The organism is Marinobacter sp. bablab_jr003, from assembly GCF_016464245.1.
GTDB classification, from domain to species: Bacteria; Pseudomonadota; Gammaproteobacteria; order Pseudomonadales; family Oleiphilaceae; genus Marinobacter; species Marinobacter vinifirmus.
This window is the reverse complement of record NZ_JADARC010000099.1, coordinates 1-57,410: the sequence shown is the minus strand read 5'-3', so window position 1 is coordinate 57,410 and position 57,410 is coordinate 1. Positions and strand designations below refer to the sequence as shown.

General features: G+C 58.0%; 54 protein-coding genes and 2 tRNA genes (1 of these 56 running past the window's edge). 18 read left to right on the top strand and 38 right to left on the bottom strand.

The window, feature by feature from the left end; all coding sequences use genetic code 11:
* From katG to H3Z84_RS09645, 5 genes are all read right to left on the bottom strand, one after another.
* Positions 1-748, bottom strand: the beginning of a protein-coding gene (gene katG, locus H3Z84_RS09665) for a catalase/peroxidase HPI (protein WP_199457307.1). It extends 1,424 nt beyond the left edge of the window; the window shows 748 of its 2,172 coding nt (coding positions 1-748); the start codon lies at positions 746-748; its stop codon lies beyond the left edge, outside the window.
* A gap of 300 nt (positions 749-1,048) precedes the next feature.
* Complete coding sequence (gene htpG / locus H3Z84_RS09660) at positions 1,049-2,941, bottom strand: molecular chaperone HtpG (protein WP_199457306.1); 1,893 nt, start codon at positions 2,939-2,941, stop codon at positions 1,049-1,051.
* Positions 2,942-3,320: 379 nt separating this feature from the next.
* A complete protein-coding gene (locus H3Z84_RS09655) occupies positions 3,321-3,755 on the bottom strand; it encodes a PaaI family thioesterase (RefSeq protein ID WP_022989169.1) in 435 nt (144 codons plus the stop codon).
* The gene (locus H3Z84_RS09650) at positions 3,752-4,222 is read right to left on the bottom strand and encodes a PaaI family thioesterase (protein WP_199457305.1); all 471 of its coding nucleotides are present in this window, start codon (positions 4,220-4,222) and stop codon (positions 3,752-3,754) included. The genes H3Z84_RS09655 and H3Z84_RS09650 overlap by 4 nt, the downstream gene beginning before the upstream one ends.
* Positions 4,223-4,240: 18 nt before the next feature.
* Positions 4,241-4,984 (bottom strand): DUF599 domain-containing protein, encoded by a 744-nt coding sequence (locus tag H3Z84_RS09645; RefSeq protein ID WP_058340502.1) that lies wholly within the window; start codon positions 4,982-4,984, stop codon positions 4,241-4,243.
* A gap of 194 nt (positions 4,985-5,178) precedes the next feature.
* Here H3Z84_RS09645 and H3Z84_RS09640 point away from each other — a divergent pair, with 194 nt between their 5' ends.
* The 4 genes from H3Z84_RS09640 (at position 5,179) to H3Z84_RS09625 (ending at position 9,254) form a co-directional block, all read left to right on the top strand.
* Positions 5,179-6,456: a M48 family metalloprotease gene (locus H3Z84_RS09640; protein ID WP_058340501.1), complete on the top strand. Its 1,278-nt coding sequence runs from the start codon at positions 5,179-5,181 to the stop codon at positions 6,454-6,456.
* A 161-nt stretch (positions 6,457-6,617) separates the two neighbouring features.
* Positions 6,618-7,163, top strand: a complete 546-nt coding sequence (locus tag H3Z84_RS09635; RefSeq protein WP_058340500.1) for a hypothetical protein — start codon at positions 6,618-6,620, stop codon at positions 7,161-7,163.
* The gene (locus tag H3Z84_RS09630; protein WP_199457304.1) at positions 7,163-8,350 is read left to right on the top strand and encodes an iron-containing alcohol dehydrogenase; all 1,188 of its coding nucleotides are present in this window, start codon (positions 7,163-7,165) and stop codon (positions 8,348-8,350) included. The genes H3Z84_RS09635 and H3Z84_RS09630 overlap by 1 nt, the downstream gene beginning before the upstream one ends.
* A gap of 124 nt (positions 8,351-8,474) precedes the next feature.
* The gene (locus tag H3Z84_RS09625) at positions 8,475-9,254 is read left to right on the top strand and encodes a substrate-binding periplasmic protein (RefSeq protein WP_199457303.1); all 780 of its coding nucleotides are present in this window, start codon (positions 8,475-8,477) and stop codon (positions 9,252-9,254) included.
* Positions 9,255-9,272: 18 nt separating this feature from the next.
* Here the strand turns inward: H3Z84_RS09625 and H3Z84_RS09620 are convergent, their stop codons facing one another.
* Positions 9,273-11,759, bottom strand: coding sequence for an ABC transporter permease (locus tag H3Z84_RS09620; protein ID WP_199457302.1), 2,487 nt, complete (start codon positions 11,757-11,759; stop codon positions 9,273-9,275).
* Complete coding sequence (locus H3Z84_RS09615) at positions 11,759-12,478, bottom strand: ABC transporter ATP-binding protein (protein WP_199457383.1); 720 nt, start codon at positions 12,476-12,478, stop codon at positions 11,759-11,761. Before H3Z84_RS09615 ends, H3Z84_RS09620 begins: the two co-directional genes overlap by 1 nt.
* 69 nt (positions 12,479-12,547) lie before the next feature.
* Here H3Z84_RS09615 and H3Z84_RS09610 point away from each other — a divergent pair, with 69 nt between their 5' ends.
* Positions 12,548-13,177, top strand: coding sequence for an arylesterase (locus tag H3Z84_RS09610; protein ID WP_036219534.1), 630 nt, complete (start codon positions 12,548-12,550; stop codon positions 13,175-13,177).
* On the opposite strand, the gene H3Z84_RS09605 is transcribed toward H3Z84_RS09610, so the two are convergent.
* Entirely contained in the window at positions 13,174-14,133 is a 960-nt protein-coding gene (locus H3Z84_RS09605; protein ID WP_323126994.1) for a YheT family hydrolase, read from the bottom strand. The genes H3Z84_RS09610 and H3Z84_RS09605 overlap by 4 nt on opposite strands.
* A 73-nt stretch (positions 14,134-14,206) precedes the next feature.
* On the opposite strand from H3Z84_RS09605, the gene H3Z84_RS09600 reads away from it, so the two are divergent.
* A tRNA-Asn gene (locus tag H3Z84_RS09600) sits at positions 14,207-14,282 on the top strand.
* A 53-nt stretch (positions 14,283-14,335) separates the two neighbouring features.
* Here the strand turns inward: H3Z84_RS09600 and H3Z84_RS09595 are convergent.
* Positions 14,336-15,625, bottom strand: a complete 1,290-nt coding sequence (locus tag H3Z84_RS09595; RefSeq protein ID WP_199457300.1) for a M18 family aminopeptidase — start codon at positions 15,623-15,625, stop codon at positions 14,336-14,338.
* 115 nt (positions 15,626-15,740) lie between these two features.
* On the opposite strand from H3Z84_RS09595, the gene H3Z84_RS09590 reads away from it, so the two are divergent.
* Entirely contained in the window at positions 15,741-16,226 is a 486-nt protein-coding gene (locus H3Z84_RS09590) for a hypothetical protein (protein ID WP_199457299.1), read from the top strand.
* 104 nt (positions 16,227-16,330) lie between these two features.
* Entirely contained in the window at positions 16,331-16,948 is a 618-nt protein-coding gene (locus H3Z84_RS09585) for an outer membrane beta-barrel protein (RefSeq protein WP_022989155.1), read from the top strand.
* A gap of 173 nt (positions 16,949-17,121) precedes the next feature.
* Here H3Z84_RS09585 and rlmKL read toward each other — a convergent pair whose 3' ends face one another.
* Complete coding sequence (gene rlmKL / locus H3Z84_RS09580) at positions 17,122-19,302, bottom strand: bifunctional 23S rRNA (guanine(2069)-N(7))-methyltransferase RlmK/23S rRNA (guanine(2445)-N(2))-methyltransferase RlmL (RefSeq protein WP_199457298.1); 2,181 nt, start codon at positions 19,300-19,302, stop codon at positions 17,122-17,124.
* A gap of 321 nt (positions 19,303-19,623) precedes the next feature.
* On the opposite strand from rlmKL, the gene rmf reads away from it, so the two are divergent.
* Positions 19,624-19,836: a ribosome modulation factor gene (gene rmf / locus H3Z84_RS09575; protein WP_036219531.1), complete on the top strand. Its 213-nt coding sequence runs from the start codon at positions 19,624-19,626 to the stop codon at positions 19,834-19,836.
* 178 nt (positions 19,837-20,014) lie between these two features.
* On the opposite strand, the gene H3Z84_RS09570 is transcribed toward rmf, so the two are convergent.
* Positions 20,015-21,043, bottom strand: coding sequence for a quinone-dependent dihydroorotate dehydrogenase (locus H3Z84_RS09570; protein WP_199457297.1), 1,029 nt, complete (start codon positions 21,041-21,043; stop codon positions 20,015-20,017).
* 406 nt (positions 21,044-21,449) lie between these two features.
* Between H3Z84_RS09570 and H3Z84_RS09565 the strand changes: the two genes are divergently transcribed.
* The gene (locus H3Z84_RS09565; RefSeq protein WP_199457296.1) at positions 21,450-22,613 is read left to right on the top strand and encodes a cation diffusion facilitator family transporter; all 1,164 of its coding nucleotides are present in this window, start codon (positions 21,450-21,452) and stop codon (positions 22,611-22,613) included.
* 24 nt (positions 22,614-22,637) lie between these two features.
* Here H3Z84_RS09565 and H3Z84_RS09560 read toward each other — a convergent pair whose 3' ends face one another.
* Positions 22,638-24,137, bottom strand: coding sequence for a RimK family protein (locus H3Z84_RS09560; protein WP_058340589.1), 1,500 nt, complete (start codon positions 24,135-24,137; stop codon positions 22,638-22,640).
* 197 nt (positions 24,138-24,334) lie between these two features.
* Here H3Z84_RS09560 and rimI point away from each other — a divergent pair, with 197 nt between their 5' ends.
* On the top strand, positions 24,335-25,450 hold the full coding sequence (gene rimI / locus H3Z84_RS09555) for a ribosomal protein S18-alanine N-acetyltransferase (protein WP_199457295.1): 1,116 nt from the start codon (positions 24,335-24,337) through the stop codon (positions 25,448-25,450).
* Here the strand turns inward: rimI and uvrB are convergent, their stop codons facing one another.
* Complete coding sequence (gene uvrB / locus H3Z84_RS09550; RefSeq protein ID WP_199457294.1) at positions 25,451-27,505, bottom strand: excinuclease ABC subunit UvrB; 2,055 nt, start codon at positions 27,503-27,505, stop codon at positions 25,451-25,453. It lies immediately after the preceding gene.
* 192 nt (positions 27,506-27,697) lie between these two features.
* On the opposite strand from uvrB, the gene H3Z84_RS09545 reads away from it, so the two are divergent.
* The 3 genes from H3Z84_RS09545 (at position 27,698) to H3Z84_RS09535 (ending at position 29,302) form a co-directional block, all read left to right on the top strand.
* On the top strand, positions 27,698-28,882 hold the full coding sequence (locus tag H3Z84_RS09545; protein ID WP_094625016.1) for a pyridoxal phosphate-dependent aminotransferase: 1,185 nt from the start codon (positions 27,698-27,700) through the stop codon (positions 28,880-28,882).
* 70 nt (positions 28,883-28,952) lie between these two features.
* Positions 28,953-29,028, top strand: a tRNA-Asn gene (locus H3Z84_RS09540).
* A gap of 127 nt (positions 29,029-29,155) precedes the next feature.
* Positions 29,156-29,302 (top strand): hypothetical protein, encoded by a 147-nt coding sequence (locus H3Z84_RS09535; RefSeq protein ID WP_199457293.1) that lies wholly within the window; start codon positions 29,156-29,158, stop codon positions 29,300-29,302.
* 227 nt (positions 29,303-29,529) lie between these two features.
* Here the strand turns inward: H3Z84_RS09535 and pyrF are convergent, their stop codons facing one another.
* From pyrF to purU, 12 genes are all read right to left on the bottom strand, one after another.
* A complete protein-coding gene (gene pyrF / locus H3Z84_RS09530) occupies positions 29,530-30,240 on the bottom strand; it encodes an orotidine-5'-phosphate decarboxylase (protein WP_323126993.1) in 711 nt (236 codons plus the stop codon).
* A gap of 32 nt (positions 30,241-30,272) precedes the next feature.
* Entirely contained in the window at positions 30,273-31,442 is a 1,170-nt protein-coding gene (gene lapB / locus H3Z84_RS09525) for a lipopolysaccharide assembly protein LapB (RefSeq protein ID WP_022990027.1), read from the bottom strand.
* A complete protein-coding gene (locus H3Z84_RS09520) occupies positions 31,442-31,744 on the bottom strand; it encodes a LapA family protein (RefSeq protein ID WP_058340484.1) in 303 nt (100 codons plus the stop codon). Before H3Z84_RS09520 ends, lapB begins: the two co-directional genes overlap by 1 nt.
* Positions 31,745-31,811: 67 nt before the next feature.
* A complete protein-coding gene (locus H3Z84_RS09515; protein WP_022990025.1) occupies positions 31,812-32,108 on the bottom strand; it encodes an integration host factor subunit beta in 297 nt (98 codons plus the stop codon).
* 132 nt (positions 32,109-32,240) lie between these two features.
* The gene (gene rpsA, locus H3Z84_RS09510; protein ID WP_022990024.1) at positions 32,241-33,932 is read right to left on the bottom strand and encodes a 30S ribosomal protein S1; all 1,692 of its coding nucleotides are present in this window, start codon (positions 33,930-33,932) and stop codon (positions 32,241-32,243) included.
* 130 nt (positions 33,933-34,062) lie between these two features.
* On the bottom strand, positions 34,063-34,743 hold the full coding sequence (gene cmk / locus H3Z84_RS09505; protein WP_022990023.1) for a (d)CMP kinase: 681 nt from the start codon (positions 34,741-34,743) through the stop codon (positions 34,063-34,065).
* Positions 34,743-37,016, bottom strand: a complete 2,274-nt coding sequence (locus tag H3Z84_RS09500) for a bifunctional prephenate dehydrogenase/3-phosphoshikimate 1-carboxyvinyltransferase (protein ID WP_416226121.1) — start codon at positions 37,014-37,016, stop codon at positions 34,743-34,745. The genes cmk and H3Z84_RS09500 overlap by 1 nt, the downstream gene beginning before the upstream one ends.
* Positions 36,973-38,097, bottom strand: coding sequence for a histidinol-phosphate transaminase (gene hisC / locus H3Z84_RS09495; protein ID WP_199457290.1), 1,125 nt, complete (start codon positions 38,095-38,097; stop codon positions 36,973-36,975). Before hisC ends, H3Z84_RS09500 begins: the two co-directional genes overlap by 44 nt.
* A 32-nt stretch (positions 38,098-38,129) precedes the next feature.
* Positions 38,130-39,227 (bottom strand): prephenate dehydratase, encoded by a 1,098-nt coding sequence (pheA, locus tag H3Z84_RS09490; protein ID WP_199457289.1) that lies wholly within the window; start codon positions 39,225-39,227, stop codon positions 38,130-38,132.
* Between the two features lie 2 nt (positions 39,228-39,229).
* Positions 39,230-40,312, bottom strand: a complete 1,083-nt coding sequence (gene serC, locus H3Z84_RS09485) for a 3-phosphoserine/phosphohydroxythreonine transaminase (protein WP_199457288.1) — start codon at positions 40,310-40,312, stop codon at positions 39,230-39,232.
* Positions 40,309-42,915 carry a DNA gyrase subunit A gene (gene gyrA, locus H3Z84_RS09480; protein WP_199457287.1) on the bottom strand — a complete coding sequence of 869 codons (2,607 nt, stop codon included), beginning with the start codon at positions 42,913-42,915 and terminating at the stop codon, positions 40,309-40,311. Before gyrA ends, serC begins: the two co-directional genes overlap by 4 nt.
* A gap of 126 nt (positions 42,916-43,041) precedes the next feature.
* Positions 43,042-43,896 carry a formyltetrahydrofolate deformylase gene (gene purU, locus H3Z84_RS09475; RefSeq protein ID WP_022990017.1) on the bottom strand — a complete coding sequence of 285 codons (855 nt, stop codon included), beginning with the start codon at positions 43,894-43,896 and terminating at the stop codon, positions 43,042-43,044.
* 144 nt (positions 43,897-44,040) lie between these two features.
* Between purU and ggt the strand changes: the two genes are divergently transcribed.
* Positions 44,041-45,801 carry a gamma-glutamyltransferase gene (gene ggt / locus H3Z84_RS09470; protein ID WP_199457286.1) on the top strand — a complete coding sequence of 587 codons (1,761 nt, stop codon included), beginning with the start codon at positions 44,041-44,043 and terminating at the stop codon, positions 45,799-45,801.
* 18 nt (positions 45,802-45,819) lie between these two features.
* Positions 45,820-47,709: an ATP-dependent zinc metalloprotease FtsH gene (gene ftsH, locus H3Z84_RS09465; RefSeq protein WP_199457285.1), complete on the top strand. Its 1,890-nt coding sequence runs from the start codon at positions 45,820-45,822 to the stop codon at positions 47,707-47,709.
* Positions 47,710-47,724: 15 nt separating this feature from the next.
* On the opposite strand, the gene H3Z84_RS09460 is transcribed toward ftsH, so the two are convergent.
* Genes H3Z84_RS09460 through yghU form a run of 3 tightly spaced genes read right to left on the bottom strand, consistent with a single transcriptional unit; the run spans position 47,725 to position 51,862 of the window.
* Complete coding sequence (locus H3Z84_RS09460; RefSeq protein WP_228285833.1) at positions 47,725-48,588, bottom strand: universal stress protein; 864 nt, start codon at positions 48,586-48,588, stop codon at positions 47,725-47,727.
* Positions 48,566-50,977, bottom strand: coding sequence for a Lon protease family protein (locus H3Z84_RS09455; protein WP_199457283.1), 2,412 nt, complete (start codon positions 50,975-50,977; stop codon positions 48,566-48,568). Before H3Z84_RS09455 ends, H3Z84_RS09460 begins: the two co-directional genes overlap by 23 nt.
* 9 nt (positions 50,978-50,986) lie before the next feature.
* On the bottom strand, positions 50,987-51,862 hold the full coding sequence (gene yghU, locus H3Z84_RS09450) for a glutathione-dependent disulfide-bond oxidoreductase (RefSeq protein WP_022990012.1): 876 nt from the start codon (positions 51,860-51,862) through the stop codon (positions 50,987-50,989).
* Positions 51,863-51,983: 121 nt separating this feature from the next.
* On the opposite strand from yghU, the gene H3Z84_RS16945 reads away from it, so the two are divergent.
* Positions 51,984-52,118 carry an HlyD family efflux transporter periplasmic adaptor subunit gene (locus tag H3Z84_RS16945; RefSeq protein ID WP_323126992.1) on the top strand — a complete coding sequence of 45 codons (135 nt, stop codon included), beginning with the start codon at positions 51,984-51,986 and terminating at the stop codon, positions 52,116-52,118.
* A gap of 60 nt (positions 52,119-52,178) precedes the next feature.
* Here H3Z84_RS16945 and H3Z84_RS09440 read toward each other — a convergent pair whose 3' ends face one another.
* The gene (locus tag H3Z84_RS09440; protein ID WP_199457282.1) at positions 52,179-52,574 is read right to left on the bottom strand and encodes a hypothetical protein; all 396 of its coding nucleotides are present in this window, start codon (positions 52,572-52,574) and stop codon (positions 52,179-52,181) included.
* Between the two features lie 259 nt (positions 52,575-52,833).
* On the opposite strand from H3Z84_RS09440, the gene H3Z84_RS09435 reads away from it, so the two are divergent.
* Entirely contained in the window at positions 52,834-54,324 is a 1,491-nt protein-coding gene (locus H3Z84_RS09435) for a helicase HerA-like domain-containing protein (RefSeq protein ID WP_199457281.1), read from the top strand.
* Positions 54,325-54,408: 84 nt separating this feature from the next.
* Here H3Z84_RS09435 and H3Z84_RS09430 read toward each other — a convergent pair whose 3' ends face one another.
* The 9 genes from H3Z84_RS09430 to H3Z84_RS09390 form a co-directional block, all read right to left on the bottom strand.
* Entirely contained in the window at positions 54,409-54,711 is a 303-nt protein-coding gene (locus H3Z84_RS09430; protein WP_058340470.1) for a type II toxin-antitoxin system RelE/ParE family toxin, read from the bottom strand.
* Positions 54,699-54,956, bottom strand: coding sequence for a type II toxin-antitoxin system Phd/YefM family antitoxin (locus H3Z84_RS09425; RefSeq protein ID WP_022990007.1), 258 nt, complete (start codon positions 54,954-54,956; stop codon positions 54,699-54,701). Before H3Z84_RS09425 ends, H3Z84_RS09430 begins: the two co-directional genes overlap by 13 nt.
* Before the next feature lie 144 nt (positions 54,957-55,100).
* Positions 55,101-55,364 carry a Txe/YoeB family addiction module toxin gene (locus H3Z84_RS09420; protein ID WP_199457280.1) on the bottom strand — a complete coding sequence of 88 codons (264 nt, stop codon included), beginning with the start codon at positions 55,362-55,364 and terminating at the stop codon, positions 55,101-55,103.
* Positions 55,361-55,603: a type II toxin-antitoxin system Phd/YefM family antitoxin gene (locus tag H3Z84_RS09415; protein WP_058092928.1), complete on the bottom strand. Its 243-nt coding sequence runs from the start codon at positions 55,601-55,603 to the stop codon at positions 55,361-55,363. The genes H3Z84_RS09420 and H3Z84_RS09415 overlap by 4 nt, the downstream gene beginning before the upstream one ends.
* A 151-nt stretch (positions 55,604-55,754) precedes the next feature.
* Positions 55,755-56,021 (bottom strand): DUF2442 domain-containing protein, encoded by a 267-nt coding sequence (locus H3Z84_RS09410; RefSeq protein WP_058340468.1) that lies wholly within the window; start codon positions 56,019-56,021, stop codon positions 55,755-55,757.
* Complete coding sequence (locus tag H3Z84_RS09405) at positions 55,981-56,220, bottom strand: DUF4160 domain-containing protein (RefSeq protein ID WP_199457279.1); 240 nt, start codon at positions 56,218-56,220, stop codon at positions 55,981-55,983. Before H3Z84_RS09405 ends, H3Z84_RS09410 begins: the two co-directional genes overlap by 41 nt.
* 97 nt (positions 56,221-56,317) lie before the next feature.
* Positions 56,318-56,605: a HigA family addiction module antitoxin gene (locus H3Z84_RS09400; RefSeq protein ID WP_199457278.1), complete on the bottom strand. Its 288-nt coding sequence runs from the start codon at positions 56,603-56,605 to the stop codon at positions 56,318-56,320.
* Between the two features lie 10 nt (positions 56,606-56,615).
* Positions 56,616-56,756: a type II toxin-antitoxin system RelE/ParE family toxin gene (locus H3Z84_RS09395; protein ID WP_199457277.1), complete on the bottom strand. Its 141-nt coding sequence runs from the start codon at positions 56,754-56,756 to the stop codon at positions 56,616-56,618.
* Between the two features lie 38 nt (positions 56,757-56,794).
* On the bottom strand, positions 56,795-57,343 hold the full coding sequence (locus tag H3Z84_RS09390) for a YbjQ family protein (protein ID WP_199457276.1): 549 nt from the start codon (positions 57,341-57,343) through the stop codon (positions 56,795-56,797).
* Between the last annotated feature and the right edge of the window lie 67 nt (positions 57,344-57,410).

The following is a 57,410-nucleotide window of genomic DNA, read 5'->3' as shown; positions in this document are numbered from 1 at the left end:
TGCGGGCAAAGGTTTCAAGCACCTGGTCGCCGGTCTTGATCGGATCAGGGTTGCCATTCACGCCTTCAGGGTTCACATAGATCAAGCCCATCTGAACAGCGGCCAGCGGATTTTCCAGGGTGTCTGGCTTTTCAACGTTCTCGTACCGGTTGTCTGATGGCGCCAGCCATTCTTTCTCAGCTCCCCAGTAGATGTCTTTCTCAGGGTGCCAAATGTCCTGGCGGCCGTAGGAGAAGCCGAAGGTTTTAAAGCCCATGGATTCGTACGCAACATTCCCGGCCAGGATAAACAGATCAGCCCAGCTTACCTTGTTGCCGTATTTTTTCTTTAGCGGCCACAGCAATCGACGAGCCTTGTCAAGATTGCCGTTATCTGGCCAGGAGTTCAGCGGGGCAAAGCGCTGGTTACCGGTGCCACCGCCTCCACGACCATCGGCAAGACGGTATGTACCCGCAGCGTGCCAAGCCATCCGGATCATCAGACCGCCGTAATGGCCCCAGTCTGCCGGCCACCAATCCTGACTGCTTGTCATCAGCTCATGCATATCCTTTTCGAGCGCTTCGTAATCCAGCTTTTTTACTTCCTCGGAGTAATCGAAGTCTTCGCCCATCGGATTAGTCTTGCGGTCGTGCTGGTGCAGGATGTCGAGGTTCAGGTTCTCCGGCCACCAGTTTGTATTGTCTTGCCCATGCGCGGTGCTTCCTCCGTGCATTACCGGGCACTTACCGCCAGAGTTATTATCAGACATAGCACTCTCCTGTTTTCGTCGTTTGGACATTCAGTCTTTCTTATCAGGGCACCACTTAATATAGATCACTCACGTTTGCCTGCTTGAATCTTTCCTAACGCCAGCATAGTGCGTGACTATAAACGCCCCTAAAGTTCCGGGATGTGAGGTCAAGATACGCCGGAACCATGATTAGTAACAATTAATTAGAAATAACCTGGCGAAAGATTTTAGTTATCAAAAATATTTCTCATTGCCAACAAAAAAGGGGCGGTGATTTGCTCACCAGCCCCTTTTTCTCAACCACAGTAACGATCGCTATCAGTTCGCCAGTTCCAGCAACAACCGGTTCAGACGGCTGACATAGGCACCGGGATCTTTCAGCTGTTCACCGCTGGCCAATGTGGCCTGATCGAACAGAACCGCAGACAGCTCCTTGAAGCGCTCCTCGCCCTGCTCGGTTTCCAGGCGCTGCACCAGCGGGTGGTCCACGTTGATTTCAAAGATCGGCTTGCTCTCCGGCACTTTCTGGCCGGCAGCTTCCATGATCTTCTTCATCTGGGCGCCCATATCGAACTGGCCCACTACCAGACACGCCGGCGAATCGGTCAGGCGGTTGGTTACCCGCACTTCCTGCACCTGGTCGTCCAACACCTTCTTGATGCGCTCCAGCAGATCCTTGTGCTCTTTGGCGGCTTCTTCCTGGTGCTTCTTGTCTTCCTCGGTTTCCACTTCACCCAGGTCGAGATCACCACGGGCAACATCCTGGAACTGCTTGCCGTCGTACTCGTTCAGATAGCCCATCATCCACTCATCGATACGATCCGTCAGGATGAGTACCTCGATGCCTTTCTTACGGAATACTTCCAGATGCGGGCTGCTCTTGGCGGCCGCGAAGTTGTCACCGGTGATGTAGTAGATCTTTTTCTGGCCGTCTTTCATCCGGCCGATGTACTCGTCCAGAGAGACGTTCTGGGTCGACTCACCAGTGTGGGTAGAGGCAAACCGCAGCAAGCCGGCAATTTTCTCGCGGTTGCTGAAGTCTTCGGCCGGGCCTTCTTTCAGCACGGTGCCGAACTCGTCCCAGAAGCCCTGGTATTCATCACCCTCTTTCTTGGCCACCTTCGACAACATGTCCAGCACCCGCTTGGTCATGGCGGTGCGGATGCTCTCCACGGTGCTGTCGTTCTGCAGGATTTCCCGCGATACGTTCAGGGACAGATCGTTGGAATCGATTACGCCCTTGGCGAACCGAAGGTACAGCGGCAGGAACTGCTCGGCGTCGTCCATGATGAATACACGCTGAACATACAACTTCAGGCCACGGGGCGCTTCCCGGTTATACAGGTCAAACGGCGCACGCTTGGGGATATACAACAGGCTGGTGTAGTCCAGCTTGCCTTCCACCTTGTTGTGGGACCAGGTGAGCGGGTCCTCGAAGTCGTGGGCAATGTGCTTGTAGAACTCCTTGTACTCTTCGTCCTTGATCTCGGTCCGGGGCAACGTCCACAGGGCGGTGGCATCGTTGACCGTCTCTTCTTCGCCCTTCTTGTCCTCTTCCTCGGATTCAGACTTCATCACCACCGGGAAGGAGATGTGATCAGAGTACTTCTTCACCAGGCTGCGCAGCTTCCAGCCATCGGCAAACTCTTTGTCTTCGGCTTTCAGGTGCAGCACGATTTCGGTACCGCGCTGTTCACGGCTCACCGGCTCGATGGTGAACTCGCCATCGCCCTTGGACTCCCAATGCACACCCTCTTCGACCGGTGCACCGGCACGGCGGGTGAATACATCTACCTTGTCCGCCACGATGAAGGCAGAGTAGAAGCCCACACCAAACTGGCCGATCAGCTTGCTGTCTTTCTTTTCGTCACCCGACAACTGCTTGAGGAACTCTGCAGTACCGGAGCGGGCGATGGTGCCAAGGTTGGCAATCACATCGTCACGGGTCATACCGATGCCGTTGTCGGCAATGGTGATGGTGCCGGCGTCTTTGTCGTAATCCAGGCGGATTTTGAGTTCGGAATCGCCTTCGTAGAGTTTGTCGTCTTTCAGGGCGGCGAAGCGGAGTTTGTCTTCGGCGTCTGAGGCGTTTGAGATGAGCTCACGAAGGAAGATTTCCTTGTTCGAGTACAGAGAGTGGATCATCAGGTGAAGCAGTTGCTTCACTTCGGTCTGGAATCCTAGTGTCTCTTTGTTGGTTTCTACCGTCATGGCTGTGTTTTCTCCTGCTTTTTGCTTTGGGTGGAGCGGCAGGGCCGGGCTACGGCTTCCAAAACACGCTCCTTGCGGCACATCCATGTGGCGCTTGGGCTCCGCCATCCATGGCTCCGCACAGTTTTGGAAGCCGTAGCCCGGCCCCGCCACCCAACATCTCGGTTAGGCCGGTTTCAGCACGGAGTCTGGGCGAGCGTGAGGGGGATGGCTTTCCGAAACCGTGCGGAGCCATGGATGGCGGAGCCGAGCGTACACGGACGTATTCACAGCGTGTTTCGGAAAGCCATCCCCCTCACGCTTGCCTGCACCAGTGCAGAAAAGTCTGACTCCAGAAATGGGGGTAAGCCGGAGCATTTCAACCCCGGCCAGAACCAATTCAGTCTTCGAGAAGGAAGTGCGCGCGGGCCGTGGCTATGGGCTGGGAACGGGATTTTTGCCAGGCGGTGATCATTACGTTGGCTACCCGGTTGCCCTGGCGGGTCAGGCGGCATTCGGCATAGGTTTCGCGGTTGAGGCCGGCGCGCAGGTAGTCGAGAGAGAAGTCGACAATTCGCGGCATTCTGAACGTGTCCTGGGACATCATCAGGTAGATCGCCGCAGACATTTCCATAAAGCCCCCAATCACGCCACCGTGGATGGCTGGCAGGATGGGGTTGCCGAGGTTTTCTTCTTTCTTGGGCAAGCGGAAAATCAGGTCGTCACCGAAGCGCTCGCACTGCAGGCCGATCCACTTGGCGTAGGGTACGGCGTCGAGCATTCTGGAGAAGTCGCCGCTTTCCCGGGTGTGCTTGAGGATTTCCGGGTCGGTCATTCGGCGCCTCCGGTGATCAGGTCGCGGTAGCTTTTAGGTGTGGCCTCTTTCCCGATGCGCATGAAGGTGCCCACGCAGTTGGCGATGGTTTCGCCGCCTTCCTGGTAGGCTTCGCAGCGGGTGAAGATGATGTTCTTGGTGATCTTGTAGGTTTCGGCCCGGGCGAAGACCGGTTTATGGGGTTCTGCCGGGCGCATGTAATCTACCCGCAAGTCCAGGGTCGGGCAGAGTTCGAATTCATCCAGTGCGCAGATCATCACCGAGCCGGAGGTGGTGTCCATCAGGGTGGTGATGGCGCCACCGTGGATCACGCCGGTGTCCGGGTTACCGATGATTTTGTCACTGTAGGGCAGTTCCATGACCAGGTAGCCCTCACCCGCTTCCCGTGCGGTCAGGCCCAGTTCCCGGGCCTGGTTGAGCGTGTTCACAAACCGGTTCACCCGGTTAATTCGGGTTTCGTCATTCATTCAGGAAAATCCTGCAGGTCAGTTTTTCGTTTTTGCATCGTCACCCGTGCGGGCGGGGGTGGCTTCTTCAAATACTTTGCCGGCACGCAAGGATGCCAGCGCATCAGAGTGGAATTCCCTGCGGTAGAGCACGTATACCACCAGCGTCGCCGCCGCAATCAGGGCCAGCGGGTGTATGAACCAGGCCACCACGGCGAGCGCATAGTAATAGGAACGCAGGCCAAGGTTAAAGGTATCGCCCGCCTGGTTGCAGATGGCGCCGGCACTGCGGGCAAAGGCCTCCCTCGCCGCCGGGCTGGTTTTGCTGTCGTCGGGCATGGGGGCGCTGCCGATCATCACCGCCACGAAGTTGTACATGCGCATCGACCAGGTGAATTTAAAGAAGGCATAGACAAACACCACCATAAGCACCACCAGCCGCAACTCCCAGATTTCCCGGGAAGGCACTACGCCGAACGGCATGGTAGCGAACACTTCCATGGCTTCACTGGTGTACCCCAGTGCCGTGATGATACCCGCAAGGATCAGCAGGCAACTGGAGGCAAAGAACGCACCGTTGCGCTCAAGGTTACCCACCACAGAGGCATCGGAGATGCGGTTGTCCCGCTTGAGCATCACCCTCATCCAGTCTTCCCGGTAGAGGTCCAGCGTGTTGGAGAGGCAAGACCGGGAATCCGCCCGGTTACGGGAGTACCAGGTATAGCCGCCCCAGCAAGCCAGAAACCAGATCAGTGCCAGAAAATCCAGGTAATGCGTTGTCACAGGTAGCGGTATCCGGGCCAATTTCGGTGATTATTCAATGTGCTGATATGATACGCCAAGGCTGGTGGCCCGGCCACATTCCCGCCAGTACAGGCGAGGAAACCACCGCCCGGCTGTGCTAAAAAAAACAGCATCATCATGAATGGCCGGCCTCTTAACAGGACGTTGGTTACTGACCAATCAAGGAGTAAAACGTGATTTCCGGATCTCTCGCCCGTTTGTGTGTCGTTCTTTCTTTGCTGTTTGCCCTGGCGGGCTGCGCCGTGAATCCGGTGACCGGCAAGAAGCAGCTGTCCCTGATCTCGGAAAGCGAAGAACTCGCTCTGGGCGCAGAACAGTATAGCCCTACCCAACAAACCCAGGGCGGGCAGTTCTACATTGACCCTGAGCTGACGGTGTACGTTCGGGAAGTCGGCATGAAGATGGCGCAGGTCAGTGATCGTCCGGACCTCCCCTACGATTTCGTGGTGCTGAACAACAGTGTACCCAACGCCTGGGCCCTGCCGGGGGGCAAGATTGCCATCAACCGGGGGCTGTTGGTGAAGCTTGAAGACGAAGCCCAGCTGGCCTCGGTACTGGGCCATGAAATTGTTCACGCTGCGGCCCGCCACAGCGTTCAGCGCATGCAGCAAGGCATGCTGATCAGTGCAGGCATGGCGGGGATCGGCATTGCGGTCTCTGACAACGAGTGGGCAAGCCTGATTATGGGAGGCGCCGCCGTTGGCGCACAGCTGGCGCTGGCACGGTACAGCCAGGGCGACGAACTGGAATCGGATGCCTATGGCATCGAATACATGAAAGCCGCAGGCTATGATCCCCAGGCCGCCGTGGAACTCCAGGAAATTTTCCTCCAACTCTCCGACGGCCGGGAGAGCAACTGGCTGAGCGGGCTGTTTGCCAGCCACCCGCCCTCCGCCCGTCGGGTGGAGGCGAACCAGCAACTGGTGCAGGAACTCGGTGGGGGCGGCTACCGGGGCCGGGACGTGTACCAGCGCCGGATTGCCAAAATCAAACAACTCCAACCCGCCTACGATGCCCACGACAAAGCCATGAAACTGGCGTCCGAGGGGGATTACGAGGCAGCCCTGGCTTCGGTAAACCAGGCCATTAAGGCAGAACCCCGTGAAGCCATGTTCTATGCCCTGCGTGGCCGCATCTACAAGGCACAGGACCAGGCTGAGAAAGCCCGTGCCGACTTCGACAAAGCCGTCTCGCTGTATCCGGAAATGTTCGAGTACCAGCTTTACAACGGCCTGAACGAGCTGCAACTGAACAACCTCACCAAAGCCCGCGAACACCTTGAACGGGCGAACCAGGTGGTGCCCACCTCTATCGCTTACCTGCGGCTGGGCGATATTTCCCGGCAGCAAGGGCGGAGAGATGAGGCGGTGCAATACTATGCAGCCGCTGCCGAAGCCGGTGGAGATGTGGGCGAGGAAGCCAGGCGTAAACTCGCCGCCATGACCAACTGACGGCAACGCCGCAAGCCCGGGAACCGGAGGCCACAAGCCTCCGGTTTTTTTGTGCCCGGTCAATTTGCCAGCCTGACGCGGAGTTCGTGTCACTGAATGCATTGACTTCTAGAGCAATAACTCTAAAAATCACTGAAACCAACAACAACCGGATTGCGAACATGCTCCTCAAGCGACTCCAACCGATGATGTTTCAGGCCAGGCGTAATTATGTGGAACTGATGTTCCAGGTAATGGGCCGGGCACTGCAGGCGATCAGTGACGTAGACGAACCCACCCGCGAAGAAGTCCGCGCCCTGCCCGAAGGTTTTCTGTTCGAGATGCAGGTTATGCCCAACGGACCAAAACTGATTGTGGAACACACCGGCGACGGCAAATTACACTTTCACGGTGACACCGCCCCGCGCCCCGTGGACCTGTCTATCCAGTTCAAACACATGGCCCACGCGTTCCTGGTGTTGTCGTTCCAGGAGAAAACCTCCGTTGCCTTCGCCAACGACCGCATGCTGGTAGATGGCGATGTCAGCTACGCCGTGCGTATGACCCGGGTGCTGAACCGCCTTGAGTCGTTCATCCTTCCGAAACTGGTGGCACAGCGGGCCGTCAAGGAATACCCCGCAGACCTCCACCTGCCGGAGAAGCTCATGAGCTCAGCCCGCATCTACCTGAAAGTTGCCACCCAATTTGTCGAGACAGTGAGAGCATAATGACTAACAAATACTACGAGTTCTTCTGCCCGGTAAAAGTGATTGCCGGTAAAGCCGCCCTGGAGCATATTCCGTACGAACTGACCGGGCTTGCTGCCAAGCGGCCAATGATTATTACCGACAAGGGTGTGCGGGCCGCCGGCCTGCTGGACCCGGTGATTGCAGCCTGTGAAGAGAGCGGGCTGGAGATTGTGTCTATCTATGACGATGTGCCGCCGGATTCCTCCACGACCGTGGTAAGGGACATCGCCGCTGTTTATCGCAAGGAAAAATGCGACTCCATCATTGCCGTCGGTGGCGGATCCGCCATCGATACCGGAAAGGCCGTCAACATCCTGGTGTCCGAGGGTGGCGATGACATTGCCAGGTACACCGGCGCGGGCGTGCTCAAACATCCGCTCAAGCCCTTCTTCGTAGTACCCACAACTGCCGGCACAGGCTCCGAGGTTACCTCGGTGGCGGTCATTACCGACGAAAAGAAAGGCGTCAAGCTGCCGTTCACCTCCAGCTTCCTGCTGCCGAATGCCGCGATTATCGACCCGCGCATGACCCTGACGCTGCCGCCGCACATTACCGCGGCCACCGGCATGGACGCCCTTACCCATGCGGTTGAAGCCTTCACTTGCATGGCCAAGAATCCGTTAAGCGACGCCTACGCCACCGCCGCCATCAAGAAAATCAGCCAGTCCCTGCTGGGGGTGATGGACAACCCGAAAGACCAGGACGGCCGGCTGGAGCTGGCACAGGCCTCAACCATGGCCGGCATTGCCTTCTCCAACTCCATGGTAGGGCTGGTGCACTCCCTGGGGCACGCCACCGGTGCCATCTGCCACCTGCCTCACGGCCTGTGCATGAGCCTGTACCTGCCGTACGTGCTGGAGTTCAACCTTGAAAGCATCCGGGAGCCCCTGGGCGAGCTGCTGCTGTATCTGGAGGGCCCGGAGGTCTATTCTGCCACTCCGGCTTCCCGCCGTGCCGAAGCCAGCATCTCCGCCACCCGCAAGCTTCGTGATGCCCTGCACAAGCGCTGTGAGTTGCCCCGTACCCTGAAGGAAACCGGCAAGGTACTGGAAACCCAAATGGAGGAGATTGCCCGCCAGGCACTGGACGACGGCTCCATCATGTTCAACCCCAGAGAGGTGACCCTCGAGGACGCATTGAGCATTCTCCGCCGGGCCTGGGCCTGAACACGGATTCAAAATCATTGAAACAAACGGATAAAACGGTAATATTTAGCAAGCGCACTGGCAGGGAGTTGGCCGGATAAGTGCATTTTCAAAGCATAGGCCGCTTCCACCAGAGTTTCTTGCGATGACTAAACTGATCCGACACCTCAAGAGCATTGGTTTCCGGACACTCTCCGGGCTGATAACCGCAGGCTGCTTTTCCATGGAAGCCCATAGCGGAGAAACCGGCCCGGGCGTTTTCCACTTCAACGTCTCCCCTAACGGCTACCCCCCGTACCTGATCGTCCAGGACTCCGAGCCTGCCGGTATTATGTGGGATGTAGTGGAACTGATTGTTCCGCGACTCGGCTACCAGGTCGAGCCGCGAAAGATACCGCGTAAACGGGTAGACCAGATGCTGGAAGACGGGTACATCGATGGCACGCCCAGAGCCATCGAATGGACCGAAGAACCGGAAAAGTTTCTGTTCACGGATCCTGTTGTAAATGTGGAAGAAGTGTTTTTCTTTCCTGAAGTTTCAGACCTGGATTTCGAACATCCCAGCGACCTTTTCGGGAAAACCGTGGTGACTCACCTGGGCTACCTCTATCCCACCCTGGCCCCCTATTTCGAAGACCAGCGTATCCGGCGCTTTGACGTTTCCCGTGACCGTGACATGTTCCGCTTCCTGCAACACGGCGACCGATTCGATACTGCGCTGGCAGACCGCCTGGTGGGCAAGTGGATACTGAGAAATGAAGGCATGGCGGATGAGTTCAGAAGCTCGGACAAAGCCATCAGCCAGTATGGATTCCGGCTGATGTTGCGGCCTGACTGGACGGATTTCGCCGAATCATTCAACCGGGAACTGGAACTGATTCGCGAGAATGGCGAACTGGACGCCATTCTCGCCAATTACCGCTAAAACACCGTCATTGCCGGCTCACTCGAGCCGGCGCAGCAACAGCATGGGTGACACGCTGAGCACGGGCCGCAACTGCCAGCGGCCAAACAGGGCCAGCAGCAACGCGCTGATCAATGGCACCGGCAGCATCACTTCCCAATGCCACTGAAAACTGCCCTCGAACATTCTCACCTGCAAGGCATAAACCGCCGCTTCCGCCGCCAGCACGCCCAATATCCCGGCAACGAACCCAAGCAAGGCAAACTCGAGCATGGTGCTGCGCACCAGCAGAGATTGTTGGCCGCCCAGCGTCCGCAACAGGGCACCTTCACGCTGACGGTCCCGCAAGGTCGCGCTGACGACCGCCGCCATCACAACCAGTGCCGCCGCAAGAATCAGCGCCAGAATGGCCTCAATGGCCTGGGTGACCTGGCGGACGATATCCTGGATGCGCTCGATAATGTGATCGATCTCCAGCACCGACACGGTGGGAAAACGGCGTGAAAATTCGTTCAGGGCCACCTTGTTGCTGGCCCCCAGGTGGAAACTGGTGATCCAGGTAGCCGGCATGTCGGTCAGGCCGCCGTCCGGGGGAAAGGCAATGTAGAAGTTCGGCTTCATACTGTCCCACTGCACGGTACGGATACTGACGACCGGCTCGGTGACCTGTTCCGAGCCTATGGTAAACGTCAGCCGGTCGCCAAGTTCCAGCCCCAGCCTTTCCGCCAGCTCGGCTTCCACCGAGACCCCCTCGGTTACGCCCCCAGCAAACCACTCGCCTTCCACAATCCGGTTGTCTTCGGGCAGGTCTTCCATCCAGGTCAGGTTCAGCTCCCGGTTAAGCGCGTTAATTCGCTCATCCTTACTGACCGCTTCTTTCACAGGCTGGTCGTTCAGTTCGGTCAAACGGCCACGAACCATGGGATAGACGGTGTCCAGGGGCGATCCCTGCTGCGCCCAATAGGCATCAACCTCATCCACCGTGTCCGGCGCTATGTTTATCAGGAAGTGATTGGGAGCATCGTCCGGAAGCTGGGCCTGCCAGTCGTCCAGCAGGGACGAACGGACCAGCACCAATGTCGCTGCCAGCATCAGGGTCATGGCAAATACCGCCATTTGCGCCATGCTGGCCTGCCGGTGCCGGTAAAGGCCAACAAGGGCCAGGCGCCAGGCGTTGCCACCACCTCGCACTTTGCGCAGCACCGAGACCATCAACCAGCCAACCAGCCCCAGCACTGCCAGCAATAACACCAGCCCGCCCAGCAGCGATGCCACCAGGGCCAGTTCGCCGGCATACATCCACACCAGCCCGAAGATAGCCAGCACGGCGATGATCAGATCCGGAATGGCTTCCCGGCCGGTTTCCCCGGGCTGGGAGCGCAGCACCCGCATAGCCGGCACATTGCGCAGGCGGCGAACCGGCGGGTACGCGAAGGCGAACAAGGATACCAGCGCGGTCAGCAGCGCCGGCGCCAGGGCGGCGGGGTCGAGATATATATCAACCGGGCGCTCCAGCACACTGCCAAGCATCCTGGCCAGCAGCCAGAACAGCGGCAGCGCCAGCACCAGCCCACCAATAATGCCCGCCACGCCCCACAGGGCCAGGCGGCGAAGGTACAATCGGCCGATGCCCTTACCTGTGAGCCCCAGCGTCTTCAGCAGTGCCACCGTGTCCCGTTGCGACAATGCATACTGGCGACTGGCCACGGCAACCGCCACCGCTGCCAGCAGAACCGCCAGGCTGCCGCCAAGCAGCAGGAAGCGTTCGGCCCGCTCAAGGGAGCGGGAGAAGGTTTCGCCATCCCTCACGCCTTCCCATTCATGGCTCGGCTCCAGTTGCGGCTCCAGCCACTGGTAGTAATCGTTTAACAGGTTTTCGGCACCGGCAAACAGATAGATGTATTCCACCCGACTGCCTTCCTGAAGCACCCCGGTAGCCGGCACATCGTCTACGTGCATCATCACCCGGGGCGCCAGCGATGAAAGCCGGAAACCGCCATCGGGCTCACGTAAAAGCAGGTTTGAGATCTCAAGTTTCAGGTTGCCGACTTCCAGCGTGTCGCCAACGTCCAGCTCCAGCAAACGCAGCAGGCGCGGGTTGATCCAGATCTCGCCTTTGGCAGGGCCAGACCCCACAATTGAGCGAGTACCCTCGGCACGGGATTGCACTTCAATGTCACCGCGCAGCGGATATTCGTCGCTGACCGCTTTTACCGACACCAGCTGAAAACCGCTTTCGCCGAACACCATGGTGGAAAATTCGATCATCTGGCCGGTTTCGATGCCACGATCACGCGCTTCCTCAATCCAGCCTGCCGGCACCGGCCGGCCGTTTTCCGCTTCCAGCTGGCGATCAGCCGCCAGGAAGGAGCTGGCCGAAGATACCAGCGTGCGCTGCAACTGGCTGGCAAACAGGGCGATGGTGGCCACCGTGGCCACGGCGATAATCAGGGCAACCAGGACCACCCGAACGTCTCGTTCGCGCCAGTCCCGGCTGACTGACATGAGCTTCTGTGATGCGGCCATCAGCCAGACACCTCTTCCATCAGCTCCGGCTCGGTGAGCACGCCCGCTTCAATATGCAGTTGCCGGCCACAGCGGGCCGCCAGGCGGTCATCGTGAGTGACCATCACCAGTGTGGTGCCCTGCTCCCGGTTCAGGTCCATCAGCAGGTCGGACACTGCCTGGCCGGTGCGGTTGTCGAGGTTACCGGTGGGTTCATCGGCAAACAGGATCACAGGATCGGAAGCAAACGCCCGGGCAATTGCCACCCGCTGCTGCTCGCCGCCGGAGAGCTGCCGGGGCGTGTGGCTCAGCCGCTCACCCAGGCCAACCCGTTCCAGCAGTTCCCGGGCCCGTTTCTCCGGCGCTTCGATGCCGGCAAGCTCCAGCGGCAGCATGACATTTTCCAGGGCACTCAGGGCCGGCAACAGCTGGAACGACTGGAACACGAAGCCCACTCGCCGGGCCCGCAGCCGGGCGCGTTCGTCCTCGCTCAGACGGCTTATTTCAGAGCCGTCCAGCTCGACCTTGCCTTCGCTGGGGGTATCCAGGCCCGCCAGCAATCCGAGTAACGTGGTTTTGCCGGAACCGGAGCGGCCAACAATGGCTACGGACTCTCCCCGATTGATTTCCAGATTGACCCCCTGCAAGATCGTCAACGTATCAGCTTCCAGGCTGACCTTGTGGGTCAGCTCTGTTACGCGCAGCATCGGGCTGGTATCGGTTTTACTGAGATCCGTCATCTGGTTCACGGTTGCTCCGTTGTCTGGTTCTGGATGTTCATGAATTGTTTAAGGGTATACGACTTTACTATGCATACGATATCCACGTTCGTCAGATCATTGGTCATCGCAGCGTTTGCCATGGTGTCGCTGCCGGTTCTGGCCAGCCAGAACACCCTTCTGGTGGTCGGCGACAGCATCAGTGCCGCCTACGGCGTACCCTCTGAAACCGCGTGGGTAGAGCTGCTCAGGGAGCGGCTGTCCGGACAAGGGCTGGACTGGCAGGTCGTGAATGCCAGCATCAGCGGCGAAACCACAGACGGCGGCCTTCGTCGCCTGCCGGGGCTGCTGGAGAAGAATGATCCGGATATCGTCGTGATCGAGCTGGGTGGTAACGATGGCCTCCGGGGGTTTCCGCCAAACGTGATCGAGTCCAACCTGGCCGGGATGATTGAGCTGGCACAGGATTCCGGCGCGGTTCCGTTGTTGGTGGGAATGCAGATTCCGCCAAACTACGGCCAGCGCTATACCCGGATGTTTGCCGATCTGTTCCCGACCTTGTCTGACCGCTACGGGGTCCCTTTGGTTCCGTTTTTCCTAGACGGAATCTACGACCAGGACGGATTAATGCAGGGCGATGGCATTCACCCTACCGAGGAGGCCCAGCCTTTGTTGCTGGACAATATCTGGCCGAGGCTGGAACCCCTGGTTGCCGACTAGCTTCCAACAAACATTAACGCCCGGCGCTCTGACCAGTAATAACCGTCCTTCGCATGCTCCACAAAGCCCACGTGCCCTCCCCACTTGGGCACTTCCAGCTTCACATAGGAACCCAGCACTTTCTTTGAATCCGGGAAACAGGCCGGTGACAGGAAAGGGTCGTCTGCGGCGTTGATCATCAGCGAAGGTACACGGATATCTTTCAACCGGAACAGAGCCGAGCAATTCTCCCAGTAGTCCTGCGCATCTTTGAAACCATGCAGGGGGGCGGTGTAGCGGTTATCGAATTCATGGAAGTTATGGATATCCCTGAAACCACTCACATCGATCAGATCGGGAAATAATTCGGATTTTTCCTGCATTTTCCCATGCAGATCGTTCAAAAATCGCTGCATGTAGATCCTGCGACTGGGCAAGGCGAGCATGTCGGCGCTGCCGGCGAGATCTGCCGGTACTGAATAGACCACCGCACCACTGATGCGGCTGTCTACCTGTTCACCCTGCTGACCGAGATACAGGAGCGTCAGGTTGCCGCCCATACTGAAACCACTCAGGAACAGGTTCTGGTAGTTTTTGCCCAGGGCGTGGTTGATCACGATTTCCAGGTCTTCCGTAGCACCGCTGTGGTAAAACCGGGGCTGACGGTTCATCACGCCTCCGCAGGAGCGGAAGTTCCAGGCCAGCACATCCCAGCCAGCCGCCATCAGCGCCCGGGCCAGGCCCAGTACATAGGGGCGCCGGCTGTGGCCTTCCAGTCCGTGGGAAATAATAGCCAGGCGGTTGCTGTTCTGGTGATACCAGTCCAGATGGAGCTGGTCGTCGTCCGGGGTGCTGATCACTTCGGTTTCTGGCTCCGGCATCTGCACCTTGCGGAACAGCGTGGGCCAGATGGACTGCACGTGTCCGTTACGCAGCCAGACCGGTGGGCGATAGCGGTTTTTGGCACTTCTGTGCAAATTTTGACCTTTCATTTCAGATGGTTGACGAACCTGATCAAAGCGCTTAATATGCGCGCCACGTTGATGATGTTCCCCGATAGCTCAGTTGGTAGAGCAACGGACTGTTAATCCGTTTGTCCCTGGTTCGAGCCCAGGTCGGGGAGCCACTTATTCCGAAAAGCCGCTGATTGTTTCAATCAGCGGCTTTTTACTTTCTGCCTCAGAATACTTCTTCCCGCTGCATGAATTCCTTCAACACCTGGTACAGGGTGTAGCCGTCCTGGGTACCAATGAGTTCCCGAATGGAATGCATGGCAAATTGCGGCACACCGATATCCAGGGTCGTTACCCCCAGATTGCCGGCGGTCAGCGGGCCGATGGTGCTGCCACAGCCCATGTCACTGCGCACCACAAAGGTCTGGTGCGGCAGGCTGAGTTCGTCACTGATGTGACGATACAAAGCGGCTGAGCGGCTGTTGGTGGCGTAACGCTGGTTGTGGTTAATCTTGATCACCGGGCCCTGGTTCAGGATCGGACCATGGTTCTCATCGTGCTTGTCCATAAAGTTAGGATGCACGCCGTGGGCGTTGTCGGCCGAGATCATCATGGAACGGGCGATGGCCCTGCCCTTTCCGGCACCACACCAGCGCTCCAGCACAGAACCAAGGAACGGCCCCTGGGCGCCTTCGGCCGACATGCTGCCCACTTCTTCGTGGTCGTTGCATACCAGCAAGGCCGCCTGGTCTCCGGACGTATCCAACAACGCCTGCAGGCCGATGTAACAGCTCAGAAGGTTGTCCAGCCGCGCAGAGGCCAGGAACTCTTCCCGCAGGCCAACGTAGGAAGCGCCCTGGGCGTCATAGAAGCTCAGCTCATAACCCAGCACCTTGCGGACTTTCAGGCCGGATTCACTGGCAATCTGCTCCCGCAACAGGTCGGTAAAAGCCGTGGTATCCGTCTCTGGAACCTGCATGACGACCGGTGGCAGGTCGGTCTGGGCGTTGACCGAACGATTGCTGTTGGCCTCCCTGTCCAGGTGAATAGCCAGGCTGGGGATAATGGCCACAGGCTTGCGGAAGTTCACCAGGGTGTCCTGCACCTTGCCGGACTCATCCAGCACGGTTACCCGGCCTGCCAGGGACAGGTCCCGGTCAAACCAGGGGTTCAGCAACACACCGCCATAGACTTCTACCCCGAGCTGGAAGAAACCTTTGCGGCGGATCTCCGGTGTCGGCTTTACCTTCAGGCAGGGGCTGTCGGTGTGGGCACCGACCATACGAACACCGGAGCTGACCACGTCATTCTTTCCGGTACGGAAGGCAATAATGGATGAGCCGTTGCGAATGGCGTAGTAACCTTTGCCCTGCTCCAGCGCCCACTCTTCACGTTCATCCAGCTGCTGAAAACCTGCGGCATCGAGGCGGGTTTTCATGGTATTCACGGCATGCCAGGGCGTGGGTGAGGCGTTCAGAAATTCAATCAAGTCATTATTAAATTCAGTGTGTTCCATGATCTTCCTGATTGCATGATAATGGCTGCTACAGTATGGCACGAAGCCGGCAATGCTCCTACAGCGTGCGCCGTCAGTGACTATACTCACCCAACAATATTTACCGGAGTCGCCCGTGTCGATACCCCGCTTTCTGGACATCGAATACTGCCAGACCGAAGACGCCCTGTTTCCCGTTGCCATTGCCTGGTCGCTTGCAGATGGCCAGATGAAAACCGTGGTGATCACGCCGGAAGAATCCTGGCTTCCGGAAGACGGGGATCTGGGGGATATCGATCTGCTGTACCTGGAAGAACAGGGCGTACCGCTACTGGAACTGGTACAAGAGCTGCACCAGGACCTGCCGGACCAGACAGTTTACGTAGACGGCATAGACCCGGATGAACTCCTGGTCGACCTGATTTTCAGCGCCGTAAGCCAGGATGCCCCCTTCGAAGTCGCCCCTGTTTCCGAACTGATCTCCGGCCTGGACAGCGAAGCCATCGAAGACCGACGGCGCCAGCTGTTGTTCGATGAAGGCCTTGAACCACAGCTCCCGGAAAACGGCGTCTATGCCCTGCTCCTGCTAGTCCAGGAAGAAGGCCTGCTGGACGACCTGTAAAACCGGCGTTCAGGCGGGGAAGTGTGACCGGCGTCTGCGTAACAACCCGTTACACAAGGCAGAATCTGGCGTCAGTATCCATGACGACAGGACGCCGGACCATAATGAAAAAAATCACATCTCCCCTGCTTTGCGCCAGCCTCGTGACCGCGGTTTTATTCCCGCCGGTTGTATGCGCCCAGGAAGGTGCCGCGTCAGAAACTCCCCGCTCGGACAAACACTACATCGGATTACTGGCCACGGCACTGGAACATCGCTCCATCGGCATTTCCAAGGAAGACGGCTGGGGCCAGGCGGGTACGCTGGTGATCGGTGGCCACCTGAATGACCTGATCCACGCTGAAATCCGCCTGGGCGGTGGCTACAAGGATGCCGAGATCTCCCGAGGTGACCTGAGCCTGGCGATCGACTACTTTGGCAGCTGGTACATGGGGCTGCATTACCCGATTGGTGAGCTCGGTAACGTCTATGCGCAGGCAGGCTTCACCCACGTGAGCGGCGAGGCAACGCTGGACAACCCGGACGCCGATGCCAACGGGCAGTTCCGGGATTACGTGGGAGATTACCCTTCAAGCAGTTTCAGCTTCAGCTGGCTTGCCGGTATCGATTTTGAACTGCTGGATAGCACGTACCTGGTGCTGGAAGGTGGCAAGCTGTTCAAAGATACCGATACCAGTGCCAATGCTTTCCAGTTTTCTTCTGGTATTCGTTTCGAGTTCTGACTCTGCCTAGTATGCTCCGTGCCGGTCCAGGGAGGTTGATACCCCTTTCCTGGAACCGCTACGAGCACATCCCTGTGCGCTTCTCTCCGGCCATCCATGGCCTTCGAAATTCCAGGAAAGGGGTATCAACCTCCCTGAACTCCAACTTCACGAGAGGCTTCAACTTCTAAAACTCAATCCACCAATTTATGCTGAATATGCCAGCAGCGGTGAATCTTCTGATTCCGCTGGAAATCCTTGTCCAGCGTGCTCGCCGTAACCTCTTTTACTTCGAACTCCTGCTCCAGATCTTCATCGAGCTTAAATTTCCGGAAGTTGTTGGAGAAGATCAGTAAGCCATCACTGGATAACCGCTCCATACACTGCCGAACCATGGCGCCGTGATCCCGCTGGATGTCGAGAACGCCGTCCATTCTGGCGGAGTTCGAGAAGGTGGGCGGGTCCATGAAGATCAGGTCGAAGGTCTGGTTGGCGGTTTTGCGGTCGGCCAGCCAGGCCAGGCAGTCGGCCTGTTCCACTACGTGCTTGCGGGAGTCTGTCCGATTCAGGGCCAGGTTGTCCTGCGCCCAGCTAACGTAGGTTTTGGACATATCCAGGCTCAGGGACCGGCTGGCACCGCCAACGGCTGCGTGAACGGTGGCTGCGCCGGTGTAGCAGAACAGGTTCAGGAAGCGTTTGCCCCGGGAATGCTGCTGTATCCAGTGGCGTACCGGGCGGTGATCCAGGAACAGGCCGGTGTCCAGGTAGTCTTTCAGGTTTACTTTCAGGGTGCAGCCGTGTTCGTGCACGTTGAAGTATTCACCGGTTGCGGCCTGTTTTTCATACTGCTTGGTGCCGGTCTGGCGCTGGCGTTGTTTACAGACCAGGTTTTCCGACGCAACTTCCAGCACTTCCGGGATGACCGCCATGGCTTCGGCGAGGCGTTCCCTGGCGGCTTTTTCGTCTATAGATTTCGGAGCCAGGTATTCCTGTACATGCACCCTGCCCTCGTAGATATCGATGGCCAGGGCGTACTCCGGCATATCCGCATCGTACAGGCGGTAGCAGCCAATGTTCTGTTTCCGGGCCCACTGGCCGATGGTTTTCAGGTTTTTCTTCAGGCGGTTGCGCAGCATGTCTGCCCGCTCGGGATTGGCGATCCGGGGCATCACCTGGCCCGGCGCTGCAGGGTCCCGGGGCGTGCGTGCATTTTCCGGCTGGATTTCGAACAACAGCAGTTGTGCCGGCAGCTTGCCGTTGAAGAGCTTATATTGCTTGAAGCTGCGCAGGCCGATGGATTTTCCGAACTCCGGAGCGCCGGTAAACACTGCCAGGCGCCAGCCGGGAAGTTCACGCAGAACCACTTCGCCAAGAGCCTGGTAAAGGCCGGCCAGTTCTTTGCGCTCGCTCAGGCGTTCACCGTAAGGAGGGTTGGTCAGCACCAGGCCCTGTTCGGCCCAGCTTTCCTGCCGGTCAAATCCGGTAACCGGACGAACCTCAACCTGCACAAGGTTATCCAGGCCGGCCCGGCGGATGTTGTTTCGGGCGGTATCGATAACACGGCTGTCCTGGTCGAAACCGGCAAAGGCCGGTATCCGTTTCTGTTTGCCTTCGTGGGCGCGGCGCTCCGCTTCCTGGCGTAGTCCAAGCCAGAGTTCCGGCTGATGGCCAGGCCATTTTTCGAAACCGAAACGCTCGACCCGGCGGCCCGGAGCGATATCCAGGGCCATCAAAGCGGCTTCGATCAGCAGCGTTCCGGAGCCACACATGGGATCAACGAAGTCACCGCCGGCAGCGGCAATGTCCGGCCAGCCGGAACGCATCAGCAAGGCGGCCGCCAGGTTTTCCTTCAGGGGTGCCAGGCCTTTCTCCGTGCGATAGCCCCGCATGTGCAGGCTGTGGCCACTGAGGTCGAGCCCCACCGCCAACCGGCCCCGGTTCAGGCGGGCAGAAATGGTCACGTCCGGGTCTTTCGGTGCGACGGACGGCCGTGGCATGCCGGCACCGCGGATGCTGTCAACGATACCGTCTTTGACTTTCTGGGCACCAAACTGGGTGTTACGGATTTCTTCATTCTGGCCCAGGAAGGTCACGCGGAAACTGCCAGACGCAGGGATATGGGCCTGCCAGTCCAGCGACACTACGCCTTCGTAAAGTTCCTCGGCACTGCGGGCGTCTACCTCGGCGATGTGCAGCATTACCCGGTTGGCCAGGCGCGACCACAGGCAGGCACGGTAGCCCGACTCCAGCGTACCCTCTACCCAGACTCCCGCCGGCGCATTACGCACCTGTGCCAGACCAAAACTTTCCAGTTCATCAGCCAGGAGATACTCAACGCCCTTCGGGCAGGTTACGAAAAATACATGTTTGGACAAAATAAACTCCTGGTTTTCCTGATGAAGCCGGTAAGCCGCCGGATTGGCAGCAAAACCCGATTTCGGACTGTCATCGATATGCAATAAACCTATAAAAAAAGGTTCACATAGATGAAATAAGTAGTGTACTTCCGCTCAAGGTTCGTCTTACCTTGTACATGACGCGTCGTTCCGGAAGCCAGTAGAAAGTGCTTCCGTTAACAGGATCCTGACTGCTCTGGCCCGAGCTGGCAATAGGGGGATATCCCGGATGGGTACCCATGCGATGGTCACTGCAGATGTGTACACGCTTGTTCTGTTAATCCATCAGTGAGGAACGGCATGAAAAGACAGAAGAGAGACATGTACGCTCGTGCATTCAAGCGGGGTTATCTCGCTGGCGTGTCCGGCAAATCCAAAGACAGCTGCCCCATTGATCAGCCAGAAGTGCGTCAGGAATGGCTGAACGGGTGGCGCGAAGGCCGCACAGATAACTGGGAGGGCATGACCGGCGTATCCGGCATCCACAAGCTTGCCAACGTAACCGCCACGTAACTGCGGTGTTGGCAGACCCTGTTTAACCCTGATCTGTTTTTTTCACACACCAACACAACAATTAAAGCAGTAACCAGAGCAACCGAAACGGGGCCTCCCGCCCCGTACCATGCGAAGAAGCGCTACGGGGTTAGTTCCCCGCAAGGGCCCGCTCAGCGGGCCCACCTTCTTTCTGGCCTCACCGTTTTTGCTGTTCTTTCCTGATCGCTTCTACCGCTTCGTTAATCAGCGCAGGGCCTTTATAGATGAAGCCTGTGTAGATCTGTACCAGTTTCGCCCCTGCCCGGATTTTCTCTGCTGCGCTTTCGCCATCGGTAATGCCGCCCACACCGATAATGGGCAAACGCTCACCCAGCTCGGCATACAACCCCTGAATCACCCTCAGGGAGGCCTCGCGCACCGGGGCACCACTCAAACCACCCGCTTCCTGTTCGTGCCGGTGGCCACGCACCGCCTCACGGCTAATGGTGGTATTGGTGGCGATCACGCCATCCAGGCCCGCCTCGAGCAGCGCGTTAGCCACAAAACGAATACCGTCGTCGTCCATATCCGGCGCAATTTTTACAGCAACGGGCACATAGCGGTCCTGAGCCTGGTGGCACCTGGTCTGCTCGTCTTTGATGGCATGCAGCAACTGCTTGAGGGAGTCGCCAAATTGCAGGTCCCGCAGGCCCGGCGTATTCGGCGAAGACACATTCACCGTAATGTAGTCGGCGTGCCCATAGACCGCTGCAATCCCCTTTCGGTAATCCAGCTCGGAGTCTTCGTTTGGGGTGTCTTTGTTCTTGCCCACATTAATGCCCAATACACCCTGGTAACGACGGTGCTGCACATTGTGAACCAGGTGCTCCAGCCCTTCGTTATTAAAGCCCATGCGGTTGATGATGGCCTGGTGTTCCGGTAAACGGAACATGCGGGGCTGGGGATTACCCGGCTGGGCCAGGGGCGTAACCGTGCCCACTTCAATAAAACCGAAGCCCAGCGCACCCAGGGCATCAAGATGGTCGGCATTTTTGTCGAGACCTGCGGCCAGCCCGACCGGGTTCGGAAATTCCAGCCCCATGACATTGACCGGACAAGGCGCGGGATGCTTTGAAAATACATTCAACATACCCAGTTTATGGGCTACATCCAGGCTATTAAGTGTCACATTATGAGCGGTTTCCGGGGGCAGCCGGAACAGCAGGTTTCGAACAACGCCGTACATCAGAAAACTCCTTGCCAGAGGGTGGCCGGAGTATACCGGAAGTTTTCCACACCATCCTCCTGAACCGGCAAATGTATCCTTAAGCCCCATGTTCAAAGGGCTCACGGGGCTTTTCCACGGAATCTGTGGATAAGTCTGTTGAAAACGTCGGGGCAAACGTTTTTATCCCTTGATAACTGCGCCAGCCTACAAATTGATCATTTTTTAACCAGTGTTTTTATTGTTATATTTCAACATCTTACAACGCTAAAAATAAGATTTGACGAAAGTTGGAGCAAAATGCTAGCGGGTAACCGTTTGGTCATCATGTGCATAAATCGATCCGTCTTTCTTGATTAATCCCGCCCTGTCAAGCGCTTGTTCACGCTATACTGGCCACTGTCAGAAATCCCCGGAGCCACGGATAATGGAGCAGCCTTCCCCAACACATCACCGCCCACAGCCCGACCTGGAAAAGGAAAAGCATGCTGCCTCCCGGGTTACCCTGATCGGGATGTTTCTTGACGCCTTTCTCGGTGTCATAAAAGTCATTGGCGGTACTCTTTTCCATTCCCAGGCCCTGGTCGTAGACGGTATCCATTCCTTTACCGATGTGGTTTCTGACTGGGTGGTACTGGCGGTCATGCGGTTATCCCGGAAAGGCCCGGATGCCGACCACCCCTACGGCCACCAGCGCATCGAAACGCTGGGCACCCTGCTTCTGGGCAGCATCCTGATTGCCGTAGGTGCAGCCCTGGCCTGGGAGAACATTCTGCGCCTGTTGTCCGGCGAAGACCTGGCAGTTCCCGGCTGGCCGGTTCTGGTCGCGGCGGCTATTTCCGTTGGCAGCAAGGAGTGGATTTACCGCTACACCCGCCACGTTGGTATCCGCATCCGTTCTGACCTGCTGATTGCCAATGCCTGGCACAGTCGCACCGATGCGTTCTCATCAGTTGTGGTGCTGGTATCCACCATCGGCGCAATGCTTGGGTTTGTGTGGCTGGACGTCGTCGCCGCGGTGGTAATTGCCGGCATCATTATCCACATTGGCTGGAAGTTCACCTGGGACAGCGTGAAGGAACTGGTCGATACCGGTCTCTCTGAAGAAGATACCCGCATGCTTATGAACATTGCCATGGAGACCGATGGCGTTCGCAACGTTCACGAACTGCGCAGCCGCCGGATGGGCCACGATATCCTGCTGGACGTTCACCTGGTGGTACGCCCGGAGATCAGCGTGTCGGAAGGCCATCAGATTGGCATGAAGGTGGTTGCCGGCATGCGGGAGGCCCTTGGTAACATCCTCGATATCAATTTCCACATCGATGCCGAGAACGACGAAAAGTACCCCCACCCCACCGAGCCGGACCTTCCCTCCCGCGAGCAGGTGCGGGAATACCTTCAGAACGCCCTGGGCGAGCTGCCCCACCACAGCAAGCTCCGCCTTCATTACCTGAAAAACCGGGTACACCTGGAACTGTTCCTGGACGAGGATCACCCCGCCCCGGAACTGAACAACGAAACCGTCCGCCAGGTTCTTGCCGATTACCCCTGGTTTGGCAGCGTCCGGGTCTGGGTGGCGGCCACCTGACCCGGCAGCCTCGCTTAACCGGGATCAGCGGCGGCGGTTTTCCTCCATGCGGGACAGAAACTCCTGCATGATCAGGGTATACAGTTCACCGCCCAGGAACTTGTCCTCAACACCGGAATCGATGCTCGGGTTGTCGTTCACTTCAATCACCGCAACCCGGTTACCGGCCTGTTTGATGTCTACACCGTACAGGCCGTTACCGATCAGGCGCGTGGAGTTCAGCGCCGCCTGAATCACGTTGCGCGGCACCTCGTAGGTGGGCATGGTTTCAAAGCCGCCACTCTCCACCGACGCGCCACCATGCTGGTAAATCTGCCAGTGGCCTTTCACCATCATGTATTTGCACGCGTAAATCGCCCGGCCGCCAAGCACACCAATACGCCAGTCGTAATCGGTATAGAAGTACTCCTGGGCCAGCACCAAGGCCGATTGTTTGAACAACTCTTTAAGACCCGCCCGTAGCTCCTTCTCATCCCGGGCCTTGGCCACACCCCTCGAGAAAGCACCGTCCGGTATCTTGATCACCACCGGAAAGCCCAGCTCCTGCACTACCTGCTCAACCGCGTTTTTCTGATCTTTCGACAGGATCAGGGTCTTTGGCGTGGGCACCTTGTTGTTCTTCAACAGGTCCGCCAGGAACACCTTGTTGGTGCAGCGCAGAATGGAAACCGGGTCATCAATCACCACCATGCCCTCGGCTTCTGCCTTGCGGGCGAACCGGTAGGTGTGATGGTCAATGGCGGTGGTTTCCCGAATGAACAGGCCGTCGTATTCCGGCAGCCGCATATAGTCCCGCCGGGTAATCCGCTCCACATTGATACCCAGCTTGCGCCCTGCCTTCTCGAAGCGTTTCAGGGCAGCCTCATCGCTGGGCGGCATTTCCTCATCCGGGTTCACCAGCATGGCCAGGTCAAACCGGTAACGCCGGCGGGTGCGGGGTTTGCGCCAGACCATGCTGCTGAACCGATCCAGTGCAGCGGCAAAGACATCCTGTTCAGGCTCGCCCAGGTCCGACGGAGACGCCGGCTTCATGGACTCGATCTGCCACTGTTTCCGGTGCCGGAACACCACTTCAAGAATCGGACAGGGAAAACGCTCGAACAGGGCGCGGGCCACCGGCTTCAGGTCCGGATGCTCGGCCTGCCCGAAATAGGTTCGAATCCGCACCTCATGGGTCGCTTCCCGGGCATCGGTAGACGGGTCAATTTCCCTGGCCTCTTTTTCCAGCCACTGGATAACACTGCTGTCGAGTTCCTCCAGCTCCAGGGAGAAAAGTCCCTTGCGGCTGAGGTCATTCAGCGTCATCACCGACGGCACAACATGATGGCCGCGGGCTTCGGCCAGTAAGGAGCAGTAGTAACCCCGGCTCAGGTACTTGCCGCTCTGGCACAGGTTGATCACCCGCACCCGGCTGTTCGCCGGCGCGGTAAACTGCAAGTACTGGTCAAAAGTGAGCACATCTTCGCTGGGGTAGTACGGCGCCCAGTCTTTGGCACGGTCCACAACAATCAACAAGCGGGACATCAGCGGCATTCCTCCCTGAAGGTTCAGCCGGGGTTATTTCGCGCAACAATACGCCGGCGCACAGTACTTCACAATCGGCTTTCGATGCGTGCTTTTACGCATCACGGCCGGCTATCGGAACACGGCGCTCTCTACCATAATAGCTGCAGGAACGGCGCCCGCCATTTCAGCCTGATACACCCGGGACACCCAGACACATGACCGATGTAATTCTCCGACAAGCCGTCGCTAAAGACCTTGATGCATTGGTTCAACTGGAACAGCGGTGCTTCTCTGAAGACCGGATATCCCGCCGCAGTTTCAAGCGTTTCCTGGACATGCCCAGAGACCGGTTAATAGTCGCCCGGCAGGAATCTGAACTGGTGGGCTACTGCCTGGTGCTGATGAACGCCGCCACCCGCCTGGCCCGCATCTATTCCATTGCGGTATCACCCTCGGTTCGTGGCCGGGGCGTGGGCGAGAAGCTGGTTCGTGAGGCAGAGAAAGAAGCGGTAGAAGCAGACCGGATTCTGATGCGCCTGGAAGTTCGGGAAGACAATACGGGCGCCATCAATCTTTACAAGCGGCTGGGCTATCGCCAGTTCGGCACCTATCGGGATTACTACGAAGACCACGGCAACGCCCTGCGGTTCGAACGGCGCATTCTGTATTACGAGCCATCCCGGGAATTCCTGCCGGTGCCCTACTACCCCCAGACGACGGAGTTTACCTGCGGGCCGTCGGCACTGATCATGGCCATGGCCGCCCTGGATGAGCAGCAGCCCGTCAGCACGCTGGAAGAGCTGAAAATCTGGCGCGAAGCCACCACCATTTTCATGCTGGCCGGCCACGGCGGTTGCGGCCCCCATGGCCTGGCGTTGTCTGCTTGGCACCGGGGCTTCGAGGCCAGTGCGTGGATCAGCCAGGAAGGCGCCCTGTTCAAGGACACCGTGCGCAACGATGACAAGAAACGGGTACTGGAACTGGTGCACGAAGGCTTCCTGCATGACATTGGCCAGACCGATATCCAGCTGCACCACGACCCACTGACGCTGGACGCCATGGAAGCAGCCCTGCACCAAGGCCGTATTCCGGTGATCCTGATCAGCACCTGGCAGCTTAACCGCAGCCGGGTACCCCACTGGGTGACCGTGTGTGCCATAGACGAAGACTTCGTGTACCTGCACGACCCGGAAATCGATACCGAAGAAGGCGAAACCGTAGCCGATAAGCAATACCTGCCCATCGACAAGCGGGTGTTCGGCAAGATGTCCAGCTACGGCCGCAACCAGCCTTTGCAGGCTGCGGTGATCGTCGGGCCGAAACGGCCCTGATCAGCCGGTGCGAATGGCCGCTTCCTTCAGCTCCGAAATCTGGTCCCGCAGGCGCGCGGCCGTTTCGAAATCCAGGTCCGCGGCGGCCTTGTACATATCATCTTCCAGGCGCGCCACTTCCTTGAGCAGGTCTTCCGGCGAACGCTTGCCCGCCTTCACCAGGTAACTTTCCGCTTCTTCCGCCGCCTTCTGGCCCGGGCGCTCCGCCTTGCGCCGGCCACGACCACCGGTGGCGCCTTCCATCACATCGGCAATCTTTTTGTTCAGCCCTTTGGGGGTAATGCCGTGTTCTTCGTTATGAGCCAGCTGTTTCGCGCGACGACGTTCAGTTTCATCAATGGCCCGCTGCATGGAACCGGTAATGCGGTCGCCGTACAGAATCGCCTTGCCGTTCAGGTTACGGGCTGCCCGGCCGATGGTCTGAATCAGGGAACGCTCGCTGCGCAGGAAACCTTCTTTGTCTGCATCCAGAATGGTTACCAGTGACACCTCTGGCATATCCAGGCCTTCCCGCAACAGGTTGATGCCTACCAGCACATCAAACTCACCCCGGCGCAGGTCACGGATGATCTCCACCCGCTCCACGGTATCGATGTCCGAGTGAAGGTACCGGACCTTGATGTCGTGTTCCATCAGGAAGTCGGTCAGGTCTTCCGCCATGCGCTTGGTCAGGGTGGTCACCAGTACCCGCTCCTGCACCGCCACCCGCTTGTGAATCTCCGACAGCAAATCGTCCACCTGTGTAGACGCCGGGCGCACCTCGATTTCCGGGTCCAGCAGGCCGGTAGGCCGCACCACCTGCTCCACCACCTGGCCGGCGTGTTCCGCCTCGTAGTTGCCGGGGGTGGCAGACACAAAGATCATCTGCGGTGCAATCCTCTCCCATTCCTCAAACCGCATGGGCCGGTTATCCAGTGCCGACGGCAGCCGGAAGCCGTATTCCACCAGGGTTTCCTTCCGGGAGCGGTCGCCCTTGTACATGGCGCCGATCTGCGGAATGGTTACGTGGGACTCGTCCACCACCAGCAAGGCATTGGGTGGCAGGTAATCAAACAAGGTGGGTGGTGGCTCGCCCGGGGCACGGCCCGACAGATAGCGGGAGTAGTTCTCGATGCCGTTGCAGTAGCCCAGCTCCATCATCATTTCCATGTCGTAGCGGGTGCGTTCCTCCAGCCGCTGGGCTTCCACCAGCCGGTGGTTGTCCCGAAGTTGCTGCAGGCGCACTTCCAGCTCCGCTCGAATATTCTCCACCGCATCCAGCACCTTTTGCCGGGGCGTCACGTAGTGGGATTTCGGGTAAATGGTCACCCGGGGCACCCGGCGCAGCACTTCCCCGGTGAGCGGATCGAAGTAGCTGAGGTTTTCCACCTCGTCGTCGAACAGCTCAATGCGAATGGCTTCGCGCTCGGATTCAGCCGGGAACACATCGATGACGTCGCCGCGCACCCGGTAATTGGCGCGGTGGAACTCGATATCGTTGCGGGTGTACTGCAGCTCGGCCAGCCGGCGCAGGATCGAGCGCTGATCAATCTGATCGCCGCGATCAAGGTGCAGCATCATCTTCAGGTAGGATTCGGGATCACCCAAACCATAGATGGAAGACACCGTGGCCACGATAATGGCATCCGGCCGCTCCAGCAGCGCCTTGGTGGCAGACAAGCGCATCTGCTCGATGTGTTCGTTGATGGAGGCGTCTTTCTCAATAAAGGTGTCGGAAGACGGCACATAGGCTTCCGGCTGGTAGTAATCGTAGTAAGACACGAAATACTCCACCGCGTTATCCGGGAAGAACTCCTTGAACTCGCCGTATAGCTGTGCGGCCAGGGTCTTGTTGTGGGCCATGATGATGGTGGGCCGCTGAACTTCCTGCACCACATTGGCAATGGTGAAGGTCTTACCGGAGCCGGTTACCCCCAGCAGGGTCTGGTGCGCCAGCCCTGAGTGAATGCCGTCCACCAGCCCGGCAATCGCCTTGGGCTGGTCGCCGGCAGGCTGATAGGGAGAGTCGACACGGAACACTCCTTCACGGGCGACACTGGATGCTTTACTGGCCATAACGGGCGGTTAACCTCCGGGTTTGGCGCTGGCCGCAATACGGCACAACCCCTACAAGAAATTTAGTGTTCTGGCTGCTTCATGATACCATCTGTGCGATCGACGGCTGGGTAGAAAAACAGCCCGCACCTTTGGCTCCACAGTTGCCCGGCCGATCGCAGCCCATAAGACGCAGCTTTAAGGAGCTCAAGTTTGGACCTTCAACTTTCCAGCCGAGTACAGGCGATCAAGCCTTCCCCCACCCTCGCAGTCACCAACAAAGCCGCAGAACTCCGCGCGGCTGGCCAGGACATCATTGGCCTGGGTGCTGGCGAGCCGGACTTCGACACCCCCGAGCACATCAAACAGGCAGCCATTGAAGCCATTAACAACGGCCAGACCAAGTACACCGCCGTTGATGGTACGCCGGCCCTGAAGAAAGCGATTATTGCGAAGTTCAAACGGGACAACGGCCTGGATTACGAAGCCAACCAGATACTGGTAAGCAGTGGTGGCAAACAGAGCTTTTTCAACCTGGCACTGGCCACGCTGAACGAAGGCGACGAAGCCATCATCCCCGCGCCTTACTGGGTATCTTACCCGGACATGGTGCTGGTAGCGGAAGGCAAGCCGGTGATCATAGAAACCACCGTAGATACCCGCTTCAAAATCACCCCGGAACAGCTGGAAAACGCCATTACCGAGCGCACCCGACTGTTCGTGATCAACAGCCCGTCCAACCCGAGTGGCATGGCCTACTCCCTGGAAGAGCTGCAGGCCATTGGTGAAGTGCTGAAAAAGCACCCCAACATCATGATCGCCACAGACGACATGTACGAGCCGATCCTGTGGACCGGCAAGCCGTTCTGCAACATCCTGAACGCCTGCCCGGAACTGTACGACCGCACCTTCGTACTGAACGGCGTGTCCAAGGCCTACTCCATGACTGGCTGGCGTATCGGCTACGCGGCCGGCCCGGCGAAAATCATCGGCGCCATGAAGAAAATCCAGTCCCAGAGCACCTCCAACCCCTGCTCCATCTCCCAGGCTGCCGCGACTGCCGCCCTGGATGGCGACCAGGCTTGCGTGGGTGAAATGGTCAAGGCATTCAAAGAGCGCCACGACTGGCTGGTAGACGCCCTGAACAAACTGCCGGGCGTTGAATGCCCCTACGGCGACGGCACTTTCTATGTATTCCCAAGCTTCCAGGGCGCCATCGACGCCACTGAAGGCGTGAGTACAGACGTAGAATTCGCCGAGAAACTGCTGACCGAAGCCGGCGTTGCACTGGTTCCGGGCTCTGCCTTCGGCAGCCCCGGCCATATGCGTTTGAGCTTCGCCACCAGCATGGATAACCTGCAAAAGGCCATCGAGCGTTTGCAGAAAGCCCTTGGCTAAAAATTTTAGTCAGGGGGTTGACGAGGCGGTATAGCCAACTTAATATACGCGCCTCGTCACATGACGACGTTCCCCGATAGCTCAGTTGGTAGAGCAACGGACTGTTAATCCGTTTGTCCCTGGTTCGAGCCCAGGTCGGGGAGCCACTATTTTGAAAGCCCGCTAGTTCTCTGAATTAGCGGGCTTTTTTGTTATTCCCCGCTTCTTGATTGTTATCACGAGCTTCTGGTGATTTTGTCAGGCTCCGGGCCCTAGCCTGTCAGGATTGCGGGAATGGCAGTGCAGGAAAGCCTTTCCAAAAACCGCTACGAGCACATCCATGTGCGCTTCTCTCCGGCCATCCATGGCCTACGAAATTTTTGGAAAGGCTTTCCTGCACTGCCACCCGAGCAACCGGAATATAGGCAACTTCTGATCTGAAACTGCTAAGACTTTCGTTGTTGCTGAACAACCTGGGGTTATCGACTACCACTCCGGAGCATGAACCGGGGGTGTGGGGGCTGGCTCCCAAAAATTTGCGGAGCCATGGATGGCGGAGCAGAAGCGCCACATGGATGTGCCGCAGGAGCGGTTTTTGGGAGCCAGACCCCACACCCCCGATCACCATAAACGGCAGGCTAGCTGCGGAGTCGACCCCACAACCGAAGTCAGACTGACACCACCTCAGCGTGAATAGCCTCCAAGGCAGCCAGGGGGTCGGATGCCTGGGTGATGGGGCGGCCGATGACGAGGTAGTCGGAGCCGGCTTTGAGGGCATCGGTTGGGGTCATGATGCGTTGCTGGTCGCCTTTGTCGGCAGTCAGGGGGCGGATTCCCGGGGTGATTAGCTGGAAGTCGGCACCCTGCTCGGCTTTCAGGCGCGGGGCTTCCTGGGCGGAGCAGACGACGCCATCCAGGCCGCAGTTCCTGGTGAGGGCTGCCAGGCGGGATACCTGGGCTTCGGCGGAGTCGGTGATGCCGATGCCGGCGAGGTCGGCGTCAGACATGCTGGTAAGCACGGTAACGGCAATCAGCAAGGGCTTGTCGGCACCGAAGGACTCCAGGCGCTCGCGGCAGGCCACCATCATTTTTTCCCCGCCGGAGGCGTGCACGTTCACCATCCAGACGCCAAGATCAGCCGCAGCAGCAACGGCCGCAGAAGTGGTGTTCGGGATGTCGTGGAATTTCAGGTCCAGGAACACGTCGAAGCCCCTGCCCTGCAGCGACTTGACCAGTTCCGGGCCGGAGCGGGTGAACAGTTCCTTGCCGACTTTCAGGCGGCACTTGGCCGGGTCCAGCTGGTCAGCGAGGGCCAGCGCAGGGCCTTGGGAGGGAAAGTCCAGGGCGACGATGATTTTCGGGTCGTTAAGGGTTTGCACAGTAGAGTTCCGCATTCGGTAAATTAAGTTCGTTATTCCGCTTCGACGCCCTGAATGGGCCTGACGGTTTCCCATTGCTTGCAGCTCGGGCACAACCAGTGCAGTTGCTGGCCGGAGAAACCGCAGCTTACGCACCGGTATACTGGCCGGTTGGCGAGGATCAGGTGCCCTATCCGGCTTACCAACCGGCCTTCATCGGTGGTCATGCCCTTTTCATATCCGGCAATTTCAACCAGGCGCAGCAAGCCGCGAACGGAGGGCCGGAGTTCCAGCTCCTGGCGCAGCAGGTCGATCGCTGCCGGGCGCCCTGCCGAGCGCTCGACGGATTCTACCAGCGCCAGCAGCAAACTGGTGCCGGGATATTGCTCGTAGAGTTTGCGCAGTTTCTTCGCCAACCGGCCTACGTCGCCATGCTCCCGCTCTAATTTCATCAGACGGTCCACGGCTTCCGGGCCAAAGTCCGGATTCTGCTCGAACACTTTCAGGCTTTGATTGCCGGCCTCCCGATAGTTGCCCTGGCGTATCTGCATTTTCATCAGCAGAAGGGTCGCTCTGACACAGGAGCGATCGTAATCGAGGGCTTCCTTGGCCAGCTTCTGGGATGTCCAGCGGTCGTCTTTGTTCAGAGCCGCATCGGACAGTTCGCAGGTTATGTAGGCCAGTGTCTTGAACATGGCGGGGTCAGCATCGGAGCGGGTCAGCGTCTGGGCCACCTGGGCGGCTTTCTCCCATTCCCGTTCCTGCTGGTACAGCTCGATTAGTTCCCGGGCAGCCCGGCGGCCGTACTCGCGATCGCCCATTAACTGGTGAAACAGCGCCTCGGCCCGGTCAAGGAGACCGGCGTTCAGGTAATCCATGGCCAGTTCAAAGGTAACCTGGGGGGTGTAGCGTGCCGGCAGCTCCGGACGGGCAAGCAGGTTCTGGTGTATCAGAATCGCCCGGTCGGTTTCGCCCTTGTTGCGGAAGTGGCTGCCAATAGAGAGATGAAGGCTGACGGTATCCCGGTTAACAGCCAGGGACTGCACAAAGTTTTCGACCGCTTGGTCAGAATAGTTGGTAAAGAGAAACTGCAGACGATCCCGAACCGAATCTTCGTTATCAATGCTCTTGCGGGAACGATGGCGCTGCTTACTGTAGCGCCCAACGACCCAGCCGGCGGCAACCGCTACTGTCAGAAGCAGCCAGTTAAACACCATATCCATTACAGCGTCCGGTCGTTTTCGGCCCTGGATTTTTCAAGTGCCTGCTCGGCACGATCAAGTCGTTTCTGAAGGTTACGGCGAGATACCGAGGTACGGAATGTTGCGAGCATGGTAATCAGCACGCCAATCAGCGCGCCAATCACGAAGGACATGATAATCCAGACTGCCACACCGTGAGGCTGGGTCTCAAACAACAGGAAATTGAGCGAGACCGCCATCTGGTTGTTGAGCGAAAACACCAGCGCCAACAATATAAGAAGCAGAACCAGAACGGTGATAAGGATCTTCTGCAGTCCAGCCATGTCGTTTGCGCTCCAGACGGGCAAATCGCCCGATGCTACGGTGTCCTTTGATCAGTGCGGGCGTGGTTCAGAAGCCTTTTTTCAGACTGTCGTTCACCTGCTCACGCAACTCTTTACCAGGCTTGAAGTGGGGCACAAACTTGGCAGGCAATTGAACCGCTTCCCCGGTTTTCGGGTTGCGACCGGTGCGGGCTTCCCGGTGATGCAGGGAAAAACTACCAAACCCCCGGATTTCAATTCTTTGACCATCAGCAAGAGCCTGGGACATATGCTCGATGACCGTTTTAACCGCGAGCTCAACATCCTTGACGGAGAGCTGAGTCTGCTTCGAGGCAATCAGTTCTACCAGTTCGGACTTCGTCATGAGGCGTTTCCCTCTGTCGTTATTATTCCGTGGTCACTTACCGGATTCCAATGCCTCTAGTTTAGCCAAACCAGAAAAAAACACAAAAAAAACGGGCTCTTAGAGCCCGTTTTTTTGACACCAATCGGAATTTTATTCCTTGTTGGCGTTCTGCTGCTGCATCTGTTCCTTGATCAGGTCACCGATAGTGGTGGCACCTGAGGACTCAGCAGCCTTGCTGCGTACATTTTCCAGGGCCTGCTTGTCGTCCTCTACGTCTTTGGACTTAACAGACAGGTTGATGACGCGGTTCTTGCGATCGATGCTGATGATCTTCGCTTCAACTTCTTCGCCTTCCTTCAGAACGTTACGCGCGTCTTCTACGCGGTCACGGCTGATTTCGGAAGCCTTCAGTACCGCTTCAACTTCTTCGTTCAGGGCAATGGTGGCGCCTTTGGCGTCAACTGCAGAAACAGTACCCTTAACGATGGAGCCCTTGTCGTTCAGCTGAACGAACTCGGCAAACGGATCGCTTTCCAGCTGCTTGATGCCCAGGGAGATACGCTCACGCTCGGGATCAACAGACAGGATAACGGTTTCAACTTCGTCGCCCTTCTTGTACTCGCGAACGGCTTCTTCGCCAGTCTCGTTCCAGCTGATATCGGACAGGTGAACCAGGCCGTCGATGCCGCCATCCAGACCGATGAAGATACCGAAGTCAGTGATTGACTTGATCTTACCGGAGATGCGGTCACCCTTGTTGAAGTTGCTGGAGAAGTCTTCCCACGGGTTGGATACGCACTGCTTGATACCCAGGGAGATACGACGACGCTCTTCGTCGATATCCAGGATCATCACTTCAACTTCGTCACCTACCTGAACAACCTTGGACGGGTGGATGTTCTTGTTGGTCCAATCCATTTCGGATACGTGAACCAGACCTTCCACACCTTCTTCCAGCTCGGCAAAGCAGCCGTAGTCAGTCAGGTTGGTTACGCGTGCAGTAACCTTGGAGCTTTCCGGGTAACGACCTTTGATGTCGACCCACGGATCTTCGCCCAGCTGCTTCAGGCCCAGGGATACGCGGTTACGCTCGCGATCGAACTTCAGGACCTTAACATTGATTTCGTCGCCCACATTCACGATTTCGCTCGGATGCTTGATGCGCTTCCAGGCCATATCAGTGATGTGCAGCAGGCCGTCAACACCGCCCAGATCTACGAACGCGCCGTAGTCGGTCAGGTTCTTGACGATACCCTTGATTTCCAGACCTTCGGTCAGGGTTTCCAGCAGAGCTTCACGCTGCTCGCTGTTTTCAGCTTCCAGAACGGCGCGGCGGGAAACAACCACGTTGTTACGCTTCTGGTCCAGCTTGATAACCTTGAACTCGAGTTCTTTGTTCTCCAGGTGCGCAGTGTCGCGAACCGGACGAACGTCTACCAGGGAACCCGGCAGGAAGGCACGGATGCCAGCCAGATCAACAGTGAAACCACCCTTGACCTTACCGTTGATGATACCCTTAACAACTTCTTCAGCTTCGAAGGACTTCTCGAGTACCTTCCATGCTTCAGCGCGCTTGGCCTTCTCACGGGACAGACGGGTTTCACCGAAACCGTCTTCAACTGCATCGAGAGCCACATCGACAACGTCGCCGACAGCTACTTCCAACTCGCCTTTTTCGTTCAGGAACTGGGAGGCGGGGATAACGCCTTCGGACTTCAGTCCGGCGTTAACGGTGACCCAGTCGTTATCGACGTCTACAACGGTTCCCTGAACAATGGAACCCGGTTGCATATCGATTTCTTTCAAACTTTCTTCGAAAAGATCCGCAAAGCTCTCGCTCATTATGTGCCCTATATGATCAACGCAAGTGTGCTCCGTGCCGCCAGCAACACGGTCTGTTAGTGATTTCCGGAATCAGCCAGCGGCTGGCAATTTGCGCTGCTTCCGGCATTCCAACGACAAAAAGGTGTAGTCAGGCCTGACCTGCTGCGGCCATACACCTGTCTAACACCTCTTCTATACTCAAACCCGTAGAATCAATGACTTGCGCATCATCTGCAGGCTTGAGAGGGGCCGCTGAACGGTTCATATCCCGCTCGTCACGTACCCGTATCTCTTCCAAAAGGGCGTCAATATTAACATCGACACCCGCTTGCATCAACTGGTTGTAGCGTCGCCTGGCCCGTTCTTCGGCGCTGGCGGTCAGGAAGATCTTGACCGGCGCGTCCGGGAACACCACAGTTCCCATATCACGGCCGTCTGCCACCAGGCCCGGTAACTGGCGAAAATCCCGTTGCCGCTGCAGCAGGGCATCGCGAACAGGCTGCATAACCGCAACCTTCGATGCGTTATCACCACAGGTTTCGGTACGGATTTCCGAGGTAACATCCTCGCCGGCCAGAACCACTTTAACCGGGTGCCCTTCCCCGGTCGGCTCAAACGCCACATCCAGAGTTGCCGCTACTTTCACCAACCCGGCCTCATCATCCAGGGCAACGCCCTGACGCGTTGCCGCCAGGGCGGTCAGCCGGTACAGCGCGCCACTGTCCAGCAGGTGCCAGCCCAGCTTCCGGGCCAGCATCTGGGTAATGGTGCCTTTGCCGGAACCACCCGGGCCATCCACGGCGATTACCGGAGCCTTGGTCTGGGTCATTACTGAACACCTTCTGTACTGATCTGAATTCCTGTCTGCTTTGCCAGCTCAACGAAGCCCGGGAACGAGGTAGCCACGTTCGCACAATCGTTGATACGGATCGGGCCGTTAGCCCGCAACGATGCAACGGCAAACGACATGGAAATCCGGTGATCTTCATGGCTTTCGATGGTGCCGCCACCTATTGTCTGGCCGCCGTCAATAATGATGCCATCCGGCGTTACCGTGGTTTCCACGCCCAGAGCGGCGAGGCCGTCAGCCATCACCTGAATACGGTCGCTTTCCTTCACCCGCAATTCCTCGGCGCCGCGCAGCACGGTGCGACCCTCGGCACAGGCGGCAGCAATGAACAGCACAGGGAACTCGTCAATGGCCAGTGGCACCTGGTCTTCCGGGATATCAATACCCTTCAGGCTCGCGGAGCGAACCCGCAAGTCAGCCACCGGCTCGCCACCAATCATCCGCTCTTCCAGCACCTCAATATCTGCGCCCATCTGGCGCAGAATATTGATCACACCAACACGGGTCGGGTTCATACCGACATGGCGCAGGGTCAGGTCGGAATCCGGGGCAATACTTGCCGCCACCAGGAAGAACGCTGCCGAGGAAATATCGGCCGGCACATCGATTGCACCGCCAGTCAGCTTGCCACCGCCGGTAACGCTGGCAGTGGCGCCATCACGATGCACGTGGTAGCCGAAACCCTGCAGCATGCGCTCAGTATGGTCGCGGGTAGGAGCAGGCTCGGTTACAGAAGTCACACCCTCGGCGTACAGCCCTGCCAGCAACAGACACGACTTCACCTGGGCACTGGCCACCGGCATGTCGTAGTGAATACCAGTGAGGTGCTGCCCGCCCCGGATCTTCAGGGGCGGACGACCACCTTCTGCGGTATCAATCACCGCACCCATGGCGCGCAACGGGTCGGCTACTCGGCCCATTGGGCGCTTGGACAGGCTGGTATCCCCCGAGAGCTCGGAGTCAAACGACTGCGCAGCCAGCAGGCCGGCAAACAAACGCATCGCAGTACCGGAATTGCCCAGATACAGCGGGCCCCGAGGCGCCTGCAGGCCGTTCATGCCAACACCGTGGATGCGGACAAACCCGTCTTCCGGGCCTTCAATCGTTACACCCATATCCCGGAACGCCTGCAAAGTCGCCAGGCTGTCTTCGCCTTCCAGGAAACCCTTAACCTCGGTAATTCCCTCAGCCAGGGCACCCAGCATGATGGAGCGGTGAGACATGGACTTGTCACCCGGCACCCGGATATCACCCCGGACAGAACCGCCGGGTTGCATTAGGAAAGTCACCTGCTTGTCACTGTTATTCGTCACGTAAGCCTGCCCTGAAAGCATCTTGGAAAAATGTTCACGCGCCGCCTTGGCGCGACTGAATACCCGAAGCAGCGTAGCGCCATCACCGGCGGCGATGGCAGACCGAAGCTGGTCGAGGTCCTGGGTAAAGTGGTCAATCACCCGCAGTACAGCATCGCGGTTTGACAGGAAAATGTCGTGCCACATAACCGGGTCGCTGGCCGCAATCCGGGTAAAGTCCCGGAAACCGCCGGCCGCGTACCGGAAGATGTCCATATTCTCGTCTTCACCCGCCAGCGTGTCCACCAGCGAGAAAGCGATCAGGTGCGGCAAATGGCTGGTAGCCGCCAGCACTTCGTCGTGATAGGCCACAGACATGGTCAGCACCGTGGCTCCGGTGCCTTCCCACAGTGCCGTGAGCCTGCTGACACCTGAAGGAATCGCGCTATCGGCTGGCGTCAGGATGACTTTATGGTGGGCAAACAGTTCCGGGTTAGCAGCGCGAATACCGCTCTTCTCTGAGCCGGCAATGGGATGCCCGGGAATGACATTTGCGGGCAAGGTGCCGAAAACGGCCTCCACATCCCCAACAAAGCTCGACTTGGTGCTTCCGACGTCGGTCAGCAAGGCATCATCTGCAAGAAACGGCTGAATCTGTTCGAGCACAGCCCGGGTAGCCCGCACCGGAACCGCCAGCACGATAAGGTCACTGCCCTGCACCGCCTGCTCAACACTTTCAGCGGCCTCGTCAATAACGCCGAGCTCAACCCCCAAAGCCGCATCTTCCGCTTTGCGGTCGAATCCCACCACGGTACCGGCCAGCCGGTACTTGCGCATTGCGCTGGCCAGTGAGCCGCCGATCAGGCCCAGGCCTATAACGGCAACACGACGGAAAACAGGCTCACGGGCGGTCAACTCAGCCTCCCTCACCCGCTGATACCAGCGCCTCGGCAAGGGCATCCAGGAAACGATCGTTCTCTTCCGGAAGGCCCACAGAAACCCGCAGGTGACACGGCATACCATAGCCGGCTACCGGACGCACAATAACACCGTGGGTCAGCAGGGCCTGGTACACACCGGCCGCCTGCTCGCCCACTTCCACCGCGACAAAGTTACCGGCAGACGGGATATATGGCAGGCCCATCCGGTCAAAGCCTTCGCACAGCTGACGCAGCCCGGCTTCGTTCACTTCCCGGGAACGGCTCAGATAGGCTTCGTCTTCCAGAACCGCGGTGGCAGCCGCCAGGGCGACGGTGTCTACGTTAAACGGTTGGCGTACGCGGTTGAGAATATCGGCAATTTCCGGCGAGCTGATGGCATAGCCAACCCTCAGAGCAGCCAGCCCCCAGGCTTTGGAGAAGGTGCGGCACACGATCAGGTTCGGGTATCGCGCCAGCAGCTTGATGCCGTCCGGGAATTCATCGCCGGTCAGATACTCGCAGTAGGCTTCGTCCAGAACCACCAGCACCCGTTCCGGAATGCGATCCAGGAACGCTTCGAGGGCATCCGCTTCATGCACGGTTCCGGTGGGGTTATTCGGGTTGGCCACGAACACCAGCTTGGTGCGGTCTGTTACAGCAGCGGCCATGGCGTCCAGGTCATGGCCCCAATCCCTGGCAGGTACTGAAACGCCCTTGGCCCCGATGGCCTGGGTGACAATGGGGTAAACGGCAAAGGCATACTGGGAGAACACCACTTCGCTGTCGCTGTCAGCAAAGCAACGGGCGATAACTTCCAGCACATCGTTGGAACCGTTGCCCAGCGTGATCTGGTTCATGTCCACGCCGAAACGCTTCGAAAGCGCCTGCTTCAGGTCGAAACCGTTGCCGTCCGGGTACAGGCACATTTCTTCCAGCGCCTTACGGGCGGCAGCCATTGCCTTGTCACTGGGCCCCAGGGGATTCTCGTTGCTGGCCAGTTTAACAATCTCCGCGGGGTTCAATCCCAGCTCACGAGCCAGCTCCTCAATGGGCTTGCCCGGCTGATACGGAGACAGAGCCTGAACACCTTTCACCGCAAGACTCTGGTAATCCACTGCCATTCAACTTTCCTCCGGTTCCGGTCTGTGAAATCTTAAAGAACACCAATGGGGTATGAGCCCAGGCGTTTGAGCTCCACAGCTTCCTGATCAATTTCAGCGAGTACTTTTTTAACCTGTTCGTCGTCCATATGCCCTTCGAAATCGATGTAGAACACATAGGCCCAGGTGCCACTGGGCGACGGACGGGTTTCAATACGGGTCAGACTGATGCCATGGCGATGGAAGGGCTCCAGCACGGCGTAAAGCGCACCCGGCTTGTTCCGCATGGACACCAGCACTGATGACTTATCCTGGCCGCTGGCAGGCACCTCTTCCTGGCCGATAATCAGGAAGCGGGTGGTGTTGTCTGGCCGGTCTTCAATGCTGTTGGAAAGCTTTTCCAGCCCGTACAGCTCTGCCGCCATATCACCGGCAATCGCGGCAGCGCCCGGCTCTTCAGCCGCACGGCGGGCCGCTTCTGCATTGCTTGAGACAGTAATGCGCTCAATGCCATAGCGGTGGGTATCCAGCCACTGGCGGCACTGGGCAAAGGACTGCTGGTGGGAATAAATACGGGTAATTTCTTGGTCTTTGTGCTTGGGCGAGACCAGCAAATGGTGATGAATCCGCAACTGAACCTCGCCGCAGATTTTCAGCGGTGAGCCAATAAACATATCCAGCGTGTGGTTAACCATGCCTTCGGTGGAGTTCTCCACCGGCACCACGCCGTACTGTGCCGCACCAGATTCCACTTCACGGAACACGGCATCAATAGCCGGCAGCGGAACACTGATCACGGAATGACCAAAATGCTTGAGTGCCGCAGCCTGGGTGAAGGTGCCCAGAGGGCCGAGGAACGCGATGTGCATCGGCTTTTCCAGGGCCAGGCAGGCCGACATGATTTCCCGGAACAGGCGGGCCATCTCTTCCGCCGGCAAAGGCCCCGGGTTCTGCTCCTTGATGCGGCGCAGAACCTGGGCTTCCCGCTCCGGACGGTAGAAGAACACATCCTGCCCCGGATTGGCTGCCATCTTCACGTTGGCCACTTCCTGGGCGCATTTGGCACGGGCGCTGATCAGCTTCATGATCTGCTGATCAAGGCTGTCTATTTCATCCCGCAGCTCACCCAGACGGGTCTTCTCGTCCGTCATGATCAGCCGCGCTCCTTCGCAAATTCCGCCATGTAGGCAATCAACGCATCCACACCCTCTTCCGGCATGGCGTTGTAGATGCTGGCTCGCATGCCGCCTACCGAACGATGGCCCTGCAGGTTCAGCAGGTGCCGGGCTTCAGCACCTTTAAGGAACTCACCGTTGAGAGCATCGTCTGCCAGGGTGAACGGCACGTTCATCCAGGAACGGAAACGCGGTTCGATCGGGTTGGCATAGAAATCATTGGTATCAATGAAGTCGTACAGCTTCTTCGCCTTGCGGGCATTCAACTCGCCCATCGCCTTCACGCCGCCCTGCTCTTTCAGCCACTTGAACACCAGGCCGGACAGGTACCAGGAATAGGTCGCCGGCGTGTTGTACATGGAATCGTTATCGGCGATGACCTGATAGTTCATCATCGTCGGCGTTTCCTTGCGGGCCTTGCCCAAAAGGTCCTTGCGGATAATCACAACCACCAGGCCAGACGGCCCGATGTTCTTCTGGGCGCCGGCGTAAATCAGCCCGAACTTGTTGATGTCTACCGGGCGCGACAGCATGGTGGAAGACATGTCCGCCACCAGCGGCACCTTGCCGCTGTCCGGAATGAAATCGTATTCCAGGCCACCAATGGTTTCGTTCGGCGTGTAATGCAGGTACGCCGCATCGGCATTCGTAGTCCATACCGCCTGGTCCGGAATGGTGGTAAAACCGCTGTCTTCAGAGCTGGCCACCACGTTCACATCACCGTAGCGGCTGGCTTCTGCGATGGCTTTCTTGGACCAGATACCGGTGTTCACATAATCGGCAGAGGTCTTTTCACCGAGCAGGTTCAGCGGGATGGTAGAGAACTGGCTGGAAGCTCCACCTTGCATGAAGAGTACGGCGTAATCGTCTGATATTCCTGCAAGTTCCCGAAGGTCTTTTTCAGCCGTTTCGGCAATCGCCACAAACTCGTCACTGCGGTGACTCATCTCCATCACCGACATGCCGGTGCCGCGCCAGTCGAGCATTTCGCTCTGAGCCTGCTTCAGCACAGCCTCCGGCAAGGTGGCCGGACCCGCACAGAAATTAAACGCCCTGCTCATTCTTCGGTTTCCTCGCCTTCAACGTCTACGTCAACGCCCGCATCGGTATCTTCCGCATCGGCATCGTCATCATCAGATTCTGCAATCCGCTCAACACCCACCAGGCGCTCGTCTTCCTGCGCCAGGCGAATCAGGCGCACACCCTGGGTGTTCCGGCTGAGTACAGAGACCTCATCGGTACGGGTACGCACCAGCGTGCCCTTGTCCGAAATCAGCATCATCTCGTCGCCTTCGAACAGCTGCAGGGCGGTTACCAGGTTGCCGTTACGCTCGGAGCACTGCATGGCGATAACGCCCTGACTGCCACGGCTGTAGGCCGGGAATTCGTCGATGGCGGTACGCTTGCCGTAACCGTGTTCACTGGCGGTGAGAATTACGCCGCCGTCCTGCGGAATAATCAGCGACACCACATGGTGGCCTTCCGGCATCTTGATACCGCGCACACCACGGGCAGTCCGGCTCATGGGCCGCACCTGGTCCTCGCGGAACCGCACTGCTTTGCCGGCGGTCGAGAACAGCATTACCTCGGCGGAACCGTCGGTGATGGCTGCACCAATCAGGGTATCGCCTTCGTCCAGGTTAAGGGCAATCAGGCCACTGCTGCGCGGACGGGAGAAGTTCGGCAGCGGGGTTTTCTTGACCACACCGGCAGAGGTGGCCATCAGTACAAACTGGTCTTCCGGATAATCACGCACCGGCAGGAAGGTGGTAATACGCTCACCTTCGTCCAGCGGCAGGATATTGACCATCGGGCGACCACGGGAACCACGGCTGCCACGGGGAATCTCGAATACCCGCAGCCAGTACACCTTACCGCGGTCGGAGAAGCACAGAATGGTATCGTGGGAGTTGGCGACCAGCAGCTTCTCGATAAAGTCTTCGTCTTTCATCGAGGTGGCGGCCTTACCGCGACCACCACGGCGCTGGGCCTGGTAATCTTCAACCGCCTGGGTCTTGGCATAACCGCTGTGGGAAATGGTGACCACCAGGTCTTCTTCGTCAATCAGGTCTGCAATGGTCAGGTCACGCTGGGAACTGGTGATTTCGGTACGGCGCTCATCACCAAACTCGGACACCACAGCTTCCAGTTCTTCACGGATAACCTGCATCAGGCGGTCCGGATCACCCAGGATTTCCAGCAGGCCGGCAATCTTCTCGAGGATTTCTTTGTATTCGTTCTGGAGCTTTTCGGTTTCCAGGCCGGTCAGGCGGTGCAGGCGCATATCCAGGATCGCCTGGGTCTGCTCCGGTGACAGGTAGTACAGGCCATCACGCAGGCCGTAGAATTCCGGCAGGTCATCCGGGCGGCAGGCATCTTCACCAGCACGTTCCAGCATGGCCAGGACGTCGCCGGGCGCCCAGCCCTTGGACATCAGCTTTTCCCTGGCTTCAACAGAGCTCGGCGAAGCCTTGATCAGTTCGATCATCTCGTCGATGTTGGCCAGGGCTACGGTCAGGCCTTCCAGGATGTGACCACGCTCACGGGCTTTGCGCAGCTCATAGATGGTCCGGCGGGTAACCACTTCGCGACGGTGGCGCACGAAGGCGTCGAGCATCTGCTTCAGGTTCAGGATCTTCGGCTCGCCGTTCAGCAGCGCCACCATGTTGATGCCGAACACTGTCTGCAGCTGGGTGTGTGCGAACAGGTTGTTCACCACCACTTCCGGGTTTTCACCACGGCGCAGTTCGATAACAACCCGGATACCTTCCTTGTTGGACTCGTCACGCAGCTCGGTGATGCCCTCAAGGCGTTTTTCCTTGACCAGTTCGGCGATCTTCTCGATCAGCTTCGCCTTGTTCAGCTGGTAAGGCAGCTCGGTGATGATGATCGCATCGCGGTTGGTCTTGTTGTCGTGCTCGATCTCGTGACGGGCACGAATGTAGATACGGCCACGACCGGTGCGATAGGCCTCGACAATGCCGGCACGTCCGTTAATGATGCCCTGGGTCGGGAAATCCGGGCCCGGAATGTATTCCATCAGTTCATCGATGGTCAGGTCCGGGTTATCAATCAGCGCCAGGCAGCCGTTAACGACTTCGGTCAGGTTGTGGGGCGGAATGTTGGTGGCCATACCCACGGCGATACCGGAGGAGCCGTTCACCAGCAGGTTCGGTACGCGGGTGGGCAGGACTTCCGGAATACGCTCGGTGCCGTCGTAGTTGTCTACGTAGTCGACCGTTTCCTTTTCCAGGTCCGCCAGCAGCGAGTGCGCCATCTTCTCCATGCGGATTTCGGTGTAACGCATGGCGGCCGCGTTGTCGCCGTCGATGGAACCGAAGTTACCCTGGCCATCAACCAGCGGGTAGCGCAGCGAAAACGGCTGAGCCATACGAACGATGGTGTCGTATACCGCAGAGTCGCCATGGGGGTGGTATTTACCGATAACGTCACCCACCACACGGGCAGACTTCTTGTACGCCTTGTTCCAGTCGTTACCCAGCTCGGACATGGCGAACAGAACCCGCCGGTGCACCGGCTTGAGGCCGTCGCGCACATCCGGCAGGGCCCGGCCAACGATAACGCTCATGGCGTAATCGAGGTAGGACTGTTTCAATTCGTCTTCAATATTGACCGGCAGGATCTCTTTGGCTAACTCACCCATCGAGAAAGGTTCCTTTGCGTTATCTGGAAGTCGTTACGGGGCCTTTTTCCGCACCCACATTTATTCTTCAACAAGCCGCCAAGCATACCACAGTCCACCCCTCGCCGGGGCAACTGTGGTAAAGCCTTAATCAAACACTACGGTCTTGTTTTCATAGGTAATCACGCGGTCTTCAACATGCGACCGGAGCCCGCGGGCCAGTACGTTCTTCTCAACATCCTTACCCAGGCGAACCATGTCTTCGATGGAGTCGCGATGGCTGATGCGAATAACGTCCTGCTCGATGATCGGGCCCTCATCAAGATCCTGGGTTACGTAGTGGCAGGTTGCACCAATCAGCTTCACACCACGGCTATAAGCCTGGTGGTATGGCCGGGCACCAGCGAAAGACGGCAGGAAGCTGTGATGGATATTGATCACCTTGCCCGCATACTTTTCACACAGGGCAGCCGGCAGGATTTGCATATAACGGGCCAGCACCACCACATCGGTTTCGTACTGTGCGAACAGCTCTTCAATGTGGGCGAAGGCTTCGGCCTTGTTTTCCTTGCTTACCGGCACATGGTGGTAGGGAATGTCATGCCATTCCACCATCCGGCGCAGGTCATCGTGGTTCGAGATAACCGCCACGATTTCGCAGTTGAGTTCCTTGCTGTGCCAGCGGTGCAACAGGTCGGCCAGGCAGTGGGATTCCTTGCTGCACATCAGGATCACCCGCTTGGGGCGGGCAGAATCGGCAATGTGCCAGTTCATGTTGAACTCGCGGGCAATCGGTTCGAAGGCTGCGCGGAACTGGTCCAGCCCGAACGGAATCGATTCGGCCTTGATCTCGTGCCGCATGAAGAACCAGCCGGACTGGGTATCTGAGTGGTGGCTCGCCTCGGTAATCCAACCATTGTAGGTGGACAGGAAATTACTCACCTTGGCAACAATTCCCACCCGGTCCGGGCAGGAAATAACAAGACGATAGGTATGCTCCATGAAGCCTTTCCTTAACTTGAATCCGGGAAAGCGGGTGCGACGGGGAACCGGCAAAACAAAGTTTGCGGCAAACGATCGGAACGCACCGTTAAAAATGACCGGCTATGATAGCCTATCTGAAAGCCAGAAACGAGGAGTGAGCGCATGGACAGAGTCAACCACAGCCTTTTAAAGAAAATCCCTCTGAGGGGCCTGTGGCGCCTTACAGCCGCAAGCTTGTTCGCAGTTGCAACCACTGCTGCGGCAGCCAGCAACCAGGCCATCCTGGAAGGCGAGCGCTTTCATCCCGTTCAGGGCAAGAACGGCATGGTGGCCACCAGCCACACGCTGGCCTCGGAAGTGGCCCTGCAGGTTCTCAAAAACGATGGCAACGCCATAGACGCTGCGGTTACCGCCGGCTTTGCCCTGGCCGTCACCCAGCCCCGCTCCGGCAACATCGGTGGTGGCGGCTTTCTGCTCTACGCACCGGGCGATGGCACTGCGCCAGAAGCCATCGACTACCGGGAAACCGCACCGGCGGCCGCGACCGAAACCATGTTCCAGGACGAAGACGGCAATGTGGTGAACGAACGCAGCCGGTTCAGCCATAAAGCCGCGGGCGTTCCCGGCACCGTGGCTGGCCTGGCCATGGCCCTTGAACGCCACGGCACCCTGTCACTGAAAGAAGCCCTGGCGCCGGCCATACGCCTGGCAAAGGACGGCTTTGTGGTGCCACACCGGTTTACCGAGGGGCTGGAACAGGCCCGGGATCGCCTGCAACGCTGGCCCGCCACCCGCGATACCTTCTATAAGGAAGACGGCTCCGCACCGCAGCCGGGGGAAACGTTCAGGCAGCCGGAGCTGGCCGCTACCCTTCAACGCATTGCTGATCAGGGCATCGAGGGCTTTTACCGGGGCGAAACCGCCCGGCTGATCGTGGAAGAAATGCAGCGCGGCGACGGGCTGATCACCCTGGAAGACCTCGCCAGCTATCAGCCCGCGGTCCGCCAGCCGGTGCAGGGGAACTACCGGGGATACGATATTTTCTCCATGTCGCCGCCCTCTTCCGGCGGCACCCACATCGTCCAGATCCTGAACATTCTTGAGCACTACCCCATTGGCGAATGGGGGCACAATTCCGCCAACACCCTGCACCACATGGCCGAAGCCATGAAGCTGGCCTACGCCGACCGGGCCGAATACCTGGGCGACACCGACTTTGTGGAGGTGCCCCTGGCCGGGCTGACCAGCAAAGACTACGCTGCAGAACTGCGCAAAGGCATTGCCCCGGATAAGGCCCGCCCTTCCCTCGAGATCAAGCCCGGCCAGCCCGCAGTATTTGAAAGCCCGGAAACCACCCACTTCTCGGTGGTGGACCGTTGGGGCAATGCCGTATCCAACACCTACACCATCAATTTCAGCTACGGCTCCGGCATCACCGTGGCCGGCGCAGGCTTTTTGCTGAACAATGAAATGGACGACTTCAGCGCCAAGCCAGGCGCCGCCAACGCCTACGGCCTGATTGGTGGCGAAGCCAACAAGATTGAACCAGGCAAGCGTATGCTCAGCTCCATGTCGCCCACTATCGTGCGTAAAGACGGCAAGAATGTTCTGGTCACCGGCAGCCCGGGCGGCTCTCGTATTATCACCACCACCTTGCAGGTAGTGATGAATGTGATCGACCATAATATGAACATACAGAGTGCCGTCAGCGCCCCCCGCATGCACCATCAGTGGCTGCCGGATGAGATTCGCATCGAACAGGGCATCAGCCAGGACACTATCGAATTGCTTGAGTCCCGGGGCCATGTGGTGAATACCAGTACCGCCATGGGCGCCATTCAGAGCATCATGATCGGCGAAGACGGCACCCTGTTTGGCGGCGCCGACCCCAGGCGAAGCACTTCATCCGCCATGGGCTTCTAATCAGACAGGAACGTAGTAATGGAACCTGAAAAGCAAGGACAAGACCAGACGCCACCACCGGCCGTACCTAACCAGTTGTCATTTTTATGGTTAAGCGCGGCCATCTTCCTGATGTTTCTGTGGCTACAGGACAGCGGCCAGCCGCAACAACAGGAACTGGCCTACTCGGAGTTCAAGGAAGCCGTGTTGAGTGGCCAGGTCTCGGAAGTGACTCTGCAGAACGAGGAAATCCGTGGCCAGTTTACAGACTCCGGCAGCAGCCAGTTCAGCTCTGATACCGGCCCGGCGTCGCGCAGCTTTATCACCGTGCGCCCGCCGGTTGAAGACACGGAGCTGCTGGCCTTGCTGGAACGGCAGGAAGTCACCATTCGCGGAGCCCGCTCTGGCAGGCCCTGGTGGCAGGAGCTGATTCTCGGGTTCCTGCCCTGGATATTGCTGCTGGCACTGATGTTCTGGTTCTGGGGCGCGGCCCAGAAACGCATGACCGGCGGCAACAGCCCCTTCGACTATGCCAAGTCAAAGGCCCGCAGGGCCCGCAAGGAAACCTCGACCACCACGCTGGATGACGTAGCCGGCATCGAGTCGGCCAAGCGGGACATCTCCGAGATTATCGACTTCCTGAAAACCCCGGAGAAATACCGCCGGCTGGGCGCCGTTATGCCCAAGGGCGTATTGCTGGTGGGCCCGCCGGGCACCGGTAAAACCCTGCTGGCCCGGGCCATTGCCGGTGAAGCCGAAGTGCCGTTTTTCAGCATCAGTGCCTCGGAATTCATCGAAATGTTCGTGGGCGTGGGTGCCGCCCGGGTGCGGGATATGTTCCAGAATGCCCGCAAGGAAGCCCCTGCCCTGATCTTTATCGACGAACTGGATGCCATCGGCCGCTCCCGGGGTGCAGGCCTCGGTGGTGGCCATGATGAGCGGGAGCAGACCCTGAATCAGATCCTGACCGAAATGGACGGTTTCGAGGCCCACGAGAACGTCCTGGTGCTGGCAGCGACCAACCGTCCGGATGTGCTCGACAGCGCCCTGCTGCGCCCCGGCCGGTTTGACCGGAAAATCACCCTGGACCGCCCCCACAAAGATGCCCGGGAAGCCATCCTGAAAGTCCACGTGCGCAAAGTGCCCCTGGCCCGCGACGTAAACCTGGCACAACTGGCCGCCCGCACCACCGGATTTTCCGGCGCGGACCTGAAGAACCTGGTGAACGAAGCGGCCCTGACCGCAGCCCGGGAAAACCGGGATGAGGTCACCGCGCACTGCTTCGAAGTAGCCCGCGACAGAATCATCCTGGGCGAAGAGCGGGACGCCCAACTGACCCCGGAGGAACGTGAAGTGGTGGCCTACCACGAATGTGGCCACGCGCTGATGGCGTATTACATGCCCAAAGCCGACCCGCTTACCAAGGTGACCATCATCCCCCACGGCATGGCCATGGGCGTTACTGAACAGACTCCCCGGGAAGACAAATACAACTACACCGAAAGCTACCTTCGGGATCGCATCAAAGTGATGCTGGGTGGCCGCTCTGCGGAGAAAATCATTTACGGGGAAGTCAGCACCGGTGCCCAGAACGACCTGAAAGAAGCCACCAAACTGTTGCGCCGGATGATCGGCCAGTGGGGTATGAGCGAAAAGGTGGGGCCCCTGGGGCTAGGCATTGGTGAAGAGCATGTATTCCTCGGTCGCGAAATGGGCGCACCCCGGGAATACAGCGAAAAGCTTGCGGAGATGATCGATTCCGAAATCCAGACCCAGCTGATGGACCTGGAACGTTTTACCGTCGCCTTTCTGACTGAGCACCGCAAAGAACTGGATGCCCTGGCCAAGGCGGTGATGGAACGGGAAACCATGGAATCCGAGGAAATCGAGCAGGTACTGAACGACGCCGGCAATCGCAAGATTGCCTGAGCGCTGCACATCTGGTCAGGGCGTTACCGTAACCGGCAGGTTCAGGGCCGACAACAGGGCTTCCGCGCCCTGATCGGCGAACAGGCTGCAGCTGCGGCTGACCACCAGCTGGCTGGCCCCCTCCTCCTGCATGGCCCGCACGGCAGCACCGGCACTGGCGGCCGGTATCTGCCGAACCCGCGCCGCAATGCCCTCACTCTGCAGGTACGCCAGGATATCTTCGGCTACCGACTGATCTATCTCGGAACCGGTACGCAGTAACACACTCAACGGTTGATGACTGCGCCGCGCCAGCTCGGCCCCCACAAGCACTGCCCGGTGATTGGCACCCTGGTCATGGTTGAGCAGAACCACCACGCGGTTCTGGCGCTGCACTCGGGGCTCCGCCCACAGAAGCACATCGCCCGGCGCCTGCCGAAGCAGAACCCGGGCCGTTGAACCCAGGCGGGCTCCGGGAATACCGGACCAGCCAACCCGACCCAACACCACCAGGTCTTGCGGCTGCACCAGGTTCAGAACCTCTTCCGCTACACGGCCCCGGCACAGCTTCAGGGTCTGGGCCAGGCCGAGACGAGCCATCGCCTGTTGTAATGAACGGCGGGCCGCCTCGGCCAGTGCCTGCATGCGGGCCTCGATTGCAGCTGAATCCAACGGGCGGGCCAGGCCGGAACTGCCGCCCACTTCCCGGGCAAAGCCGTACCCCGCCGTGCGCAGCAGGTTAACTTCTTCCACAAAGATGCCCAGAACCTCTGCATTACGGGCCGAAGCAATCTCTGCGGCGGCTTCCAGCGCGGCAAGGCTCAAGCGCGAACCATCCAGCAAGATCAATACCCGGCCCGCTGGTGCGTCCGGTTTGTCAGTCGTCGCCGTTGTTGCCATTGCCATTGCCTCCGTTGCCGTTCTCCTTGCCGCCGCCTTTCTTCTTGCCAACTTCGGCAAACTCCGCCAGCCGATCCGCCACCAGCCGGTTGAACGTGTTCTCCGGGTAAACGCCATCAGCATCGGGAACACCGGCTTCCATACCGGTCATCAGCTCAATGGCCTGGTCGATGTGGCTGAGCGGATAGATAGTGAACCGTCCTTCCCGCACGGCGTCACGAACCTGTTCATTGAGCATCAGGTGTTCCACGTTGCTGGCCGGCAACAGGGCGCCATGACCATTCACGCCCCTGGCTTGTGTGCACACATTGAAGAAGCCTTCGATTTTTTCGTTTACACCGCCCACGGCCTGAACCTCGCCGTGCTGGTTCATGGAACCGGTTACGGCCAGTGATTGCTTCAGGGGAACGCCGGTAATCGCCGACAGCAACACGCAGGTTTCCGCCACCGAGGCCGAATCCCCTTCCACGCCCCCGTAGGACTGCTCAAAAGCCAGGCTGGCCGACAACGACAACTCGCCCATCGGCGCATAGCGGTTGGCCAGGAAGCGGGACAGGATCATCACCGCCTTGCTGTGGATGGGCCCGCCAAGTTTGGCTTCCCGCTCGATATCCACCACCTGGCCTTTGCCGGGGCGGGCCGTCGCGGTTATGCGGGTGGGCTGGCCGAAGCGGGTAGCGCCAATCTGCAGAACCGACAAGCCATTGATCTGTGCTGCCTGTTCGCCTTCGGTGGCAATCATCATCACGCCCCGGCGAATCTGCTCCAGGCTGCGCTCACGGATACGGCTGGCACGGTATTCCCGCTCATCAATGGCCTGCTGCACGTGAACCACTTCAATGCGGGCACTACCAGCCTGGGATGCCCAGTGGTCGGCCTCGCTGAGCAAGTCTTTCAGCACGCGGTCATGGGCGGTGAGCTTTTTCTGGTCACTGGCCAGCCGGCTCGCATGCTCGATTACCCGGGCAACGGCCGCACGGTCCAGCGCACGGATACCGGACGACCGCGCCATAGTGGCAATCACCCGGGCATACAGGGGATAGCTCTGGTCGTCCCGGTCCAGGTCGTCTTCAAAATCGGCTTCCACCTTGAACAGGTCCAGGAAATCCGGGTCGTAGTGGGACAACAGGTAATACAGCACCCGGTCACCCACCAGAACCACCTTCACGTTCAGGGGAATCGGCTCCGGCTGCTGGCTGACGGTGGTCGCCAGGCCATACAAACGCTCCAGCGACTCAATGCGGATTTCACCGGAGAACAGAATCCGCTTCAGGCTCTCCCAGGCCAGTGGCTGGGTGAGGATGCGGCGGGCATCCAGGATCAGGTAACCACCATTAGCCCAGTGCAAAGAGCCGGCACGGATCAGGGTGAAATCTGTGTACAGGTTGCCCTGGTGGGCCCGGTGTTCGATCTGCCCGGTCAGGTGTTGATGGTTGGGCAGGTCTTCATAGACCACCGGTGCGCCCCGGGTTTCTGCATTGTCGACCAGCAGGTTCACCCGATACCGGTTCAGCAACCCGGCAGGCGCGCCATTCTCGTTATCCTGGAAGGCCTCAGCGTGCTCAACCACGTCTTCTCGCACCGAATCCAGGTGGGCGACCACCGCCGGAACATGGCTCCATTTCTCACGCAGTTCGCCAATGGGACCGCCAAGCGTGAGCTGCACCATCTCTTCATTGAGCTGATGTATCCGTTCCCGCACTTCCTTGCGCAACCGGGGAACCTGCTGAATCGCCTGCTGCAGCTTCTTCTGCAGGTCTTCCACCTTGGCTTCGACAAGCTCCTTCTCTTCATCAGAGAATTTCTTGTACTCCTCCGGCTCGATGACTTCGCCATTGCGCATGGGCGCAAAGGTAAAACCGGCGGGCGTGGTGATCATGGCAATATTGTTGGCGTTTGCCTCTTCCTGAATGGCAAACAGGCCTTTTTGTTGGCGCCGGGTGACTTCTTCCTGAAGCTCCTGAATCCGGGCCTGGTATTCCTCGCTCTCGAAGGTAGCGGGGATGGCGGTTTTCAGCTCGTTGGCCAGGTCGTTCATGTCGCTTTTGAACTTGCGACCCTCGCCCGGTGGCAACTCGATAGCGCCAGGTTTGTCTGACTGCTGAAAGTTAAATACATGGCACCAGTCAGACGGCACCGGCTTAGCTGCGGCGTGGGTGGCCAGAAACCGCTTCACCAGTTCATGCTTGCCGGCGCCCGAGGGGCCCAGCACAAACAGGTTGAAGCCACTGGCGGCCATACTGGCGCCGAACTCCAGTGCCCGGAGCACACGGTCCTGCCCGAATGGCAGTTCCAGGTCTTCCAATGCATCCGTGGTGTCGAAATCCAGCTTTTCAGGCGGACAGCGGTGGTAAATCTGGTCCTCGGTTAACGCCGCAGGTACAGCCATTCTTGCTCCTTAAGATTGCTTGCCTTCGAGTTTATCCTGGGTGCGTAAGTCAAAATCGCTCGCATCGTGGCGCTCGTGCAGCTGGGAGGACAACTCGCCCCAGGCACGGTTCACCATGCGGCCCCGCTGCACTGCCGGGCGCTTGGCCAGTTCATTCGTCCAGCGCAGCACGTTGGTATAAGTATGGGCTTCCAGGAATTCGGCGGCCTCATACACAGTATTCTTCACCAGCGAACCATACCAGGGCCACACCGCCATATCGGCGATGGTGTACTCGTCACCGGCGATGTACTGGTTATCCGCCAGCTGCCGATCCAGCACATCCAGCTGACGCTTCACCTCCATGGTGTAGCGGTTGATGGGGTACTCGTATTTTTCCGGGGCATAGGCATAGAAATGCCCGAATCCACCACCCAGAATCGGTGCGCTGGCCATCTGCCAGAACAGCCAGTTCATAGTTTCTGCACGCCGGGCACGGTCCGTTGGCAGGAAGGCTCCAAACTTCTCTGCCAGATAGAACAGGATAGAACCGGATTCGAATACCCGCACGGCCGGGTCTTCACTGCGATCCAGTAACGCGGGGATCTTGGAGTTGGGGTTAACCTCCACAAAACCGCTACTGAACTGGTCACCTTCCATAATCTGGATCAGCCAGGCATCGTATTCCGCTTCCTTGATGCCTTTCTCCAGCAATTCCTCAAACATGATGGTGGCTTTAACGCCGTTGGGCGTTGCCAGGGAATACAGCTGGAACGGATGCTCGCCCACCGGCAGGTCTTTATCGTGTGTGGCACCGGCAATCGGGCGGTTGATGCTGGCAAACCTGCCGCCGTTACCCTGCTCCCATTTCCAGACTTTCGGTGGCGTGTAGGTCGGATCGCTCATCAGTTGTTTCTCCCCTTTACGTTGAAAGATACGTGGCATGACTGTAACTGAATCCGGCACAGGAAAGCACCCATGAACTATACTCGGCTCTACAAACAATGGCTTACACCGGAATGAAGGTGTGATCCAGGCCGGCGAAGCCATCCTGGAGGTGGGCGACCCGAGTACCCTGGAAGTGGTGATCGACGTACTCAGCTTTGATGCCACCAAACTGAAGCCTGGGCTGGACACCCGCCTCAGCCCTGTTTCGGCATGACGGCGGGCACGCGGTATTTCGGCTGCGATAACGCACAGGCACCCCCCAGGATTTCGCAACCTAGCTTTTCTTGAACACAGCCGTGATCCGATCCCACCAACTGCGCTTCATCTGCTCTTCAGGGCTGGGCCAGGCTGGATCCTTGCTTTTGCTCTGCACAATGCCGCTGTTACCCAGCCGCAGGCGCCACAGCTGGGCCGCTGAGTGACCCTGCCCCGGCTGCTCAGACACCAGCAATAACGTGATGGAAAGCGTTTTGCTGGCATTGCGCACGTTAAACAGCATGTAGGTCAGTATCGACATGATGAACATTGTGGCGGCGGCCTTCACCATCTGGCGCAGATACCGCTTCTGGCGGTCCCGCGAGGGCTGAGTCTCACGCATGCGTTGCGCGAAAGCCTGGCTGAGCCGCAGGGCACGCGCAATGGTCTCGCCCGGCGTGTCGGTATTGTTCAATTGCCCTCGCAACCGACCCATGGACGCCTTGTACCGAAGCAACCAGGAACTGTTGGCGATTTCGAAGTACGGGGATAGCAGGGCAAAGGACTCATCATTCTTGTACGAGTCAGCCGGAGCTCATAATCGCCCTTCCGCCGTGTACTCCATTTATCGACCATACTGATAGTTCTTGTACCTCCATCAACAAACACATCTTAGGCTAAGCTTGCCTTATTACCGCCAACAAATTTGTCCAATAACCAACGAGGTGCACCCGGTGCCGGAAAATTCCGTATTCATAGGCAATGGCAGTCACGTTCAGAGCCTGCTGCTAAGCCGTGCTAACCGTCATGGCCTGATTGCCGGCGCCACAGGTACCGGCAAAACTGTCACCCTGCAGATTCTGGCGGAAGGCTTTTCCGCCCAGGGTGTGCCGGTGTTCATGGCCGATGTGAAAGGCGACTTGTCTGGCATCTCCCAGCCCGGCACGCCCAAGCCTGCGCTGCTCAAGCGTGCGGAGAAGATAGGCCTTGAACCCTACACCTTCCATGGTTTCCCCACCGTTTTCTGGGATGTATTCGGCGCCGAAGGCCACCCCATGCGGGCCACCATTTCGGATATGGGGCCCCTTTTACTGTCTCGCCTGCTGGAACTCAACGACACCCAGGAAGGCGTTCTGAACATCGCGTTCAAAGTGGCGGACGAACACGGCATGGCCCTGCTGGACCTGAAAGACCTGCGAGCGCTGATGACCTTTGTGGCCGAGCAGTCACAAGAGCTTACGGCAATCTACGGCAACGTCAGCAAATCCTCTGTGGGCGCTATACAGCGCCGTTTACTTCAACTTGAGCAAGAAGGCGGAGACCGGTTTTTCGGTGAACCCGCACTGGAACTGGCAGACCTCATGCGCTGCGACACTGCAGGGCACGGACACATTAACCTGCTGGCAGCAGACCAGTTGATTCAACGCCCACGGCTCTACGCCACCATACTGCTCTGGTTGCTTGCCGAACTGTTTGAAGAGTTACCGGAAGTCGGCGACCCCGACAAACCCAAACTCGTGTTCTTTTTCGACGAAGCGCACCTGCTGTTTGATGATGCCCCGAAAGCACTTCTACAGAAAGTTGAACAGGTGGTACGGCTGATCCGCTCCAAGGGAGTAGGCGTTTATTTTGTCTCCCAAAACCCCACAGACATCCCGGACACCGTGCTTGGCCAACTTGGAAACCGTGTGCAACACGCACTCAGAGCCTTTACCCCCCGAGACCAGAAAGCCGTTCGTTCTGCCGCCTCCACCTTCCGGCAAAACCCGAACCTGGATACTGAAAAAGTCATCACCGAACTGGGTATCGGTGAAGCCCTGGTATCCACCCTGGACGCCAAAGACATGCCATCGATAGTGGACCAGACCCTGATCCGACCGCCCTCCTCCCGCCTGGGCCCGGCCACGGCCGAAGAACGCAGGCAAATCATCAATGCCAGCGAGTTTGGCCCAAGGTACAACACCACCATTGACCGCGAATCCGCCTACGAGAAACTGAAAGAACGAGCCGAACAAGCCGCCAGGGAAGCCGAACAGGCAGCGCTTGATGACAGCCGGATGTACAAAGCGCCAACCAGCAAACGAAAAGCCCCGGCGCGAGCAAGAACATCGTCGCGCCAGGGCGTTTTTGAAACCATGGCAAAAAGCGTAGCCCGCACCGCAGGGCGGGAGATGACCCGGAGCATTTTGCGGGGGTTGTTGGGGTCTTTGTTTAAGGGGCGCTGAAAGGCCTGGCTCAGCAGTGTGCTGGCGCACCGGTGACTTTGACCTAGCGAAGCGGAGAAAAAGGCATCCGAGTGCCGCGTCTGGTTAGCTGTTCCCAAGCATGTACGCCCGAAGCTGTCGCTCCTCTCGCATGACATAGAGAATGAGAACTCGCTTATCATCCTCACGATAAAAAATGCGACACGGAGGAACCACTACCTCCCTGTATACTGAATCAGGGAGCTCTGGAGGAATCCGTCCGGATTGGGGGAAATCTTCCAAACGCCCGGTCTTATCGAAAACTTCTTGGACCAGGTGACTTGCGGCTGCAGGATTATCCAGAGCAATGTACTCAGCGATCGCATCCAGTTCTTGAAGGGCGGGCTCCGTCCAGATTACTTCAGCCATTTACTCATTTTCTCCCTGGCCTCACTTTGACTGTACGTTCTTCCCTCAAGTACAGCCAGCTCTCCTCGTGAGAGCCCCTCAAGCAGCTCAAGTCGGCGCTGCATAAACTCGTAATCTTGCACATCAACAAGGTATGCGGATGGCTGACCGTGCTCCGTGATCAGTATCGGCTCTTTAGTCAGGTGCAGATCTGCCAGAATCTTTGTGGCTTGGCGCTTGAGGTTCGTAACCAGCTCAACTTTCATGGGCTCACCCTGATCCAAATTAATAGTGACACTATAGTATCACTTTTCGAGTGAGACAATCACAGCTAAAACGCGAAGCTTTGCGCCAATTTTGGAGCCGCGAAGCGGTGGAAAATTTGTCCGGCAACAGCGCCTGGCTATGCCTTATTCGTAGTGACTCCAGAGCCTGAGAACTTTCACCACTCGCTCCTCCTCGAGCACTTGGTAGACCAGACGATGCTGAATATTGATGCGGCGTGAATAGGCCCCTGAAAGATCACCAATGAGCTTCTCAATCGGAGGCGGCTTGCGGTATGGATCTTCCGCTATCAGCGCTAACAGTTCCTGGGCTTTTGGTTTGAGGCCGCTGGAGGCCAACTTCTTTGCATCTTTCTGGGCTTGCTTGGTGTAAACCAACTTCCATGTCACCAGTCCAGCTCCTCATCGCATTCATCTACAGGGGTATCCATCCCCTCACGAATCGACTCCCGCATACCTGGTACGGAGAGCAGGTAAAGTGTTTCCTGAATTGCAGACCAGTCTTCCTCGGAAACCAGAACAGCTTTGTTCCGCTTACCCATGATGACGATTGGTTGGTGGGACTCGGCGGTCTCGTCAATCAACCGATATAGGTTGCTGCGCGCCTCAGTTGCTGTGATTCCGGTCATGACGCACCTCTTGCGTGTTCAACTTGCAACCAAGTGTACGCTTTTAAGTACGTACGTCAAGGCGAGCGTCTTGCATAACGCCCCGCAGCATGCGCGGCTTTGGAATGGAGGCGAAGCCGCAATGGAAAAGACGTCGCCGTGCCTGCGATGGTTATGTGCTGTGAGCGACGTTCGGGAACCTCTCGGGATGCTCTATAATTTCTTCCGTCAGGTCGACATCAAGGTCAGGCCAATAGAAGTGGCCTGGAGATTGTTCCTCAACGTTCACAATTGCGCTGACCGGCTGCTCCTTAAACCAGGGAAAACTGTTGTAGGGCATGAAAAACTCTCGGTCGTGCGCCAGAAGCCACACGCCATGCGCAGAAATGTTCGTCACCTCAACTGCCGAAGTGCTGTTTCCAAGCGCTGACAAGCTCATCTCGGTGATCCTCCACCAATAATTCGATTTCTTTCAGTTGCTGCCGGTTGTATCCGTAATTTTTGGACAGCTCAAGATCTGGTTCAAGCCAGAATTTTGCCTCGCCAACACCCGATACTACATGAACATGCATGCGAGACTCCTCTCGCGAGAAGAAAAAGAAACGATATCCTTTTTCTCGGAATACTGTAGGACTCATCCATACTCCTCACACATAACGCCCGCCATCACCGGTGACAAAGCCGGAGCGAAGCGGAGGTTTTGGCATCCGGTGCATGGCCTGGTTATGCGCGGCTTCAGGCTGCAACAAGCTTCTTCACGTTGAGCTCTTTGCGATGTTGTTCGGCATGCCAGAGTTCATATTGGGACTGCTGGTTCAGCCAGCTTTCTGCCGAAGTATCGAAAGCAACAGAGAGCCGAATCGCCATTTCAGGACTGATACCGGCCTTGCCATTCAACACGGCACTCAGCGTTTTTCGGCTAACGCCCAATGCCTCTGCCGCCGCCGTGACAGAGAGGCCGAGGGGCTCAATACAAAGCTCTCGCAGTACTTCACCCGGGTGCGGAGGGTTATGCATTAACATTGACGGTACCTCAGTGATAATCTTCGTAGTTCACAATCTCGGCATCTCCGTCTTCGAACCGGAAGGTCACTCGCCAGTTACCACTAACTGTCACTGACCAGATTCCGGCCTGATTGCCAGAAAGTTCGTGCAAACGAAGACCGGGGCACACCTACATGGCAAGTCCTGTTGCGCATAATTAACAGAAATCTACTTAATGCGCACTGCCGTTCCTGATGCGACTAAAAAAAGCATTTTGCTTCCGTTACCGGAAATTTCGCTGTAATCCAAGTCAATGCCAACGACAGCATCGGCACCCACCTCAGCAGCTTCTCGTCGGAGCTCTTTAAGAACTGTTTTCCGTGCGTCTCGCATTGTGTTTTGAACTACTTTGCTCCTACCACCGAGAATATCCCTTGCGGAGGCAAAGATGTCTTTGAAGATATTCATCCCGAAAACGCATTCGGCGGTGATCACATCGATTCTTTCTTTGATTTCTAGGTTGGTGCAAGTTTCCGTCGTCAAAATTATGCATTTTGCTTTATCAGATAGTACTTCAAGCTCTTCAGCTTCTGACCTTTGTTCTTGGGCTTGCAATTTTCTAGGATCATCTTCAGGCAATTCTGAAATAAGTTTTTCACGGTTACATTCTTTGCAGATTTTTTGCCCATAAAAGCCTATATCTTGAGTTATTGTCAAATCTGGTGTATGACCATCAGGCAGCGTTCCTGCCAGATTGATCTTCCACCTGTATTCCATCCTGAAACTGCACGTTGTCCACGACCAGCTTCAGTTGGTCAAACCCCTTGATTCGCTTCCAGCGTTT

Coding starts and splice junctions, on each gene's coding strand:
- htpG (WP_199457306.1), bottom strand. CDS start 2,941: ATGACGGTAGAAACCAACAAAGAGACACTAGGATTCCAGACCGAAGTG.
- H3Z84_RS09655 (WP_022989169.1), bottom strand. CDS start 3,755: ATGACCGACCCGGAAATCCTCAAGCACACCCGGGAAAGCGGCGACTTC.
- H3Z84_RS09650 (WP_199457305.1), bottom strand. CDS start 4,222: ATGAATGACGAAACCCGAATTAACCGGGTGAACCGGTTTGTGAACACG.
- H3Z84_RS09635 (WP_058340500.1), top strand. CDS start 6,618: ATGCTCCTCAAGCGACTCCAACCGATGATGTTTCAGGCCAGGCGTAAT.
- H3Z84_RS09630 (WP_199457304.1), top strand. CDS start 7,163: ATGACTAACAAATACTACGAGTTCTTCTGCCCGGTAAAAGTGATTGCC.
- H3Z84_RS09625 (WP_199457303.1), top strand. CDS start 8,475: ATGACTAAACTGATCCGACACCTCAAGAGCATTGGTTTCCGGACACTC.
- H3Z84_RS09620 (WP_199457302.1), bottom strand. CDS start 11,759: ATGGCCGCATCACAGAAGCTCATGTCAGTCAGCCGGGACTGGCGCGAA.
- H3Z84_RS09615 (WP_199457383.1), bottom strand. CDS start 12,478: ATGACGGATCTCAGTAAAACCGATACCAGCCCGATGCTGCGCGTAACA.
- H3Z84_RS09610 (WP_036219534.1), top strand. CDS start 12,548: ATGCATACGATATCCACGTTCGTCAGATCATTGGTCATCGCAGCGTTT.
- H3Z84_RS09595 (WP_199457300.1), bottom strand. CDS start 15,625: ATGGAACACACTGAATTTAATAATGACTTGATTGAATTTCTGAACGCC.
- H3Z84_RS09585 (WP_022989155.1), top strand. CDS start 16,331: ATGAAAAAAATCACATCTCCCCTGCTTTGCGCCAGCCTCGTGACCGCG.
- rmf (WP_036219531.1), top strand. CDS start 19,624: ATGAAAAGACAGAAGAGAGACATGTACGCTCGTGCATTCAAGCGGGGT.
- H3Z84_RS09570 (WP_199457297.1), bottom strand. CDS start 21,043: ATGTACGGCGTTGTTCGAAACCTGCTGTTCCGGCTGCCCCCGGAAACC.
- H3Z84_RS09565 (WP_199457296.1), top strand. CDS start 21,450: ATGGAGCAGCCTTCCCCAACACATCACCGCCCACAGCCCGACCTGGAA.
- H3Z84_RS09560 (WP_058340589.1), bottom strand. CDS start 24,137: ATGTCCCGCTTGTTGATTGTTGTGGACCGTGCCAAAGACTGGGCGCCG.
- rimI (WP_199457295.1), top strand. CDS start 24,335: ATGACCGATGTAATTCTCCGACAAGCCGTCGCTAAAGACCTTGATGCA.
- uvrB (WP_199457294.1), bottom strand. CDS start 27,505: ATGGCCAGTAAAGCATCCAGTGTCGCCCGTGAAGGAGTGTTCCGTGTC.
- H3Z84_RS09535 (WP_199457293.1), top strand. CDS start 29,156: ATGGCAGTGCAGGAAAGCCTTTCCAAAAACCGCTACGAGCACATCCAT.
- lapB (WP_022990027.1), bottom strand. CDS start 31,442: ATGGATATGGTGTTTAACTGGCTGCTTCTGACAGTAGCGGTTGCCGCC.
- H3Z84_RS09520 (WP_058340484.1), bottom strand. CDS start 31,744: ATGGCTGGACTGCAGAAGATCCTTATCACCGTTCTGGTTCTGCTTCTT.
- H3Z84_RS09515 (WP_022990025.1), bottom strand. CDS start 32,108: ATGACGAAGTCCGAACTGGTAGAACTGATTGCCTCGAAGCAGACTCAG.
- rpsA (WP_022990024.1), bottom strand. CDS start 33,932: ATGAGCGAGAGCTTTGCGGATCTTTTCGAAGAAAGTTTGAAAGAAATC.
- cmk (WP_022990023.1), bottom strand. CDS start 34,743: ATGACCCAGACCAAGGCTCCGGTAATCGCCGTGGATGGCCCGGGTGGT.
- H3Z84_RS09500 (WP_416226121.1), bottom strand. CDS start 37,016: ATGCCCTTGCCGAGGCGCTGGTATCAGCGGGTGAGGGAGGCTGAGTTG.
- hisC (WP_199457290.1), bottom strand. CDS start 38,097: ATGGCAGTGGATTACCAGAGTCTTGCGGTGAAAGGTGTTCAGGCTCTG.
- pheA (WP_199457289.1), bottom strand. CDS start 39,227: ATGACGGACGAGAAGACCCGTCTGGGTGAGCTGCGGGATGAAATAGAC.
- serC (WP_199457288.1), bottom strand. CDS start 40,312: ATGAGCAGGGCGTTTAATTTCTGTGCGGGTCCGGCCACCTTGCCGGAG.
- gyrA (WP_199457287.1), bottom strand. CDS start 42,915: ATGGGTGAGTTAGCCAAAGAGATCCTGCCGGTCAATATTGAAGACGAA.
- purU (WP_022990017.1), bottom strand. CDS start 43,896: ATGGAGCATACCTATCGTCTTGTTATTTCCTGCCCGGACCGGGTGGGA.
- ggt (WP_199457286.1), top strand. CDS start 44,041: ATGGACAGAGTCAACCACAGCCTTTTAAAGAAAATCCCTCTGAGGGGC.
- ftsH (WP_199457285.1), top strand. CDS start 45,820: ATGGAACCTGAAAAGCAAGGACAAGACCAGACGCCACCACCGGCCGTA.
- H3Z84_RS09460 (WP_228285833.1), bottom strand. CDS start 48,588: ATGGCAACAACGGCGACGACTGACAAACCGGACGCACCAGCGGGCCGG.
- H3Z84_RS09455 (WP_199457283.1), bottom strand. CDS start 50,977: ATGGCTGTACCTGCGGCGTTAACCGAGGACCAGATTTACCACCGCTGT.
- yghU (WP_022990012.1), bottom strand. CDS start 51,862: ATGAGCGATCCGACCTACACGCCACCGAAAGTCTGGAAATGGGAGCAG.
- H3Z84_RS09430 (WP_058340470.1), bottom strand. CDS start 54,711: ATGGCTGAAGTAATCTGGACGGAGCCCGCCCTTCAAGAACTGGATGCG.
- H3Z84_RS09425 (WP_022990007.1), bottom strand. CDS start 54,956: ATGAAAGTTGAGCTGGTTACGAACCTCAAGCGCCAAGCCACAAAGATT.
- H3Z84_RS09415 (WP_058092928.1), bottom strand. CDS start 55,603: ATGACCGGAATCACAGCAACTGAGGCGCGCAGCAACCTATATCGGTTG.
- H3Z84_RS09410 (WP_058340468.1), bottom strand. CDS start 56,021: ATGAGCTTGTCAGCGCTTGGAAACAGCACTTCGGCAGTTGAGGTGACG.
- H3Z84_RS09405 (WP_199457279.1), bottom strand. CDS start 56,220: ATGAGTCCTACAGTATTCCGAGAAAAAGGATATCGTTTCTTTTTCTTC.
- H3Z84_RS09400 (WP_199457278.1), bottom strand. CDS start 56,605: ATGTTAATGCATAACCCTCCGCACCCGGGTGAAGTACTGCGAGAGCTT.
- H3Z84_RS09390 (WP_199457276.1), bottom strand. CDS start 57,343: ATGGAATACAGGTGGAAGATCAATCTGGCAGGAACGCTGCCTGATGGT.